Here is a 57,671-nt window from a genome sequence, read left to right on the forward strand (position 1 = left end):
GGTCAGCCTGAAAGACAAAACGAAAGTCCACACGCCGACCGCCGTGATCAAAGGCATCAGCCCCAAACGCAACACCGATCGCCCCAAACCGGATCTCGAACTGCCTTACCTGTGGCTGACGATTAAGAAGAAGTAGGTTTCGTCGCGACGGTTTTGAAATCAGACATGATTTTTCTACCACGAAAAACACGAAACCACACGAAAGTAACCAATGGGTGGCCCGAATATCATTCGGGTCGAGCGCAGCGAGCGGGAAACTGTCAGTTACCGCGATCTTTCCAGAATGGGGTCCCTATACTTCTCCGGCACGGCCGGACGAGCCGGACCGTGGCACCCGGTAACTTTCCCGGTAATTGGTGTGACTCCCCATTTTATCAGCCGTCCGTGTGCCACCGCTCGGCTTGACCGACGGTGCTGGCATAACCAGGTACAACGCTCTCGAAACATCTAAAAGTAGGGGCGGGACCCATGTGTCCGCCCGCCTGTTGAGGTTCATTCGTGATCCGCAATGAACGGGACCAGGAAAAAACTTCGTGGTGTAAACGGCAAACACTGTTCACCCTGCGGGTCGACACATGGGTCGACCCCTACGAAGGGAAAATCGAAATCGCAGCACTTCACCTATTGATTAGTGGTGCCTTGTTTCACTGTTCCGCGGACCTGTAGTTGAACAATGGTCTGTTCGGGGTTGTCGGTATACAGTTTAATTTCTGTTTTGAACTCACCTGCTGTTGTTGCTTTGAATAATACGAAGAAGCTTTCACTCTGACCGGGCGGGATTGTCACAGGCAGCCCTTCCGTAAAGGCGCAGCCACAAAGCGTGCAGGGAACCATCGCACCGATCAGCTGGAGTGGTTGACTGGTCGTGTTCTGGACAGAAATCTTCTGTCGAGCTGTCTCATCGGCTGGAATCTCTTTGAATTCACAGAGCGGTGCCACAATCCGCGGTGCCCCGAACAGGGAGGTGCCGTAAAAAATTACCCCTATCATCAGGACCACAGCAAAGTAAGCTGTCAGGAATGACTTCAATCTGAATGAGAGCCGTTTCATCACAGGTTCTCCGGAGTTCGAACAGTGCGGAAGCGTTGAATCATAACGTAAAAGACGATCAGCGCCAGCAGAATGCCGTTACCGATCAGGAACCACTGCATCAAATTGTTTGTCGCGGGGCGTGGAGCCGTGAGTGGGGTGTCGGGTAAGCCGTAGTTTGATAACAGAAAAACAGAGTCGTCCACGGTGCCGAATGAAAAGCTGCTTAGATTTGCTGAATACGTTTCGCTGATCGGTAACATGTCGGCATGATAATGAGTCTGTTCGTGTTCGCATTTATCAGGTACAGGGATCTCGTGTTTCTGTGTAGAAGCATAAGTATTCCTGCCTGTGTAAGTCGCATAATCGGTGTCCGAGTATTCATATCGATAATGGTATTCCAGTACGGCCCAGTCCAGATCTGGAGCGAACACGATATGACCACTTGAGATAAACCAGGGATCGTTGGTCAGCCGAAAGTCCAGCGCAACTCGGTTGCCAGCCCCTTCGGTCGTCGCTGGAATGCGCTCCAGCTTCACCACTTTGAATGATGGTTTTTCGAGAATGATCTCAAACAGGCAACCGTCCAGAGAACCAGCGGCATACAGATACCAGTCTTTATGATGCCCCATGATGGTTCTCAATCTTGTCCTGAGGTTATCAGTTGAAATGTGAGTAACCGAACTTAAAAGGTAGGGATGGGACGGTTCGTTTTTATCAAGCTCAAATGCATAGTCTGGCGTAGCACAGACAACTTCATTGGAATAAATTCCAGCGAGTGGAGTCTCCGACGCGTAATCCAGAATCGCGACGATCGAATTCTCCCTGGCAAGTACATGTGCCGAATAGTCATATCGTTTTTTGCGGGAAGGGTCGTTCGGGTCATCAAACAGGGACTGGCATTCCGCCCGGCATTCGATGTTCCGATACGCGTCTTTGAATTTTTTCATCGCGTGCGCATATTGAGTGCGAAATTCGCTTTCTGACAGTGGTGGTTTTTCGGGGACTTCTGAATGCTGTTCGCGCGCCGACAGAATCAGAGACGGCATGAAAGCCAGAGACCAGAATGTCAAAACAATAAGAATTCTGTCTGGAACTGGCACGCCCTGGCACTCCGCATCAATATTAATTTACGTCTGTCTGATCTGACTGGTAGAAATCAGGTAGCTGAATCTTTGTCTGATTATTTTGAGAAAGGGCAATAAAAATCAATCCTGTTTTTTCTACCACGAAAAACACGAAAGTAACAAATGGGTGGGCCTGGATGCACATCCGGGCCGAGCGCAGCGAGCGGGAAACTGTCAGTGCATGAGTTCGAGCGGAATGCGAACTTCCGACTTCGCCTGCGGTAGGGGCGGGACCCATGTGTCCGCCCGCCTGGTGAGGTTCATTTATTATTCGCAGTGAACGGGACCAGGAAAATAACTTCGTGGTGTAAACGGCAAACACTGTTCACCCTGCGGGTCGACACATGGGTCGACCCCTACGAAGGGGATTGGGAGCGCGGTGAGCGATCACTTCAGCTGTTTGATCATTTCCTGGGCTTTGGCTTCGAAGAGGGCCTGCCATTCGGGGGCCAGCATGCAGTCGCTGTCTTCCTGGGCGCCGCCGACGTTTTTCAGCTGCTCGGCAGTCGGGGCATAGTAGTTGTACCCGTTGGTGTAGCCGGCGACGAAGGTGTTTTCGAAGGGTGACTTTTTCTTGATGTTCAGGCCGATGTTGACGGTCAGCTCTGCGGGGAAGGTGATCATGCGGAAGTCGCCGACCTTGATGCCGAAGATTTCCACGTCGAGTGTTTTGCCGGCGGCCTGGTTGCGGGTCTGGTGTTTGTTGAGCAGCGCCAGGTTGGCTTTGTTGCGAGTCATTTTCTCCATCTTGTAGACGTTGTTGATGTAGCGTTCCATGTTCGCGCGGTTCTCTTCGTCCAGCTTGACCAGTCCGTCGCGGCCCAGTTTGTTTTCCAGCAGATAGCGGTGTGAATAGTAGGAAGGATGCTCTTCATAGAGTTTGTATTTGACGATTAAAGGCAGAAACGTTTTCAGGTTCAGGCTGGTTCCCTGCAGCGAATTCAGCAGTTGTTCCTGTTCCTTTTTGAGTGACTCAATCCGCGTCGCATTGTTGGAACGGGGGAGCGTCAGCGTTTCGTTCATGACTTTCAGTTCTGTACTGTCGCTGCATTTGATCTTGCGAAGCGCTTTGAGCGTACTGAGTCCCAGCAGGTTGCCCAGGGTTTCAGCGTCGCGGGGATTCTCGACGTCTTTGTATTGCACGGGATTGATATCGCCGCCACACCCCTGCACGAACAGAGCGATTGTGCCTTCGCTGAGGTTGTCTTCAATCACCTGCGAAGCGAAGCCGCTCATGTCGGCGGTGTTGCCTTTGCTGGGTACGCCCTGAATAGGATGCACGGCGAAGTTGTACACGACGGCGAGTGTGTCGCCATTTTTCTTTTCGAGTTTCAGAATGCCGATCTCGGGATCGATGGGACCGATGTTCGCGACTTCTTCATCGGGGGGGAGTGAGTACGCGTGGCGGACGTCGGCTTCTTTTCCGTCCTTGAGGAACAGTCGACGGTTTTCCATCACGCGGTCTTCGTGTCCGGTGCCGACACCTGCGTTGACGGGAACGAGGTTTTTCGCCGCGTCTTTGATGGCTTTGATCGTGCGCTCTTCGACGTCAGCACAGACGATGCCGTGACAGTGACTGGCGTTGATCATGATGTTTTTGGGTTTGATTTTCAGATCTTTTTCAATCTGCGCCCGCACGTTGCCCAGGTATTCGTTGGTGATGGAACCAATCTCGCCGATCGCGACAGCATCCACTGTGACGATCACGGCGGTGTTGTCCCCCTCTTTGATGACCAGGGCTTTCACGTAGAGCGGATCATTCACGGGGACACTGCGGTTCGTGATGTCTACTTTCGCGGCGCCCGCCATCAGGTCGCCGGCGGCTGCGATTGCCGGGGTGAGCAGGCTGACCAGTGTGAGCAGGAGCAGACAGGCGGTTTGTCTGTTGAAAGCTTGAGATACGAGGGGGCGAGCGGTTTCGTGAATGCGGTGCATGGTGTCCTGTTTCTGAAACGGGGAGTGGTATTTTAAAGCCAGAGACGGTCGTGTCACTCATGTCATTCCAGTTTAACTGGAGCATGCAGGGAGCGTCACCTGTACTTTGAAAAAAATCGTGGGAAAGGAATATCTCTGATTACCAGCGTTGCTGGTTCAGTTTATTTCAAATCGAACTCGTGGCTGCTTTCACCTTCAGAGACATCTGCTTTGAGATCCGTTGTGGAAGAGCCGAGATATTTTTTGGGGACCTGGGACAAACCTTTGTTACTTTGTGCCTGGGCGGGAGTGAATTCACTGGGCATAGAGATAAATACACTGTAGGAACCCGCGGGTATCGGTCCGTCCAGGGTGAAAGAGCCCTCTTCGGTCAGATCGCCGCCGGCACTGGCGCCCAGTTGCTCGGAAATAAAATTCACGCGGCAATTGCTGAGTGGCTGGCCTTTGAGGGTGACGGTTCCGCTGACCGTTCCCATGGGTTTGGAAGCGACCGTCGTGCCGCCACAACCAGACAGCAGTGACAGTGTGAGTAACAATGTGCTGCAGAGTACCGTTGTGTGAACTGAAGAAAGTGTTCTGAAGGTCGTTTGTATGAAAGCCAGCATACTCAAGTCTCCCGAAGGCCTGTGATTGTAGCATCACAGGTGTCATAGATAGAAGGTTCCAGAGTCACACACGGCCAGCCAGATGACGACCGTGTGTGTTCCCTGTGTCAATCAAACGGGAATTCCATTCAGGGAATTAAAATTCGCCGAGTACTTTTCCGTCCTGAATCGCGCCCAGTGCGAGCAGTGTGTTGAAGTCGATATTATCCGAAAGGAAGCGGACGGCTCCATCAGCCAGCAGGGCATGAACGCCCCCGACATGGAAAGATGTGAGCGGACCATTGTTGAATCCTGCGCCCGTGTATGCGGGTTTGGTTTTGGGATTGGGAGAATAACGAATGGTGACAACACCTCCGCCGCCATAGCCCGATCCGCCACTGGTGGAGACACCGCGATGCCCCGACCAGCCGCCTGAAAGATTTTTACGGTAGTCGACATTGGCGATCAGGCCGGAATCTTCACCGACCATGATGGTGTTGGAAGTTCCGTCGGTACAGTCACGCATCAGAACAGATTTGCCGATCTGCAGCATTCCGTTTTGTGCCATCACACCATAATAGGTATTGTCGACGGCATTGGTGTTGAAGGGTGCGGCTGCCGTGTAAGCGCCTGCGATGCCTACGTAGTCCATCGTCATACCCAGGTCTCCATTAGACTGACCGGGAGAAATACCGTTGGCTGTCCCGGCGAAAAATGGATCTGTAGCACTGGAGGGACATTTAAAGGGAGTGACCAGTGCGTTATTCAAGGCTTCATTCGAGCCGGCGCCGGTTCCGTATCCACCATCACCGGTCCAGCCGTTGTAAGTGTTGTAGCCACGTCCGTTCGCTGGAGTCTGTGTCAGGCTGTTGTAGAGGTTGGCCTGATCCATGTAAGGCAGAATCGATACGCGCCAGTTGGCCTGATAAATGGGGACCTGGGCACCGATGGGAAACGTACGAAAAGCGTCATGGTAATTATGAAACGCCAGTCCAACTTGTTTCAGATTGTTTTTGCAGGCACTGCGGCGGGCTGCCTCGCGCGCCTGTTGTACTGCTGGCAGTAAGAGTGCAATGAGGATGGCGATGATGGCAATCACCACCAGAAGTTCGATCAGGGTAAATGCTTTTCGTTTCACGTGACCGCGTCCTTTTTCTAAGATTTATAAACCAAATCAGTAGTTTAAAAAAAATGAATTTCAGGTTTTGCTGGAGCGCAAAATTAAAAGTAACCGCCGGGCAATACCCGTGCATCAATGTGTTTGAGGAACACCGGGCCTGGCAGGGGCCCATGCAGGAGGGATGAGACTGACCTCGTGTCAGCATCACAATCAAGGCGGCAGGACGCCTGCAGGAAACGAGACTTTTCTTTTATAGCTGTTCTCACTTTACACTCAAATCTGGCATTCACCATGTCTTTTCAGACAGAAAGGTTTCACTATCGGACATGTTTGAGTAATCAAAAAAGATTGATCTATCTTAATTAAGTACAGTCGTTTACGATTTTGTAAGCTTTATTGGTGAAATTAGACTGTCGAGGTGTGCAACACGTTCGTTATACTGAAGGTCCCTGCTCCGGCTGTGAAATTGGAATACACGGCTGGTACAAGATCCTGCCAGGTAACAAAGCGCGTTCGCACCCCAAGATCTACAGATGACAGCCGGGCCCTCCTATGTCTTCCAAATCGATAATCAGTGATAAACCTCGGATTCAGCCTTTCCTCCAGCGTGACAAAGGTCTGGATTTTGAGAAGGCAGATCTCTCGTATTACTTACCCTCAACGCGTCCCCAGCGACTGGAGACACTCAGGCAGAGCTGGAGTTATCTGGCTTATTACCATCCCACTCCCGGTCCGTTTGCGCGATTTACTTCCGGGCATTTTCCCGCGGGAACGACGACGCAGAAACACAATCACGCCGTGATGGCCATGCATGGAAGCCTGCAGGGGCCGCTCACATTGAAGACGCCTGACGGAGATTATCATCTGGATGCGGGTGATTTCTGTATGATCGGTCCAGGCGTGGATCATCACTGGTCGAATGAAGGTCCGCATACCGCTTCAACGGTTGCGTTCCTGATCGATCTGGAGCGGCTGGGTGACTGGCCGGAAGAATCAGGAATCGCCGAAGCGTGTCGAGAGTTAGAGACGCTGGTGACTGGCGTGCATCGGATCAGCTCGGCCGGCAATCCGGATCTGCAGCATGCGTTCTGGCGTATGGCGGACCAGCTGATCGCAGAACACTCGCATCGCAAGATTGAACTGACCAGTCGTCTGCTCGTATTTCTCTCGCTGGTCCTGGAGCATCTGGCGCCGGCGGTGGAACTGGATTCCGAAGACGATGTGGCATTGCGTATTCGGCGGTTGCTGTTGAATCGCGTGAACGATCGTCTGACGATACCGGAAGTGGCCCGCGAACTGCACGTGAGTCCCACGCTGGCAAAAACCGTGTTCCGCAAAACGTATGGCTGCGGGATCATGGCGTATTTCAATGAGTTGAAAATCTGGCAGTCCAAACGGATGCTGGGAAATCCTTCAATGACGATTGACCAGATCAGTCGCACGCTGGGCTTCTCTTCCCCCGCCTACTTCACGCGCACGTTTCGAAAGCTGACCGGTGAAACGCCGAGCGACTTTCGCAGCAAACGGGGTCAGGCAGAGGTGCGCTGAAAGACGCATCTACCGGGTTGTTTAGTTCTCTGTCTGATCAGGTGGAAAGAGCTGGCTGGTAAAATCGCGATACGCTTTGACCATGGGGCCGCGTGCTTCGAACAGCAGGTCGTTATGAGTCCCCTGCTCGATTTTCACAAACTGCTTTGGAATGCCCGACGTGGAACTCGCAGGGGCAGCCGCATACAGTTTTTCGCCCAGTTCAAACGGGACGACGCGATCTGCCGTCCCGTGGATCATCAGAATGGGACAGGTGATGTTGCCGATGACCTGCTGATTCGGGTAGCGGTCCCACAATAACAGGCTAACGGGAATCCAGGGAAAATGACTGGAGGCGGCGTCGACGAGGGAACTGAAAGTGGAGCGGAGGATCAGTCCCGCGGGGGGCGTATTCTGTTCGCAGAGTTCGCTGGCCAGCAGTGTGGCAACGCCTCCGCCCAGTGATTCGCCAAACAGGATGATGCGCGCAGGGTCAATTTTCCGATCCCGGACGGCGTACTTCCAGAACGCGCGGGCATCGTTGAGTAATCCCGTCTGATTGGGGCTGCCCGGGTTTTCCGCATAGCCGCGGTAGTCGAACGCAAAGACATGCAGGTTCATGCTGGCCAGCAGGCGGTAGTCTTCCATGCGATGCATGCGATTACCGCCGTTGCCGTGCAGGAAAATCACAACGGGCTGTCCTTTCTCCAGTTCTTCATCACAATCAGCCCGATCAGAACAGGCGATCTGGCCGGCGAGGATGTGCCAGCCTTTGAGTTCCAGGCCATCTTCGGTGGTGGTTTGGATTTCATGTACCACGCCGAAGGGACCATTGGCCTGATCGACGGATAAAGAGCTGACCCGCGTGGGTTGATAAATGAGCCAGCGTTGAATCAGCATCAGCAGAATCAGCAGGAATACATAAAAAGCGGACACCCGCAAGAGATAATAAACGAGCATCTGTTTCCCCGTTTGTGGTTTCTCAAACATCTTGCGTGGTAAGGGGACCAGCCAGAGCAGGCACCGTTTCCAGGCTGGTGGTGATTCTGTATTCATGACGTGAGTTCAACTCAAAGCTGATTCAGGAAGTGGACGCATCTTCGCTTATTTTAGACGATGGCAGGTGAGATGCCAGAGTGAAAATGTCTGTTGAGAGTAGTATGCTTACAATCAAATCGGCTTATTTTTTTGAGTGTGTTGATTTAATTCGCTCTAAGATCAGCTTTTTCTTGATGGGATCTTTGGTTGAGTCATACCGCGAGAGGTCGTCGGCTATATCGGGTCTTATCTTTTTCAGAACCACTTTTGCGACATCCCTGTAACGCAGGACTTGTCTTACGGGCACAAAATTGCGCCAGTAACTAACTGCTCGAATTGGACGAGGATCTTCCAGTAGCCTCAACAGAAACGGGACAGCAGGATCGCCAATTTTGCAGAGCTCGACTGCCGGATTATACACGGTCTCATCGTCATCTAATGGAGGGAATCCGAATATCGAAGGATAACCGGGTTGCGAGAACTGATATGCAACCAGATTTCGTAGCTGATAAATATGATAGGAGATTTGTTCCGTCACCGATTGAAGCTTAACATTCTGAGGAGGTTTATATTCCCGATCTTCGAGAGCCATTTGGTCCAGCAGCTCAGCCAGTTCTTTTGACTGTTCGGCATAATAGGTGTCAGGGTATTCGGTAGCTACTTTATGAAACAGTCGTGCTGCTTCTTTTTTGTTACCTTGAGTTTGTAGCTGTTGCAGCGCATCTTCGAAAAGATCCCACGATTTTGCTGTCGGCAGGGTTTTCAGTTTTTGTCGTTCTTCTTTTGTGAGTGGTTTAATGAAATCTTGGACTTTTTTATTTCCGTCGATAGCGACTGAGGATTCAAAATGACGTCTGCTATAAAGCGAAGCAAATTCAGAGAACGCTTCCATCATGGGTTTTTGTTCCCAGCGATGCTGGATGAACTGGCGATATTTCTCATCTGAGGTAGAATCGAACCATTCCTGCCATTGATTGATACTCCATCCAAAATCCTCGTTGGTGGCTCTCCGTAAATAGTAAGAACCTGAATGACCAGTCTTTTTCAAAGAATCAATCAATGGCTGTAAAGCTTTACGATTTCCCTGGGATGCCAGTGCAAAATGAAGCGCCAGACGAACATGAAAGTCTTTTTCTTTTGCGATCTGATTCGTTACTGCGGGAGCGATGCAAGGGTCTATTAATTCAGCCAGTTTTTCAGCGGCACTCTTACGTTTTTGAGGAACGACATCATTCAGTTGACCGATCAATTCGGGAATATCCGGTGGATCTGTAGCGAGCACCAGTTGACTATTGAGTACAAATAGAACTGCAATCAATATGTAGTTTTCTCGAAATGCGGGTACAGACATGAGCGTGCCTTCCAGAACAGGATTAATGCAAACACAATTATAGCGGATTCAAATAGAGAGTCGTTAAAATTTTGTTGAAGCCTGACTCATTTGTTAGAATACGTATTCCGTTCCCGGTCGAAACGTCAGTTGAATCCTGCACTTAGAATAAAGAGGCCCCCATGTGGCATTATCGAATTCGCTTGCCTTACGCTTTTGTCTGCCTGACTTTCAGTGTGATGACAACCATCTGGAACTGGGACTGTGAGTCATTGCAGGCGGAGTCCCCTGCTTCGTTTCCCGATCCTGTAGAAAAGCAGATTGAAGGCTGGACCGTGGATGTGGACCCGCAGTTGTTTTCCAAAGAACATGCCGAGCTGGGGCGCAAATCGCTGGATGCGCTCGCCAATCATCTGCAGCGTGTGAAATATATTGTGCCGCCGGAACGGGTGGCGGCGCTGCAGAAGTTGCGGATCTGGGTCGATCTGCAGCATGCGGAGCTGGATAAAATGCAGTACCATCCGAATCGCGCCTGGCTGGAAGCGCGCGGCTTTGATCCGCGTCTGGCGCAACACGTTCACATCCCTGTGGCGCGACAGCTGTTTGCCCGCAACATGCGGGCCCAGCATCCTTATGTGGTACTCCATGAGCTGGCGCACGCTTATCACGATCAGGTCTTGAGTTTCGATCAGGCGGAGATCATCGCCGTCTTTGACGCGGCGAAGGAGTCGGGTCTCTACGAGAGCGTGCTCTGTCATACGGGAATCAAAGTCAGACATTACGGTTTGAACAATCACAAAGAGTATTTCGCGGAATCAACCGAAGCCTACTTCGGCGTCAACGATTTCTATCCCTTCGTCCGGGCCGAACTGAAACAGCACGATCCCGCGATGTTTGCGCTGCTGGTGAAAATCTGGGGCCCGGTTCCTTAGCATGGCTGGATACCGGAAAAGAAGACAGGCGTTCGAAAGTGCGAACATGATGACCACTTCAGCTGTCTAACGGAAAAGGATTTGCTCTGCACGTGCGTGCTCAAATAGATGACTCTCTCGTTCAAACACACTTTTCAGATTCCTGGAATCTTCAATGAAACTGTCTGCGACTGCCTGGGAAATTGTGAATCAGCTTGCTGCGAGTGAGCGCAAACAGTCGTGGTTTCGGCAGATGATGGGGCGCAGGGATGTGTCTTCATTATTGCGAAAACTGGGGGAGCTGAATGAACCGGCGGCGCTGCCTTACGTGGCTCAATTTCTCACCAGCGCTGATCGGGAAACGAAGGTCGCAGCACGAGAGACGGTTGCTGCACTACTGTCGAATATTTCTGCCCGGGATCTGCAGGCGCTGGAACACCAGTCCCTGTGGTTGAATGCCAGTTATCGAAATCAAAACTGGTCGCGGATTCAACCTGCAGAGGTGGCGGCGATCGTCGGGAGTCCGGATCAACGGGAGTACGCTGCGGTTTTGAGTCTGCTTTCGTTTCACAAAAATGGCTATGTGCGGCAGGAAGCAGTACGACTGCTGACAGAAATCGACAGAAGTGAAGTTTTGCCCTGTCTGGTGATCAGACAGAATGACTGGGTGAAACCGATTGCCGAAGCAGCGCAGAAGGAAGTCAGGCGGCGGTTTCAGGCAGGGCCTGTCCGTGTCAGCCCTTCGTTGCTGGAGCTGATCTTTCAGATGGAGACCTGGAGCAGGTACGATCACAGGCCTATGATCGGAGACCTGGTCAAGCGGTTGCTGGAAGAAGAACAGGATCGATTTTTAGAACAACAGGTTCTGGCGTTCTCGGTCGATGCGAAACTGGGACGGTACATCGTACGCTATGCCCACTCCTATCTGAAGTACACAAATCATCGGCTTTTAGCATATGGCATGATTTCGAAAGATCCCGTCATTCGCTATCAATGCTGTCGCGGTTTGAGTGAATTGCCTGTGGAGCAGTGTCAGGAACTCTCTCTTCAGGAACGTCAGCTGTACCTGGAGCGTCTGGCGACCGATTCTTTTCTGCCGGTGCGCAGTGAAGCCTATCGGCAGCTGGCGGAGTTAGATCCCGCGAATGCCGTCACGACTTGGGAGGCGGCTCTGCTGGATCGGGGGCGCAGCATACAGGAAATGGCCTGTTATTATCTGAACCAGATTGAGCCCGGTCATGCCGTACGATTTTATCGAGACGCGGTTGTGAAACACCCGGAGTCACTGCCGGCCATTGAAGGGCTGGCGACGGTGGGAGAAGAACGCGATCTGGAATTTCTACGCACTCTGTTGGTGCATCCGTTCCCCAGTCGACGTTGTGCGGGTCTTAACGCGGTGGTTCGTCTGCTGCAACGAGATGCGATTCCGGAAGTGATGCCTTTCCTGCGCGACAGCAGTCCGCGGGTAGTTCGTACGGCGGGCAAGTCATTGCGTCCCTGGATCACACAGATACCCAGTGCAGATCTGCTGGCAGTCGTCCTCGAAGCAGAGACAGTTTATGCACGGCGTCATGCCTGTGAGCTGCTTGCGGCTCAGGGGAAATGGTCGAGTTTTCCCTGGCTGCTGGAAGCCTGTGTGAAAGCAGAGCCGGAAACAGCAGAGGCAGCAGCTTCGATGATTCACCACTGGTGCAGTCCCAGACAGAGCTATCGCGTCTTCACACGCCCCTCGGCGGAAGAACAGCAGACGATCCGCGAGATGCTGGCCCGACATCAGTCACAGCTCCCTGAGCAACTGGTGCAGCAGATCGAACGCGAACTGTCGTTGTATTCGTAAGAAACACGACGATTGCTCTGTCATGTCGGGTACTTCGTATTACAATGAAGAGAGTGCTCCGATCGCTGTGGTTCCCTTTGAGACGAGGATGTGGCCGTGTACCGTATTTTCTGTTCGAGTCTGCTGACACTGTTGGCGATGACTCTACTATCGGGATGTTCCTTTTCTGTCAGTGTGAATGCGGAAAGTGACACGGACCTGGGTTCGCATCATGTGGTCGTCAAGCCGGGGAACGCACTGACGACGAGTTCCTCTTCCACGTTTGGTGACAGCGCCACCCATACCTTCGAATGTGGTGATGTGAAGGTCAAAATCGATAACGAAGCACTGTTCGTGAATGATCTGAGCTATGGCATGCTGGAAGAGGGGCAGTCGATTGAAATCGATCACGGCAAGGTCTTCGTCGCGGGACAGGAGCGGACGGGGAAACCGGTTGAAGAGCTGGATGAGGGTGAACCGGTAGAACAGGATGTGAAATAACAGTCCGCGCTCGTGTGGATGAATACGAAAGGAATCGGAATTGCTGGTGCTCTCGCGAAAGACGGGCGAAAGCCTGCTGATCGATGATTTCCAGATCACTGTGGGCTGGATTCGGTTCAATAAGGTGCAGCTGGTGGTCAGTGGAGTGGGAGAAATGCTGCCGGTGCAGAAAATTCTCTACATGAACGAAACGATCAAGGTTTCCCCCGACATCGAAATCGTCGTGGTTCACATTCGAGAAGAGAAAGTACGCCTGGGAGTCACCGCACCGCCGGGAACAGAGCTAGAGCGGCTTTGATTGGTGAGAAGTTGCGACCAGGGGTGGCCCCGGATGTAATCCGGGGTTGTCGGAGACAACAGGAAAGTGTCAGAGTTGATGACTGGTGCAGAGTGAGTCTAACGATGTCTTTGATGTGGTTGAAACGTTTCTTTTGTTTGAGCGGTTTCTCTGTCAGTTTCCTGCTCGCTGCGCTCGTACCGAATTTCATTCGGTACCACCCATTTTTAAAATTGATCATATGTTATTGCATTGGATGTATTTCGAGCTTTTTTTACCACGAAAAACACGAACGGACACGAAAACATCCGGTCGGTGGGGTTACAAGCAGGGGTGGCCCCGGATGTAATCCGGGGTTGTCGAAGACAACAGGAAACTGTCAGAGTTGATCACTGGTGCAGAGTTGGTCTAACAATGTCTTTGATGTGGTTGAAACAGTTTCTTTTGTTTGAGCGGTTTCTCTGTCAGTTTCCTGCTCGCTGCGCTCGTACCGAATTTCATTCGGTACCACCCATTTTTTAAATTGATCATATGTTATTGCATTGGATGTGTTTCGAGCTTTTTTACCACGAAAAACACGAAACCACACGAAAGCATCTGATCGGTGGGAGTCACAACCAGGGGTGGCCCCGGATGTAATCCGGGGTTGTCGGAGACATCAGGAGGTTGTGTGTGAAACTATCTTTATCCAGGTTGAATCTGGATTTTTTATTGATAGTCGGTGTTTGATTTCGATCTGTTGGGAAAACTGGATCTTTCTTGCTTGAGTGAGCTGCGACCTCCTGCTCGCTGCGCTCGTACCGAATTTCATTCGGTACCACCCTTTTTTATTTTCGTGTGGTTTCGTGTTTTTCGTGGTAGTAAAGAATATTACCTGGGGCTGTCGAGGCAACAGGAAAGAGCAAGTCAAAGTGTTGAATGAGGAGTGAGTATCCGGCCCTGGTAATTGTAGGGTGCGGACCCGTGTGTCCGCCCGCCTTGTGAAGATCGGACTGTTTTTCGACTTGGAACGGGGCCTCTAAAACCATTCGGATTATTTCACTATAAAGAAAGTCAACACCGCGGGCGAACACATGGGTTCGCCCCTACCTGAAAAGAGCGGTTTTCCTGTCAGTTTCCTGCTCGCTGCGCTCGTACCGAATTTCATTCGGTACCACCCTTTTTTATTTCGTGTGGTTTCGTGTTTTTCGTGGTAGTAAAAAATCGTGGTAGTAAATCAGTGACAGATAATGAAACACGCATTCCATTTTCAGTGGTGCGGGGTTTTCAGCTGGTGGTGCTGGTGCGTTTCAGTAATATTCGTCGGGAGACTGTTCGCGTTCTCTGATGACGCGCTGGCGGGTTGCTTCGAGTTCTTCGCTGGACATGTTGCGGATGACTTCCGGGGTAAGCTTGCGGAGCCAGGCTTTTTTACGGGGCTTTGCTTTGGTGTCGAGACCCAGCAGGCGGTCGATGCGTTCGCGGGCACGCAGGCGGTCCCGTTCGGTGGATTTCGGACTGTCGATTACGGAGCGATAAAAGAAGAGGGAATCGGCGCGGTGATGTTCCAGGTTCTGTTCCACTTCCTCCAGCATTTCGCGGCGGGCTCGGGTGATGTACCGTTCGACAGAACGACGGCTGATCTGGAATTCCTCGGCGATCGCGGTTTTGATTTCGGAAATAAAGGAGCCACGACCAATCATTTTTTTAATCAGTCGGACAATCTGTTCTGATCTTTGCGGGCTGGTGCGAACGCGCGGCGGGGGAGGAGAATCGGTCATGTTTCAAAGTGCTTTCTGTAATCTCTTGTTTCTGGTAACGGGGATGCTGTTCGGTAACTCAAGTGCGTCTGATCTTCGCGAAGGGCACGACGCAGTCAAGAGGGTTCGACAGAAAATGATGTGGCGATACAGGCCGACAGGGTCGCGATGTAAGGCGGTGCCGAGATGGTGCCGGGGCGACGTTGTGCGATGTGTGGCGACCCGCAGGCAGACACGCGACACCAGTGACTGCTGTGCAGGTGAAGATCGGGAAAAAAGCCCCGGTTTTCGCGTGAACAGCGGGAAGTGGTTCGCGCTGTTTCAGTGCACTGTAAACTGGGCACGCGCGCGACTCACTTCAGCGCTTATCGCCGACGGCGCGCAGCGGTCAAGATCAAAATGTGCAGTGAATCGGAAATTGGACTGTTCAAATCATTCTTTTTGTAAATTGCACTTGGTTGATAAGTACCTCATAATGAACGGGCGGCTGACCCGTTCAGCCCGTTATCGATTTGCAATCCCACCTGCTGAAAAAACTTACCTTTAGGACTTCTCTGATGATGCGACGACGACTTTCCCTGCTCGCTTTGATGACACTGATCTCGATTTTTCCTGCTCCGGCAACTGTGAACGCGGAGCATGAAGGGAAAGTACAGATCCTGTTGCTCGGCGACAGCACGACGGAGGGGAGTATTCCCCGACTGATCAAGCCAAACGGTCCACATCTGGAACAGGTGCTGGAACAACTGCTGGCCGCGGAGGGGGATCTGCCGGCCTGTCATGTGATCAACTCGAGTCTGAGTGGCGAGTACATCAAGCGCCTGTTCGATTCGGGGCGTTATGATCGCGATGCCGCCAAACTGCCGGGCCTGGATTATATTTTCATCCGTTACGGTTTGAACGACCGGGCGCGACGCGAAAATTTCACTGAGAATTTTCCCAAAGACTTTCATCAGCTGCTGGCGCGGCTGCGTGAAGATCATCCCAACGCCGTGCTGATTCCGATGACGGTGATTCCGTTCGCAAATGAAGAGGGGAGTAAAGCCATCAATGACCTGGTGTTTGAGGTGGCAAAGAAAGAGAACCTGGAGGTTTTCGATATTTATCCCCGTTATGCAGCGGAACTGAAGAAAGGGGAGAACATGCTCAACTATCGGCGTTATCCGCTGGCGAAGGTTCCGGAAAAATATCATGAACTGGTGAAGCCGTTTGTGCAAAAAGGGAGTGTGGTCGTGATGGCGAATGAACTCGATCCGATTCTCGGTGACCTGCCCGGCTGGTATTCGGACCGTCATCCTAACCTGGCGGGTTACAATGTGATTGCCGATGAGACTGCTGAATACATGGCAAAGCTGTTGCGGGCGAAACAAGCGACAACAGAAAAGAAGCAATAACGAGCTGTTACAATTTGCTACCATTAACTGACTGGAGAGTGTGTGCTGATGCGATATTTGTCATCGATGATGTCGTCCGTTTTGAGTCTGACCCTGTTATTGTGTGTGCTGCCTGCTGATGGATTTGGTGCCCTCTCTGCGGGGGTCGCTGCGATTGACATTACTCCGGAGACTTTGCCGGCGTTGCAGAATGGCCAGTTTCTGGAGATCAATCAGAGTAAAGTACTGGATCGACTGTATGCCCGCTGTTTTGTACTGCAGTCAGGCGAGACGACTGTGGCAATCGTTGTCGTTGATTCATGTATGATTCCGAGGAGTATCTGCGATCGGGCAAAGATTCTCGCCAGTCAGAAAACGGGCATTCGCGTGGAGCGGATTCTGATCTCTTCGACGCACACCCATACCGCGCCGAGTGTGATGGATCTCTGTCTGGGTACGAACAGTGATCCGGCTTACGAACGTTTTCTGCCTCCCCGGCTTGCGGAAGGAATTGCAAAAGCGTATGCGAATCTGGAGCCGGCTCAGATCGGTTACACGTCTGTCGATGCCCCCGAACATACACACTGCCGACGCTGGTTGCGACAGCCGGACAAGCCGGGCGAAGATCCGTTCGGGGACAAAACCGTGCGCGCGATGATGCATCCCGGTCATCAGAATCCGGAATTCACCGGACCGGCGGGACCGGTAGATTCGGGTCTGTCGCTGCTCAGTATTCGATCAGCCGATGATGAGCGTCCGTTGGGTCTGCTGGCCAATTATTCGATGCATTATTTCGGGGCACGGGGCGGATTTTCTGCCGATTACTATGGGAAATTCTGTCAGATACTGGAAGAGAAAATCGGGAAAACCGGCGATCCCCAGAAGCCATTTGTGGCGGCAATGTCGCAGGGAACTTCGGGTGATCTGCAATGGATGGACTATTCCAGGCCACGCCGCAGTGATTACAGTATCGACCAGTATTCGAAAGAGCTGGCGGAGATTGCTCTGAACGCGTATCAGAAAATCATCTATGGCACAGGCACTCCTCTCCTGGAAATGTCACAGTCGACGCTTGTGCTGGATCGTCGCCTGCCATTTCCCGAGCGACAGGTCTGGGCGGAAGCGATCAATGAAAAACGGGGTGAGCGGCGTCCGGCGAATCGACCGGAAGTTTACGCCGAGCAGGCGGTGTGGATTGAAGCGCATCCGGTTGAAGAGCTGGTTCTGCAGGTGATCTGTATCGGCGATCTGGCGATCACAGCGATACCGAATGAAGTCTACGGAGTCACGGGATTGAAGCTCAAAGCAGCGAGCCCGTTCCATCACACATTCAACATCAGCCTGGCGAACGGCGCCGCCGGTTACATTCCTCCGCCCGAACAACATTACCTGGGAGGTTACACGACCTGGCCGGCCCGGACTGCGGGTCTGGAGGTTTATGCAGAGCCCCAGATAGTCGGGATTCTGCTGGGTCTGTTGGAGCATATCTCAGGTCAGCAGCGCAACACATTGACGACGGACTTTTATACCGTGGAGCAGCGGGCTGCATTTCAGCAGGCGAAAGCGGATGATAACAACCGGGTGAACCGGGGACGGAAGATTATTAAATCAAAGGATTGATGTGATAGAGTAACGAGAAAAAAGTTGGGTGGTCCTGGATGTAATTCGGGGTTGTCAGAGACAACAGGAGGTTGTCAATGAAAGTGTTGAATGAAGAGCGCGATTCCGACCCTGGTTTTTGTAGGGTGCGGACCCGTGTGTCCGCCCGCCTGGTGATGAGCGAATTGGTTTCGGACACGGAACCGGACGCTCAAAACCATTCGGATTATTTCACTAGAAAGAAAGTCAACGCCACGGGCGAACACATGGGTTCGCCCCTACCTGGACTGATCGCTTTTTCTGACAGTTTCCTGCTCGCTACGCTCGTACCGAATTTCATTCGGTACCATCCCTTTTTCAATCTACAATTTGGGATTAAGCGATTGGGTGAGCTCGCATGTGCATCCGGGCTCACCCATTGGTTCTGTTTATGTGATTCAACCTTTGCGGAGTTCACTGAAGGCGCTTTGCATGGCGTGTTTCATCATGAGTCCGTCGTTGGCGTAGACGACCAGCCGGGCTCCTTGTCTGATAGTGCGGACGGCCTGTTTGGTGGTGCCAAACCAGCAGCCCGCGGCGACATGCTGCTGATTGGCAATGTCGATGACTTTCTGGATGGCAGCGATCAGCTCCGGGTTGTCGTATTCGCCGGGGATTCCCATGTTGGCGGTCAGGTCGCCGGGACCGACGAAGACCGCATGCACGCCGGGAATCGAACAGATCTTTTCCAGGTTCTGAATGCCGGGCACCGATTCAATCATCGGAATGAAGAGGGTGTTCTCGTTACGTTTCTCGATATAGTCGGCAGTTTTCTGATTGACGAATTTCCCGGTCTTGAGGACTTCATCCAGCACGATACCCTTCAGCGGTCGATAGACGGCGGCAGCTGCGAGTTCCTGGGCCTGTTTGTATTCTTCCACGTAAGGCACGACTACGCCATCAAAGGTATCACAGACGCGGGCGACATCGGCAGCGTCACGACTGTGCGTGCGGGCCAGGCAGGCGATGCCTTTGGAGTTGAGTGCATAACGCAGGGGGAGGAACTCCGCGAGATCCAGCGTGGTATGTTCGGGGGTGACGATCACAAAGTCGAGCGAGTTCTCGGGAATCGATTCGACCATTGCAGGTACCACGGAATACTGAAACAGCGAGCCATAGACAGTTTCGCCTTTGATCAGTTTGTCTTTCAACTTCTTCACCAGCATAGCAGCCTCACTTCATTCGGGTGGAACAGGCGTGATTTCTTAAAAGACGGTCATTCCATGATGCCGGGTGTGGAGGAAGATGTAAAGAATAAGGGGAAGAATGCTGAACTAGATTTCTTCAAAACGAAAACAGGCGACTTCCTTTTACTTCGTTCTTTCATTATTTAAGGGCAGGCAAAGGTTGCAGATCGGGTTCTACGAACGTCTGTTTGGCTTTCAGGGAGATGATGCGGTCCTTGCTGTAATACTTGAGCAGAACCGGTTTGTTTAGTGAGACAGCACAGGCAGCGCAGAATGCTGCGGAATTCTCAAAGGGACCTGACTGCTGCAGGGCAGCGGTGACCAGGTGCATGAAGGCGACGGTGATGGTTTCGTGGTAGCCGCGTTCGAGTTCTTCCGGAGTATTGGTGGCTTTGTTGTAGGCTTTGATGCCAGCTCGTATTTTGTCGGTGGCGGTCTGCAGATCATATTTTGAGGCGTACAGATAAGCAACGCGGAGGTGCGCGCGATGTGTCCAGTCATCGAAGGGAAGCGTGCAGTTTTCGAATGTGGTGAGAAATTGCTGGTCGTCCATCATCAGATTACTTCCTGTTCCAGTGAGACGGTCCGATTTCCCGGATGGAGCCACTCTGCTACTGTTGTACCATTGTGTGGGCCACAGATGCAATTTGATATCTCTTTCAGGTTAAGAACAGATGAATCTGAAAGATTTCCCGTTGATTGCGCGGCAGCAGGGGGTAGTGAAAACCGCACAGCTGGAAATCGAATCAGGAGACCTGGTTCCCATCACCGTTTGTGCATTTGACACCGCGGAGCGACTGGTTACAGTTACAGAAATCAGACACTCGTCCGCGGGATGTCCAGCAATTCTGTTTTTCTTGTTTTTTCCCCAACAGGGCCTGTTATGACTGATACCCATCATCCGGAAGCCGAAGCGAATCCTCCCGTAGAACCTGCTGCTAGTGAATCAACAGCGGCTGTCAGTGAATTGAAGCCATTGCGGATCTGGCCGCCGATTCTGTTGTTGATCGCAATGGTGGTGACGCGGCTGGCACCGAAATGGATGGACTCGGATTCGGTGCTGCCTGTCATGCTGGCAGTGTTTGGGCCACTGATTTGTGGCGGGTTGATCCTGGTCTGGTGGGTGCTGGCCAGTCGGGCAACGTGGAAAGAGAAACTGATCGGACTGGGCATCACTCTGCTCGCGGGAGGCATTACATTGGCACTACTGGATCCGACCATGGTGGGTCCGGGCGTGATGCTGATTACCGGGCCGATGGGAATGGGTCTGTTCGGGATTGCAGCGATACTGGTTTCCCGAATGCGTACTGCGAAGCGGACCGTCTTGATTGTCGCCTGTTCGGTACTCGGCTTTTGCTTTTCGCTGTTGCTTCGCGCGGAAGGGATGTGGGGCGACTACAATATGGCGCTGGCCTGGCGGTGGACGCCAACTGTAGAAGAACGGATGCTGTCGCAAGCGGAGACGATAGCCGCTGATGAGCAGAGTACGTTAACGGCGGCAGAACTGGAAGCCGCGTTGGCTGAACCGGAATGGCCCGGATTTCGAGGCGCGTTACGTGATGGCGTGCTGACCGGTGTGTCTCTGGCTGCGGACTGGAACGCGGAAGTGGGAACGCCTTTATGGAAGAAACCCATCGGTCCTGGCTGGTCTTCGTTTGTGGTGGCAGGTTCATTACTGTTCACACAGGAACAGCGGGGAGAGGAGGAGCTGATTGTCTGTTACGATGCAGAGACAGGCGCGGAGCTCTGGACTCAGGAAGTGAAGACCCGATTTTATGATGCGCTGGGGGGACCCGGACCGCGGGCGACACCAACGCTGGCAGACGGTGGTTTGTATGTGATGGGGGCCAGCGGGCATGTGCTGCGACTGGACCCTGCGACCGGGAAAATTCTCTGGCAGCAGGATATTCGCAAGGTGGCAGACCGCGAGCCGCCGATCTGGGGATTCAGTTCTTCGCCACTGGTCGTGGACGGAACTGTCATCGTACATGCGGGTGGAAAAGGTGACAAAGGACTGCTGGCCTTCGATACGGAGACGGGAGATTTGAAATGGTCTGCTCCTGCCGGCGATCATTCTTACAGCTCCCCTGCTCTGTTAACCATCGCCGGTCAGACCGTGGTAGCCATGCTCACGAATAAAGAACTGAACCTGTTGAATCCCGCCGACGGAACGGTTTTGCTGAGTTACGAATGCGCTTCGGAGGGGCAGCGTGTGCTGCAGCCTCAACTGGTGGGCGAGGATGAAATTCTGATCGCGACCGGCATGGGAAAGGGGATGCAGAAAATTCACGTCACGAACAAAGACGGAAAGTGGTCGGCAGAAGAGGTCTGGATTGTGACCGGTTTGAAACCGGATTTTAATGATTATGTGATTTACGAGGGACATGCCTACGGCTTTGATGGTGCGATCTTTACCTGCGTTGATCTCAAAGAGGGGAAACGCAAATGGAAAAGGGGCCGCTACGGGAAAGGACAGGTCCTCTTGGTGAAAGATTCCGGGCATCTGCTGGTAATCGGGGAAGAGGGAGCCGTTGTATTGCTCAAAGCGGACCCGTCAGAGCATGAAGAACTGGCAACATTTCAGGCGCTGGAAGGAAAAACCTGGAACCATCCGGTGTTGATCGGGGACCGGTTATACGTGCGAAATTCCACTCAGGCGGCCGCTTTTCGGTTACCTGTAACGAACTGAATAGCGGCTTTCTGTCCATAAAACATGTCAAAATGGCCAGAATGGGAAACTTTTTCATAATTTTGTTGCCAAGGTAATCTACCTAGATTAACATGTTCACTGAACAGTGAGTTACCGTTGATTGAGACAGGATGTTGACAACCCGACGGGTCTGTATCCTAAACATCCTGCATCAATTGAGGTGGTTCCATGATATTGCTGGCAGCAATCTGTTCGCTGTGCCTGATCATCTTCGGGGCACTCTATCTGTTCTGGGGAGCTCACGCAGCACGATTATATCGCGGTGTTTTTGATCGTCAGGCTGACGAAGAATACACGCCCGTCGCAACCGTGCTGCTGTCTCTGCGGGGTAATGATCCCTTTTTAGAGCATTGTCTGGATGGCCTGCTGAACCAGGACTATCCGGATTATCGAGTCAAGATTGTCGTCGATCATGTAAGTGATCCGGCGCTGGGTTTTGTCAGGCAGTATCTGCGCAAACACCCGCATCCGAATTGTGAGATCATGATTCGTCATCAACAGGCATTTCATTGCGGGTTGAAAAATGCGTCTCTGGTTCAGGCGATTCAAAGTGTTCCCGCGGATGTCGAAGTTGTGGCTTGGCTGGATGCGGACGTGGTGCCCCATCGTAGCTGGCTGCGAGATCTGGTGGCTCCTTTACGAGATACAGAGGTCGGGATTGCTTCGGGTATCCGCTGGTATGCCCCCGAGTCAACGAATGCAGGTACATTGATCAGGCATGCCTGGAATGCGGCAGCGGTGTTACAGATGCTGTCGATGGATATTGCCTGGGGCGGTTCGATCGCGTTGAGCCGATCTGTCTTTCAGGATTCACGGTTTTCGGACACGATGTTGAAAATGATGTGGGACGATACCGGTTTGAAGGCGATTACCGATCGACTGAATCGGAAACTGGTTTTCTCACCAGCAGCGACGATGCTCAACGCCGAATCCATCGCGCTGGATTCCAGTCTGCGGTTTATTTCAAGGCAGCTGGTGAACGCGCGGTTTTATCATTCACACTTCTGGTTCATTGCTACACTCGGATTTGTTTCGGCGCTCGCCCAGACAGTTCTCGCGGGGCTGGGACTGCTGTTTCTGTATCAGGGGCAGCAGCTGGCCGCGGGACTGGTTGCAGGCGTACTGGCTTTTGCCGGCGCTGCGGTGGCGTTTTCCATTTATCGGCTGGGTTCACGGATCGAACGACTGGTCGAGTCCCGCGGTGGACGGCTTCGGCGTCATCCGCTCAAGATGCTGAACTATATGTGGTGGATGCCTTATCTGTTCTGTGGTTGCCTGATTGCAGCGATCCGCACACGTACAATTAACTGGCGCGGCGTGATCTATTACGTGCCTGCACCGTTCGAGATTTATATCAACTACTATGAGCCCTACCAGGCACCAGCGCCTGTGAGCGTGAGAGCCGAACTGGAAAACGTTTCGATCTGAAGGAACCCACCAGTAAAGTTTGCGGGTTGAACGTCAGCGGGAAGTCAGTAAGATGGATTGAGGTCTTTTTACGTTTCGCGTGAAGACGACTACCAGTCACAGTTGAAGCTCTGTTTCAACGCTCTTCCTCATAGCGTCAGCATTTCATAAAGTTCAGATATGTTTTTCGAATCCGCCTGGAGCCGTAAAAGTATTGGCGATGTGGATGTGGTGTACCACGACGGGTTGTATCACCTGTTTCACCTGGTGCTCCCCAATCATGACTTCATCGCGCATGCCATCAGTGATAATGCATTGAACTGGCGGCGGGTTGATAACGCGTTGTTCATCGGCGATCCGGGCAGCTGGGATGACCTGATGCTCTGGACAATGCATGTGACGCCGGACCCGCATGAGCCGGGTCGCTGGCGGATGTTTTATACAGGCATTTCGCGGCGCGACCAGGGAAAGGTGCAACGCATCGGACTGGCATTCAGCGATGATCTCTATCACTGGGAGAAGGCTGATGTCGACTGGGAGGATCGGCGCGGGATGCATGATCCGCAGCATATTCTGGAAATCCGTGCGAAACTGCAGTCAGTCGTTGCTACCAATATCAAAGCGAAACAGAATCCTGACAGCTGTTTTCCCCTGGAGCCGGCGGAAGAGTATTATGAATCATCGCCTGACAACGAACGGAACTGGGTGAGCTTTCGCGATCCGTTTTATTTTCATGAAGGCGATCACAGCTGGTTATTGATGGCGGCTCGTGTGAATGACGGGCCGCTGGTACGACGAGGCTGTGTAGGGCTGATGGAAGAAGTGGCCCCCAATCAGTTTCAGGCTTTGCCTCCATTGCATGCACCGATGATTTATGACGACATCGAAGTCCCGAATCTGTTTCGGATTGACGGCGATTATTATCTGATCGGCAGTCTGCGGGAAGATGCCAAGATTCGTTACTGGCATACGGAGAATCTGGATAAGCCGTGGCGTAACTATTACGACAATGTTCTGCTGGCGCAGGGTAATTATGCCGGCCGCATCTGTCGGGATGATAAAGGGATTCTGCTCTGGAATTTTTATACCAGTTCGCCTCACGATCGGACTGTGAATAATCTGCTGCCACCTCCCAAACGCCTGGAGCGGCTTCCTAACGGACAGCTCCGTGCCAGAACATATGAAGGAATTTATGACCGCGTGATCGATCGACTCGATTCCCACCGATTGCACGTGTTGAAAGGGACTCACGAAGAATCATTTTTCCGTGTGGATGATGGATCGCTGAAGGTAGTGAGTGAAGCCGGTTACCAGGGTTTTGTGTTCAATGAAGAAGTCGACTGCTTTCTGTTGAAGTGTCATTTTTCAATGCAGGGGGATGGCAAATGCGGCATCCTGATTCGCATCGACGCGGAATCGTATGACGGATATTACTTGTCGCTGGATCTGCTGAAAGGGATCGCCCAGTTTCGTTCCTGGAAAACGGGTGAAGAGAAGTCGGGCGAGAACATGATGCAGTTTGAGTCGCTGCAGGATGGGTTCTGGCGGGTGAGGGATCCGGAAGATGTCGAGATTCAAATGTTATCGTTCGGCAGTTATCACGAGTTGAGTGTGAATGGGGGCGTGATCCTCTCGCTGGCAAACGCGACCTTCAGTAGTGGGATGCTGGGTTTCTATGTGGAGACAGCGACACTGCAGATCAACCATCTGGAAGTGCACCGCCTGGAGCCACCCACCCAGTCCGACGATCACCTTACCAGTGGCTGGCGGAAGAATGATCACGTGGAAGAAGACAAGTGAAGGAAGTCTGAACAGGGGCTGAAGCTCTCGCTCTCCGTCTGATCAGCTGAGTAAATTAACGGCCGTGCGGATTGCTAAAAGAACAGATGTAATCAAGCCGATAAAGCCGAGAATTTTCATCCAGGCGGGAATCGCATTCTCACCTTTCATATCGGCGCGGGTGGACAGCCAGAGCATGGCGATTGCCAGCATCGGGATACCCAGTACCGTTAGTGACTGTGCAAAGATAATCAGTCCCACCGGTTTCTGTCCCTCGTTTTTCGTATAGATCGCAACGGCCATACCTGTTAGCAGTGCAAAGACGGTAAACAGTTTGGGCCATTTCTGATCGATGTAGCCGCCTAGTCCGAAACCATCCGCCAGGATTGAGCCACCAATCATGGCGTTGACCAGGAATGAACTGAAGGCACCAGCGAAAATTCCCAGTGAGAAAATGACCATGGCAGATTTACCAAAACCGGGTTCGAGGCTGGTGGCAACATCCGAGACGGAGGTCAAAGTTTCAACGTTTGGATTCTGGTACAGCACTTTCGCGGCGGTAATCAGTACCATTAATGTGATCAGTCCCAGCATACTGATGCCGAGTGTGGAATCGATAAGACCCTGTTTCAGGTTTTCCCGGGTCCAGCCTTTCTGACGAACCAGATAGGATTGATAAAAAGCTCCCGCGACGGAGAATGTGGTCGCATACAGGGCCACGATCGGCGTCATGACTTCCTGCATGCTGGCGCCATTGGCTGCCTGCTCAGGCAGAGAGGGGATGAGCCCGGCGAGCGCTTTCAGCCAGTCGGGTTTTACCTGGAACAGATTGATGGCAAAGGCAATGATCATAATAGCAACCAGCAGCTTCATCAGTTTCTCAATCAGACCATACAGGTGTTTGAAACCATAAAGTGCCAGGATGATGAAGGTGTTCATGCCGATGATGATGGCGAGAGAATAGTCGTTCCCTTCTTTCATGAACGGTTCGACGGCTGCCAGCACGCCGAGGTTATTACTGAATTGAAAACAGGCAGCAATCAAAAACAGGATGACACCGGTTGCAGCAGCAACGGGTCGACCGGCGCGTTCTGCCAGTTCATCACAGATCGTGCCTTTGAGTTGAATTCCCAGTCGTGCTGAGAGCGCCGTCATGGCAATCATCATGATAACGGCAATCACCAGCACCCAGCTCATCTGGTAGGAGTAGGTGTGACCAATTTTGGAAGCCGACAGAATACTGCCCGGCCCGAGTACCACCGACGCGGTGATGATGGCGGGACCCAGACTGGCTAGAACACGTTTGAAGATATTGGTTGGCGGCTGGTCGTTCATGGAGGATGCACCGTATTTTCTAAAGATAGATTAGTAATGGCTGCATCTTAACAAAACAGGCACGGAAAATGAGGTTTCCGCGAGGTTTTTTATTCAAAACGATCGTAAATCAATACCTCGTCCAGTGATAACTGTCCTCCCCGTTCATTGGCGGGGCGAATCGGTTTTCCGACGACAACGAACATGGAAATCAGGAAATCCTCTGGAAGATTGATCAGGTCGGCGACTTTGTCGAAGTCGAAACCGTCCATGGGGCAGGTATCGTAGCCCATATCTTTGGCGACCAGCATCATGGTTTGAGCGGCCATGCCACAGGAGCGTTGCGCTTCATCACGTTCCAGCTGCTCTTCATTTTTATAAAATGAGAGGATCATGGGAACCAGCGCTTTCTGTACCGGTTCGGGGGCATTCTGCCAGTAACGCATCGGATCTTTCTGCCAGGACTTCATATCAGCACAGATCACAACCAGCAGGGAGGCATCGGTCACCTGCGCCTGATTCCAGGAGGCTTCACGAATTTTCTGTCGCAACTCAGGGTCTTTCACTACGACAAATCGCCAGTGCTGGATATTAAAGGCGGTGGGAGAAAGCATCGTGTAAGACAGGAGTTTCTGGATTTCCTCGTCTGTCATTCGATGATCGGGGTCGTAGGATTTGACAGAACGTCTTGCTTCAACTGCTTTTAAGGTTTCCATTCTCATTCACTTTAATCAATAAACACACAGAGACAATTCGAATTGCGGCTATTGCTATCATAGGCAGTCTCCCCCCTGAATAACACTGTTTCGCGGAAATCCGGAATAGGAAATCGCCTGTTTTTAATGAATATCCCGACCGGGAAGCCGGAATCTTTCCGGGAAGAACATTGTCGCTGCCTGAAAATCCCCATATAGTTACCACAGCGGGCAGCCGAACAGCAGACACGGATGATCATCACGAATGCCCTGCATCGGGTTCATCCTGCACAACGGACTCAAACACAGGATCAGTCATGTCCCAGTCAGAAACAGCCAAAGCCAAATCAACAGAGAACGGCGCTTCGAAAGATCAGAAAAACCAGCGCGGCTCATTGGGTCGTATTTTTCTGGTGCTGGTCATCGGATTCTGTGTGCTGCTCTGGTTTGCTCCGCAGATCGTCTCGCGCACCTCACTGAAAGATTCGATTCTGCCCCGCATTCTGAAAAACTATCCGGGTGAGATACGCACCGGCGAAGTGACACTGAGCTGGGGAGCGCCGGTGACGTTTCAGAATGTGGCCCTGGAAGATTTTGAAGGCCGGGATGTGGTCCGCATCAATCAGATCCAGACAAAAAAAACATTGTGGGAACTGGCGAAAGATCGTAAACGTGTCGGCGATGTCAATGTGGACGGCGTGACGACTTTGACGTATGTGAACGATCAGGGACTGGCGAATCAGGATCTGCTGACGGCCATCATTAATAAAGGGACAAAGGAAAATCCCGAAGGCGATCCCGATGCAAAGGAAGAGCCCAAAACCGGAACACAGCAGTCACTGACGCTGCATCTCTCTGATCTCAACATGAATGTGGTGAATGCCGCTGATGAGTCCACACCCTATCTGACGGGCATGAATATCACCGTGACACGACCTGCGCTGCGTACTGATCCAATTATGGTTGAAGGCAGCTGGAAAGAGCCGGTCGCGGAAAACGGGGAGGTGAAGAATCCCGCGGAAATCGAATTTCTGGTCAGTGCGGTCAAATCGGGCGAGCCTGATGCTTCGCGGTCGGGCTCATTGAAATTCAAAACCCGGTTCTTTGATCTGAAACAGTTGATGCCCCTGGTCAGCGCATTGTCACCCGGTGCGTATCTGGATGGGATTTCCAATTCCGAGATGGAAGTCAAATGGTCGGGAACGAAAGAAGCACCGCGGTTCGCCGTCAAAGGAAACTGGGAAGCAGCACCTCTCGTCTTTGGTGCGCCGGAACTGCTGGGGAACGATGAAATCTCAACCGATTACGCGAAGGGCAATATCGATCTGATGGCTGCGAATGGCGTCTTGTATTTCAAAGAAGCCAATGCCGAATCGCAGTTGGGCAAAGTTGCATTGCAGGGAAAGCTGAACTGGGATGACCTGAAGGATGAGAGCAAACAGGAAAAACTGGCGGGACTGTTGAATTCCCAGCTCAAACTGTCTGGCGACCTGGATCTTGCGGAAACTGCAAAACAACTGCCGGAAACCATGCATTTAAAACCGGGTATGCAGATTACTTCGGGGACAGTCAACTTTGAAGTTTCCAACTTTGATCCAAAGCAACCGGAACAGAATCAGGCATCGACCTGGGTTGTCGACCTGAAAACATCAGATCTGACAGGCCGCAACAACGGGCAGGAAATTCGCTGGCAGCAGCCGGTCTCATTAATGATGCAGATCGTCAGACAGCCTGATTCGTTTGATATCCGTTCGCTGAAGTGTGAGTCCGATTTCCTGAAAGTGACGGGTAGCGGGAATGCCAGCGATCTGAAACTTCGACTGGAAGCGGACCTGGATCGACTTTCTGCACGCCTGGATCAGTTTGTCGATCTGCAGGCGGTGGCTTTGAAAGGCAAGATGAATGGCGAAGTGGACTTCAATGTGACAGGCGACTCGTGGGAGACGAAGTCATTTTTGAATTTCGATCACCTGCAGCTGGCGATGCCTGATCGACGGGGCTGGCAGGAACCGAAGCTGGAACTGACTGTGGAGGGGGCCGGGAAAACGGACGAGCAACAGATTCATGTGGAACGGTTCATCGTGTCACTAATTGCCGGCGCCGATGCCTTCCAGGCAAAACTCGAATCGCCGACGACTATTGATCGTCAGCGTAAAGCGGAAGCCCCAGAGCAGCTGCTGCCTTTCAAAATCCAACTGCAGGGGAAACTTGCTTCCTGGGCGGACCGGGTGCGACCACTGGCCAGGCAGGATCTGCAGCTGGCAGGCGATGTCAAGTTTGCCTCTTCGGTTTCGATCGGCGATCAATATTTTATCCATGAGAATACCACGCTGGACCTGACAGATGTCCGTGTTCAGACTCCCAACATGTGGATCAGTGAACCTCGTGCAGAATTGAAAACCTCGGGTAGCTGGGACGGGAAACAGAAAAGGCTCAAAGCAACGAAGCTGACTTATCGAGGCACCGCAGTCGCAGTCAACGGAGAAAAGCTCGAAGTGCAGCTTCCCAATGAAGAAGTTCAGACGCCTTCGTTTGTGGGATCACTGTCAATGAATGGTGACCTGCATGCGCTTTCGCTCTGGTTCGAGAATCCGGCAGAGCCACCCGAACAAAGATACTACGGATCGATTCAAGGACAGGCAAATGTCGTCGTCACCGAAACATCGCGACTGGCGAACTGGCGGGCTTCGATCGCAGATTTTGCGATCGAAGCCCCCGTACGTGAGCCAGTGGCGCCCGGGAAGAAAATCGTTCCCAGCCAGCGCAATCCTGGTTGGGCGATCAGCTGGCAGGAACCACAGGTTCGCATGGAAGGGGATACGCTGCAGGACCTGAAAGAGGACTCCCTCACATTGAACCAGATGTCGATACAATCGGACATGCTGGACCTGACGGCGAAGGGGGAGATCAAAGAGTTCTCCACTCGCAAACAGGTCAGACTGGCGGGGGAAGTGACCTACGACTGGGAAAACCTGACTCCCCTGCTTCGCAGCAAACTGGGACCGGATGTGGAAATCGTCGGGCATGAAACCAGGCCATTCACATTAAACGGGCCATTAGGAAGTACGGCGAATGATCGAGCGCGCGAAATGGTTTTGAATGCACAGCCACGTCCATTGTACCCCGATACGCGGCCGCTGTTCGTGCCCACCGATCAATATAATGAATTGACGGGTGATGCAGGGATCGGCTGGGAAAAAGCGAATATCCGTGGCTTGACCAGCGGTAAGACGAGTATTGAGGCTACCATTAAGGATGGGCAGATCCATATCACGCCCCTCGATTTGCAAGTGAGTGGCGGCCGTCTCAGACTGGCTCCGATTGTTCGACTCGATGTGAAGCCGGCGGCGCTGATCTTTGAAAAAGGGAATGTGATCGACAATTTCCAGTTCACTCCCGAGATGACGCGCAACTCACTGAAATACGTCGCGCCGATGCTGGCAAACAGTACCAATATTCAGGGACAGTTTTCCTTGAGCCAGGAATACGCGGTCATTCCCCTGGATCAACCGGAAACGGGGGAAGCAAAGGGAACATTGCTCGTCAAGTCGACGAAGGTCAAGCCGGGACCCCTGTTTGATGCGCTGGCGGAAAAAATCGATCAGGTTCTGTCGATTGTGAATATCAATCGACAGAATAGGCTGATCAGTTCAGATTCCATCTTTCTACAGGTACAGAACCAGGCGTTGCATTATCATATGATTGATGGCAGGGTTTATCATTCTCCGTTCGAAGTCCAGATGAAAGGATTAACGGTCCGCACGACCGGCTCTGTGGGACTGGATGAATCTCTGGATCTGATTGCGGAAGTCGGGTTTACCAATCTGATCTCAGAAGACAGCGACAAACCGTTCGTGAAAGCGCTCATCAGCAAACCGTTGCGACTGCCGATCGGGGGGACATTGAAGAAACCCAAGGTCGATATGAGCCAGGTCGGCGATTATGCCAAGCAGATGGGGTTTAATGCCCTCGATGCCGTATTGGGCACAGGTGTGGGAGCACAGATCCAAAGTCTGTTCCCCGAACGAACGCCGGAAGAGATGGAGCAAATTCAGAAGGAACGCGAGGAACGTCGTAAGGAACGTGAAGAACGGCGCGAACAGAAACGGCTGGAAAAACTCAAACGTAAACAGGGACTGTGATGGGATTGCGTTGATACGCAGTCGGGTGATCTGATGCAGATTATTTCTCAGCGCTGGAAGTCAGTCAGAACTGATACGTTATTATTGTCTATTAATTTTCTGCTGATAGCCGCATTCAATCTGAGTCTGTATTTTCTGTTTGAGAGCAATGAAACTCAATGGGTTCGAGCTGTCTGGTGTCTGGCAGGACTGATTGGATTCTGGATCTTACTCTTGAGCCTGGGATCGCAGACCATGAGTCAGCAAAGCGAACCGATTGCCGGGCAGACCGGCAGAACACAGTTGACGCTGGTGACACTCTATAGTCTGTTGAACGGACTCTCCTACCTGTGGCTACCAGATCAGGATGCATATATCACGGTATTTCTGCAAAGCGGACTCACGCTAATCGTCTGTATTGCGATGTCGCTTTCATTTGTTGACCAAACCCAGGCCGGTTCTCGGATGAACTGGCCTGCTGTGATTTGCAGCTACCTGATTGTCCTGGTGACATTGATATTGAATCTGACAGGCTTGTGGCTTATGTTGACAGGCGGCGTTTAAGCGGGAAGTGATCACTAGATAAAACTTCAGTTTAATTTCTCCTCACGGACTTAAAATCACATGACAACCGAACAGTTGAAACTCGCAAAGTGGAGTATCCTGTTTCTGGTGATGTTGATCGCTGTCGCGGTGGTTCATCTCTATGTCACGGTGAATGAACTCGCTCTGTCGCAGAAACACATCCGGCAGGCGTTTGGGAAAGGGATTGCCGCCTGCCTGTTTCTGACTGCCGGTGGTGCTGCCTTGCGCTACCCGCTGAGTGGACTGCTGGCCGGGATTCTGGTCTGCTTTTTCTTTGCCCTGGGATACATTGTTCACTGGGCAGGCATCCCTCTCAACTGGCTTTATTGAAGGGGACTGAAAGAGGTACCATTTTTTTCTGATTCCTGTTATCGTGCTGACTCTGTGAGCAGAGTATTCTGAATTATATCACATTGGTCAGAAACAGGATGCGGGAATGGATGCAAGCGGTGAGAGTCGACATATCGAACTGAAACATGCGATGTGGATCTATCTGCTGGCGCTGGTGATTGGCGTGGGGGTTGGCACGCTGGGTTCAGCCTTTCATTACTGTCTCGATAAGGTGATTCGCATCTATGTCGTCATCGCAGAATTCTTCGCCGGGTACGGCATTCTGGCAATCGTAGTTGCTGCTTTGACAGGTGCCGTAATGGTGGCGGCGGCAGCCGTCCTGGTGCGAAAATTTGCGCCGGAGACCGCAGGCAGCGGCATCCAGGAAATTGAAGGTGTGATGGGGGAGCTGATGGCGCTCCGCTGGCGGAGTGTGCTGCCTGTGAAATTCTTTGGCGGCGTGCTCTCTATGGGAGCGGGCCTGGTTCTTGGTCGCGAAGGACCGACGATTCACCTGGGTGGTTGTGTCGGTCAGATTGTCGGCGAAAAAGCACGTTCGGATACGCATACTCTGAATACCTTTCTTGCTGCCGGTGCAACTGCGGGACTGAGTGTGGCCTTCAGCGCGCCGCTGGGCGCGATTCTGTTTATGATCGAAGAAGTCAGGCCCCGATTTCAATACAGCTTTGTTGCCTTGCACGCGGTGATCATCGCCAGTATCACGGCGAATCTGGTAAACGATCAGGTGTTCGGTACTCTGCCACAACTCCCGGTTCAGTTGCAGGATTCACTTCCGGCATTTCAGCCTCCCGGCAATCTGCTGCTGACGCTGTCTTTGAACCTGTTGTTGGGTGCGCTGATTGGTGTGTTGGGCGCGAATTTTAATACGTTCATGTTAAGGTGCTTACGGGTCTCTGATGAATTGGGCAGCCGCACTTTGCTGATGATCTCTGCGTTGGTGGGTGCTGTAGTTGGTGTGCTGATGATTGTTGCGCCGGAATATGTCGGCGGTGGTGAAGCGCTGGTGAAAGAAATATTCGCGGAATCTCCCCTGCTCGGTTTTCTACTTTCCTTGCTGGTCGTGCGGGCGGCGCTGACGTTTTTAAGTTATTCAATCGGCGTACCAGGAGGAATATTCGCACCCATGCTGGCGCTGGGCGCTTTGATTGGCACCAGCTTTGGATATCTCGTACACGAAATCGCGCCTCAGGCCGGTTTGCAGGCAGGGACTTTTGCAGTGGCAGCGATGGGGGCACTGTTTGCAGCGACCGTGCGAGCACCGTTAACGGGTATTGTGCTGGTCGCTGAGATGACGGACAGTTTTGAACTTCTGCCCGCAATGATTGTGACCTGCATGACCGCCAGCATCGTCGCTCAGTCACTGGGGAGCCGTCCGATATATGATCTGCTTTTAGAGCGAACGCTGGAACGCAGAGGAATCAAGGCAGAACCGGAGATCAGTTGCTGATAATTTGATGCAGCTTCAGTAGAAAACAGTACTCAATAAATTCTGTATTGTAAATCGAGAATGACGGTGACCATGTCCGAATTAACGACCACGGAACTACTGGAAGAAGTAAAGATTCTGCGTCAACGTGTTGCGAAGCTGGAACAGCAGCAGGCAGATACCACTCGCAGTAAAGAACATCATCTGGCACAGTTGTATTTTGATCTGGCGGGTGAAATGATTCTGGCCCTTGATGCGAATGAAACCATCTCATTGATCAATCAGCAGGGCTGTCGTCTGCTGGAGGCAGAAGAACACGAAATAATCGGGAAGAACTGGTTCGAAAATTTTCTACCCCTTTCCAATAAAGTTGAAGTAAAAGAACTATTCCGACAACTGATGCAGGGAGAAATTCAACCGGTTGAGTTTTTTGAAAACGATGTACTGACCGCAAAAGGCAGATTAAAATCAGTGGCCTGGCATAATTCGATTTTGAAAGATGAGACAGGCAGAATCATTGGCACACTCAGTGTGGGTGTTGATATTACTGCGCGGAAAGAAGCTCAGCAGGCATTGCGGGAAAATGTTCAAATATTTCGCCAGATTTCAGAGAATGTGAATGAGCTGCTTTGGGTCTGTGCTCCCGATTTCAGTAAAACCTACTTTCTCAGCCCGATGTATGAAGAGATCTGGGGGCGTTCCTGTCAGAGTGCCTACGATGATCCACACTCCTGGATTGAGGGGATACATCCAGATGATCGTGCAGCCGTTGTGAATAATCTGGAAAGAAAAGCTCAAGGCGATTTTGCAGATCCTGATTTTCCCAGGTGTCGAGTGATACACCCAGATGGTACGATCCGCTGGATCGAGACGAGGGCTTTTCCCGTCTATAATGAATACAATCAGATCACACGCATTGCGGGAATCGTTGAAGATATCACCCAACGTAAGCAGGAAGAAGATGCCGCCAGTATCATGCAGCAGAAACTGGAGCGAAGCGTCGAAACACAAACTTCTGAGCTGGCAAGGAAGTCGGCGCAACTGGAGGCAATGTTCAATGCGATTCCAGACGCCGTGCTGGTGCTCGATCGAGTGGGAAAAATTGTCAATTTCAACAGCAGGGAAAAGTTAAGTTTATTTCTGGCACCCGATCCCCGCGTCGGCAGCGAAATTGAAAGCCTGCTGCCGAATGAGGCAGGTAGTCAGATCAGGACACTCATCAATCGGGTCTACGACACCAGACAGATTGAAACGTTCGAGTATAGCCTGATCAACCGGGGTGAGGAGAACTGGTATCGCGCCCGTGTTCTCCCTTATCTGTCGGATGAGATTCTGATGATGATTGAGAAGATCAGCGATCAAAAAATTGCGGAGATGGAGCTGAAAAGACTACATGAAAAACTTTCTGAAGCGCAGAGGCTGGCCCATATAGGCAGCTGGGAATGGAATTTGAAAGACAATGCGATCTGGTGGGCGGATGAAGTCTATCGTATTTTTGGTGTCGTGAAAGAGGATTTTATTCCGAGTTATGAATCCTTCATGGAAACAGTGCACCCTGATGATCGCCGTCTGTTAGAACAGACTATTACACGTACTTTAGAGCTCAAGCTGCCCCTCAGTGCTGAATATCGCATCATTCGTCCCAGTGGTGAAATCCGGCATGTGCAAGAGAGAGCCGTATTAAAAGAGAATGATGCTGGCGAATTAACTTTCATGCACGGAACGGTTCAGGATATCTCGGAACGACATGAAGCCATGAAAAAGGCCCAGGAGTATCGAGATATTCTGGCACATGCTTCCCGACTGGCTGTCATGGGAGAATTGACGGCAGGCATTTCGCATGAACTCAATCAACCATTGACGGCAATTGTCAATTACACTTCGGCCATAAAACATCAGCTGGAGCAGGGACAGGATGTAAATCATCTTGTTCAGAAAATCCAGGATTTGTCACTGCGTTCGGGTGAGATTGTGCGCAAACTGAAATCGCTGGCAGAAAAACGAAAACAACAGGCGATCAGATTCAATGTTCAGGAGAGTATTCGAAGTGCCCTGGAGTTGATTCAATATGAACTGCGAGACCGACAGATCGAAGTAAAAATCGACAGCAAAATGAAGTTTACCGTCGTGTATGCTGATCGCATCCAAATTGAACAGGTACTGGCGAATTTATTTATCAACGCGGTAGAAGCAATGACAGAATCCTCTTTCCCGAGAATTTTAACGATCAATATAGTACCAGTTGAAAATTCCATGGTTCAGGTTGCCATTGCCGATACGGGGCATGGGGTTCCAGTAGATTTCGTCGACCATCTGTTTACACCGTTTACCACGAATAAAAAAGGGGGGCTGGGCATTGGTCTGTCCTTAAGCCGCTCTCTGTTGGAAGCTTCCGGAGGTCGAATCTGTTACAGTTCGAGTATTGATTCTGGCGCCTGTTTTCATGTTTTTTTACCGACTTGCCAGAGCGTGGAGTAAACTGATTCAAAACGCCCATTGATGAATTCGCGTTTTAAAAGACAGGGATGAATTTCCCTTCCGAAAGTTTGAAGGGGCGGTCGGTGCGGTCCCGGATTTCAGTTTCAGGGTCGATGCCGAAGCGGGTAAAGATGGTCGCAGCCAGATCGGCGGGTGTCACTGGATGAGACTGAGGATAGACTCCGAGATTATCACTGGCACCATACGCAGAGCCCTGATGAACGCCACCGCCAGCCAGGACCACGCTATAACAGTTCGGCCAGTGATCGCGTCCACCATTGACATTGACGCGGGGCGTGCGGCCGAATTCTCCCATGGCGATGACGAGAGTCGAATCCAGCAGGCCACGCTCTTCGAGATCGTTTATGAATGCTGCAAAACCCTGATCGAAGGGAGCCAGCAGTTCGCGGTGCCTGGGAAAGAGGTTGGAATGGCTGTCCCAATTCACGGTCTGACCATTCAGTACGCCGTCATGGACGTTGATGAAGCGGACTCCTGATTCCACAAGTCGTCGCGCCAGCAGCAGGCTTTGTCCCAGCTTGGTACGTCCGTACTGTTCGCGGACTGATGCTGGCTCGCTTTCAATGCGGAAGGCATTCTGCACGACAGGGTTCTGCAGCAGTTCGAATGCACGGCGCTGATAACTAGCCAGATCAGCGTTTTCCACTTCCAGCTGATCCAGTGACTTCAATAACGCGCGGCGATTCTGCAGACGCGGTTCACTGACGGCAGGAGGTCGCTGCAGGTTCTGAACTTGAAACTGCTCTGAGTTTGGGTTGGCATTGATTTGAAACGGATCATGACTCCCTCCGAGGAAACCGGAATTCTGTCCCGGCAGATCGACAACGTTGTACATTACATGCGGCAGCGCGACATTGATCAGGGGATTACCGGTCCTGGCAAGTGCACCACGGGAGGTTGCATAACTGACGGCGGCAGCAACATTGGGAAAATCTCCCAGTCGGTTTTCACCAAGCACCTCATTGTTGCTGGAAGGGGTTTTTCCGACCAGCGCCTGGTACATGGCAGAATTATGATTGGTCAGATCGTGGTGCATCGAGCGGATCACTGTCAGACGATGCATGATTTGAGCGCACGCGGACAGGTGTTCGCAATTAATCAGACCGGGCACACTGGTTTTGATCGGGCGATACTCGCCACGTACTTCGGAAGAGGCTTCGGGTTTCATGTCCCAGGTGTCGATCTGACTGGGACCGCCATAAAGCATTAACACCACGCAGGAACGAATCGGCTGATGTACGACGTTCTTGCTGGCGGAGAGACGCCGCTGATTTAATGCGGCTGCAATCGCAGCGTAGCCGGCTGTCTGCAGAAAGCAGCGGCGGGAGATCGCACGTTCCAGAATGCCAGGTATTTCGAGCACGATACCGGTTCTCCAGTAGAGTTCAATGAACTGCAACGTAGAATGGGATTGTACCAATCAAGAATTCAGGACTGCAAACATTTTCCGGAATTGTGTGAGCGTCTCTAACGAAGTCCTGATCCTGCTTATGGTTTCGGAGTTGAAAAAGAAGTGGGCCTCACGGTTTTTGAAACAGGTAGAGACCGTAGCCCAGAGTATCTCGTCCCCACTGCAGGTAAGCCTGCATCCACTCGCGGCGGCGCTGCAGCTTTTCCTGGAGTCCCTGATCTTCTGGTTGTTCCCGGGCTTTTCGTTCGACGATTCGCTGATAGCGCCATTCGAAATCATCCCATTCCTGTTCGCTGCTGGTCCAGGCTGCCAGTGGGACCAGACCCAGTTGTTGTCCCGTGGTGACATTCGCAGCGTGCGTCATTTCATCGGGAATGGCTTCACCTAACAACGCGCGATATTCCGGACCCGCCGGCTGTTTCAGATAACCATCGGCGATCAGTAGTTGTCCGCCTGACTCAACGAGTGGAATCATTCGTGCTAGAGCATTGCGGTAGGCATCGCTGCCCAACGCGAAGGCGTGCGTCGCACCCAGGCACAAAGCCAGAGCATAGGAACTCTGCTCAAAGGGAAACGCTCCCGCGTCGGCTTCGATGAACTCGACTTGCGAATCGGGAACACGGCCCTGCTTGCGACGACGGGCTTCAGCAATATGTTCGCCAGAGAGCTCGATTCCCGTACCGGTAATCTGATACTGTTCGTAGAGGCGAATCAGGACTTCACCGTAACCACAGCCGATATCCAGTACCCGCTGTCCCGCGTTCAGTTCCAGCACATCTAGAATTTCGGTCATGCGGGATTCACTCACCGGCGCATTCCATAGCAGTTCGATCATCAGAGACAAATCCTGTATTTGTGATTTCAACGGAATGTTTTTGGACTTAAGTGTTTTTGGCAAGGACAGTTCAGGCGATGGAACTGCTGTTATTCAGACACCGTATCCTGAGAGAAGTTCACGGGAGCCTGATTCAATTTTTCCAGTGAGATAAAAAGATCCTTTCCTGTCGCCTGGGAATCGCCTATAAACAAAGAATCAGGTCTGTAATTTCTTTTCTTGAATCAGGTGAACCATGCGACACGGTTCGAATCTCAATCCGCCCAATCGTTTCGAATCGACAATCATCGAGCCGGATCTGGAACAGCTGGAGTGGGATGATGAATACCTCTCCCAGCCTCGGCGGATTGAATACCTGGATGACCATTCCAAATCCATCGTCACCGAAAACGATTCACCCGACCTCAATTTCCGCTATAGCGTCAATCCATATCGGGGTTGTGCGCATGGCTGCAGTTACTGGTACGAACCCCCTTCTTGATCAACACTCGATCGCTGATTTGTTGGTGCGTTGATTTTGGACTCGATCTTGGCCCGGTCAACCACATAATTCGTTTTTCGAGACTTATGACGGACCCGTTTAGGATTACTCACAATAGGTTTCCAGTAGAAGTAGACTCGGAAACCAATCTCACGAAGAAAAACAGAGAGACGGTTTTTTTCGATTTTTGCACGAACACGCTTCATTCTTTGCGGAAACATTCCACCTTGTTGGCAGTCTGTAGTTGTAATCCGTTCATCAATTTCGAAGAACTCTTCTTTACGCTTTTTCCACTCTCTCTGAAGAGTCTCAATGTCAGTTTGTTTAAGTAATAGAGCTTCGATTTGATCCTCAAGATTTTTCGCCTCATCTTTGTATTGACGAAGTTTTCGTTCTGCTACGTCTGCAAGATCTTCGGGAGCTTTGAACCAGCGATGAGTAGCTGTATCTATTAGTTTATCAAGTTCGGACAGACGTTTGCGAAGTTTTGCGTCTTGATTTTGTATTGATGGACTTTGTTCTTTTGCCTCAGTCTCTAATGCACTAATTATCCGAATATCGATCTCATGTACCAAATGAGCGAGCACAACTTCTTCTATTTCACCTTCCAGGATACGCCATTGATGGCAGGTGTGTTTTCCTGGTTGCTTTACTGATGTAAAACATGAAAAGTAAGTGTATTTCTCACCTGGTGAGAAACCTCGTCGATTCCCAGTTGCCTTTCGAGTTTTGCGGTCCAGAGCGTATCCACAATGACCGCAATAACATACCCCCCTCCAAGTATTTTCGCCGGTTCTCACATGAAGTTGAGGTTTTTTAGCTTTTTTGTTTAGCAAGTGGTTCGCTCTATCCCAAATTTTTTCTGAAACGATTTCTGGGATATGATCTGATTTGATTGAGACTTGCCCAATTCGATTAAAGGCAGTTTTCGAACGCATCCGACGATGATGTCCGATTGATGTATAGCCACAATATGCCTTATTTCGCAACATGTCCCGCAGATTGTCTTTCGTCCAACCTTTATCTGGCGAACCGCTAGGAACAAGTACCCCCTGCTCATTTAAGTGTCGGGCAATCTTACGAAGTGACATTTCTTTGTTGGCATAAGAGTCAAAGACATGGCGAACCCAAACCGCCTCTTCTTCGAAGATAGCTAGCTTACATCGCCAACCTCTTCTTTTTTGGACAGTTCGGTCTCGGCGTCTGAATGGCCCTGATTCTTCACCTTCCTTGCTGACGTAGATCTTGTCGAAACCATATGGAATGCTTCCCGCCACCCACCATCCTTGTTCAACTATTATACGACGACCACCTGTGCTATTGTAAGATACTTCAAGTGAGTAAGCATGATCCTGCTCTGCCTGGAACAGTGTTAACATTCTATCATCACGCTTATTTAAGTTTTTTCTCCCCTGACTTGAATCATGAATGTCTACGTTTGCTTCTTTGAGGACACGATAAAATCCTGCGGAGTCAAGTGGGTTTTCTCTACTGAATCGAGACAATTTCCAGAGTAGTAAAACGCTTGCTCCGTTAATATCGTCATTCTTGATATCTGATATCATTTGTAGATATGCTTTTCTCTTGTGCGTCTCTTTCGATCCAGACAGCCCTTCATCGCTGTATTCAGCCACGATCTTGTAATTGAATTGCTCGATTACCCTTTGTATGGCCGCTCTTTGTTTGGCGATGCTGTCGTCTTGCTGGTCGGAGGACATTCTATAGTAGACAATGGCATTTTCTGGTTCTGTCATAAGAGGCTCCTTTCGGAATCGGTGTTGAGAAGTGCGAACACCATCCTCTTGTTGGTCCAACCACAGCTAGTACTGAATAAACATCCAGAAAAACTAAAAGTTAAAAAAATTGGAACTGCAAAATCATCGATAATACACAAGATGATTTCGAACCCGCTTTTCGTCAGAAAATTCTGACCCTTCTGGTTGTTGTTTAACAAACTCATTGATACCGAGTTCGATAATATTCTCCCAAGTCGGAAGTTCCTTAGTATCATTTACGCCAAACAGATAATTCAAAGTGGTGTCGAGTTCGTGAGCAAGCTGTTCAAGTAATTCTTTTTTCGTGCGTGTATGGTCAGCACCTTTGCACTTGATTCGACGTAACCACTGATAATCGATTTCTGACCAGCCAAGATATTCTGATAACGCTTTCATTGAGCGTCCTGTCTTCTTTTTATATTGAGTTAACTTGCCTTCCAATCGTAGTTTGAAGACTTCACGCCGATTGGTGGGTGGTTCCGACATGAGGGTTTCGTAGTCCACCCCAATGTACTCACAAAACATTCGAAACTGCTCAGCCTTGTCTCCATACAGGTCTTCATGGGTTGGGCCAGCTTCAATCCATTGATGTACCGAAAGTTCATATTTGGCTTTTTCGTTACAGTCAGCTCCTGACCATTCCGCACGAAGTTTGTTATTTAGCCCTCGATGAAATGCTCGGCTTCTCTGCTCAAATGGGATCTGGCTGAACCATGTATCCCATCGCTGTCTGATCTCTGCATGAAATGATGCTCTGATTCGATATTCTGTGATCATATGAAAAGTTCAATAAATGTAGCATTAAAATAATATTGTGTCTTAAATTTGTAGCATAATCACGAGTTGGACCAACTTTCAAGGACCAAATCAACAAACGAGGGAGAGAGACGGCAGTGTGGCTTGTTATCGACCCTTGTTAAGTAATCTCAGAAAGGAGGTTTTCTGGATGGTATTTGAATCCTTGAGTAATGCTGCGAATGAAAGGTCCAATAACGAGTATGTTAATTGGATTGCCAACAATGCCAGTGATTTCGTTGTTGAAGTTGTGGAGATTCGAAGAAGTTCGCTTGATGGTGATTCCATAGTTGGTGGGAGGGTGACTACGCCGCATGGGATCGCCATTTTTGACTTTCTAAAATCACGTGCGACTCGTCCCATAAACGGAGATTGTATGAATATCTCTATTAATGGTCGTCAAATATCAAAATGTGTTCGGTGTGTTGTGCATGCTAAGAACGCTATTTCCAAGTTATGTCGTGAAGAAACTTACTGGGATGACATTTCAAACCAATAAAATAGGGAGATCAAGATAATGAATAATGCGACTCTTTCCACAGAACAACGTAGCCAGGCTGAAGAGTATGAAAAAATTGTGGATGAAGGACTCAGGGGCTATATCGTCATTGGTATTGCCCGTATGAACATTCAATCAAAGCAACTTCATGAGGGTGATTTCGGCAGCTATGTGATGCGTAGATTTGATATGAAAGACAAACAGGCATATCGCACAATTAGGACATCAAAAGTAGCTCAACGATTGCAAAAAGTTGAATTACCTCCTCCAAAAAATGAAGGCCAAGCTCACTTGCTTCATGAATTGTTTAATGAACCTGAAGATCAGATTGAGTTTTGGAGACAACTGCTTGAGGAAAAAAATCGTCCATCGATGGGAGATATTAAGAGATTCGCTGTGTGGTGGAAGCAGCAAAGCCAGGAAGGTGTCTTGTCGCAGGAAGCTTCTGTCGAAAGCGGTGAACTTGCTTCAGAATACCATATTCCTCCTGTATTTGTATCACCAGAGGTCAACCCTGAAGCTTGCTTGGATATCGCACTGCAACAAATTCGAACTGCAGCGAATGCATTGAACGATAGTGGCTCAGGTACCATATCCATATTAGAGCGGATTGAGAAAGTCGAGGAGTTCCTCAACAAGATGAAACAAAAACTCATGACTTCAAAAGAAGCTGCTTAATATCAGATTCGCTTAAAGCCTAGTCATTTAATTTTCTAAGTAAGAAATGGAGGAATAATTAATGAGTTCTAAGTTTTGTAACCAGCTATTTATGGGCTGTGGTATTACTGGCATGAAAATGCTTGATTCCAACTCAGTCCCTTTGTGTGTGACTTCACCACCTTTCGGTAACATACGAGATTATGGCGGCCAGGAATTTTACTTTAAGCCAATGGCCAGAGAATTGTGGCGAGTAATCATGTCAGGTGGAGTTCTCTGCTGGCATGTACAAGATCAGGTTGTTGATGGAAGAGAAACAGGTGAAAGTATAAATCAGGCCGCATATTTTCTTGAAATTGGTTTTCAACTCCATACTACGCTAGTAGTAGAGGGAAGTGTAATCAGTAAATACCAAAATCGGTATGGACAACCAATTCAACATGTTTTTGTCTTTAGTAAAGGAAAAACAAGAGTATTTAATCCGATCGTAGATGTTCCGAATAAAGGAGCAGGACAACTCCAGACCTTTAAAGAACGATTACGAGAGGCTATAGGAACTCGATTGAAGGGTGAGTATATTAAAAGATAATCCAGTTATGGGAAAAAGTGGCTATCACAAAAAAGAAAGATTTATCGAAGACTCTCAAAATAAATGGGACAAGTTAACCTGAGCTTGCTATCAATTTTTCCATCTTTTCTTATCACGAAATACTGGTTCCACATTTCTGCATAGTTGCTCTAACTGATGAGCCACCTGTTGTATCTCAGCTGGAGACAGTACTTCGTGATTATGAACAAAGAACTTCTTTGAGTTCTGGGGATTGATGACGCATACTGGTCCTTTACCAATTCTCTGCTTTATATACCAACCAGGGTAGGCTAAAATTGGTTTTACTTTTATTGGTCTGCCGACAGCCGATGTTAAGTACTGAGCGAGCCAAGTCGCTTCTGTTGCGAGTTGCTTTATTGGGATTTGAAATTCGCCATCAGGGAAACACAGTAAATTCTGTTGGTAATCAATGATTAGTTCTGCTCTGGCTATACCGTTTCTAGGCTTGCCTCTCATCTTTGTGTTTACTGAATAAACACCGCTCTGGCTCACGACCACATGGTCGATGTTCCCATATTGAAACTGAATATCATGGAATATCCGACATCCATGAAGCATTAATTGGTTCAGCTCTTCTCCTGTAAACATTTCACCTTGTAGTCCCAGAACCATATTCTTCTTCTCATCTAGTAGTCTCTTTAAGCGAACACCCAAAAAACTGATGACTATAACGCTTAATGTTATAGAGAGAGCAAAACGTCCAAATGATTCAGGTTTTTGGCCAAGATAAGATTCGCTTAAGTGAAATGAATAGAGCAGAAGAGGTATGGCCAGCATGAGTGTTAAATAGAACGACAAATCTTCATCAATCTTGTTCAATTGAAGTTGAAGTGAGTATCCAGGAGGACGCATCAAATTTTTTGTCAGTGGAGATTCTCGATAGAATTTATCCTGCTTTCGACGCCAAAAAAATACGATCAAAAAGATACATCCCACGACTACTAGGACTAACAAAACTGGTATTAGTATTATTCCCAAGTTTGACCACATATCTTTTGATCGCTTTGCTGCTTGATCAGATTTCGAAAACACCCTTTCAAACCATCGAGTTTGACGTGTGCCTCATTATTGAACATATTTGCATCATTTGGTACTCTGGGGAGAAAATCTATCTGCAATTAATCTTGGTAAAGTACAACCAGAGACCAGATAGCTATGTCTATGATAGGACTAGCTTTAGCATGTTACTTCCCGCAAATATATATTTTTATACTAATATTTCTCAGTTCTAATTTTGTAACTAAATTCCTTAAGCTGCTTTCAGATAGATAAGAAAATAATGGCTAATGGTAACGGTACACGATCAAATATGGCCCTACTTTCTACAAGTTACTTAAGAAACTGATACCGGATTGGGAACAACGCCGGGAGCGATTGAATGATTGTGAAGTGGAGGGGCGAAATGGTGAAAATCAATTCCCATTGGCGAAAAGCCATGTTCACATTTGTTCTAACTGTTGTCGCAGCAGGCATCCTGCTACCACTGATTAGGGCCAAACCGGAACCAGTTCACGAATACTTTAATGGGTTGAACGACTGGATAAGGATCGCCTTTGTTTTTTTTCTGAGCGTGATCTCTACCGGGATGCTGTATAAGCTTCTGTCACCACAGATTAGACATCTCAGTCATTGTTTGGAGTTCCCGCCAACGTGGCTTACTGCACTGCTAGGATGGATTGTGGCGGCAGTTATCGATCTTTTTGGCGGGTTTGACAGCGATGGCTATAGTGCCTCAAAATGGGAGTGGCTCGGATATGGTGGCGGTTCGCTAATAATTGTCAGTTGGTATTACGGCTTTTGGTCGGATCTTTCACAATGGATTCGAGAACTCAAGATAAAACAGAATAAAGAGCCCCAAGGCGTTACGCTCCAAGACATCGAAAGTGCTTCATGGGCGGAGATCGAGACATGGCTCGATTCCGATGCACAAGCTCAATACGATTTTCTCGGTAACCAATCCGTAGCTCATCGAGTGAGCTTACTCGTATCTGACGGTACTCGTTCTATTGGAATCGTTGGCCCTTTCGGATCAGGTAAATCGAGTATCGTCAAGTGGGTCGAGGATAGACTAAAAAGATATGAAATCAATGGTCGACAATTCTTCATAAGTTATCATAGTAGTTGGGGCTTCGAAAGTTCTACATCAGCCATTCATGACATACTTAGTTCAGCGGTTTCAAAAGTCAGTGCGAAAGTCGACACTTTTCAAGTAGATTCGCTACCTGAATCATATAGGCAGATGTTCTCCGCAGGTGGAAATTGGGTTGAGGCAATTTCGAATTTAGTGTTAAAGCCCCCAAGCGTAATTGATCAATTCACCCGCTTGTCAGATTTGCTAAAAAGTATCGATGGACGACTCGTTATTATCGTCGAAGATTTAGATCGCAATGAAACTCGCAACTTTGTGATTCAGGAAGTTTTGGCATTTCTTGAACGCCTAAAGGAGCATTCTAACTTCAGCTTTATCCTTACAGGTGGTCTCTCACATTCAGAACGTATCGATTATGCCAAGCTCTGCGACCACATCGAGTATCTAGCTACAATCCACCCGCATCAATCATCCGCTCTAATAGAAAAAGTTAGACAGCGATGTTTGGACAATGCAATCTTTCCCCATTATCGGTTTGATGATAGAAATTCGAACTTCGAGTGGAATCCTCTGAGCGGAATGTTTATGCGGGACTACGATGAATTATCACTTCCTCAAGCGGTCGCCATGCTGCTCAGCACTCCTCGTTCCTTGAGACTTGCCCTTGGTCACACTTTTTTTGCTTGGAAAACTCTATATGGAGAAATTTATTTCTACCATCTGCTTTCAATAAACATCCTAAGATTCGGTGCCCCGGAATGTTTTGAGTTTCTATTGCGACGATGGGATCGTTTGAATTCTCCGCCCAATCAAAATCCGTCCTTTGGGCAGGAGAGGGTAGAAAGAATACGACAGTCGATTCTAAATGACTGGAACAGCACAATCAGGAATGTTGAATGGAACGCTGCTGCTGCTCTCCAAGTGATGGAGTTCATCTTGCCGGCTTCGGAATACTGGCTAGTGGACGACTCTCGAACCGGTCACTCACAAATTGGTCAACAGTATATCTCTGAAGAACGATATTGGCTTAGATCAATCAACGAAGCAATCGAAGAGGGTGATGTTCGGGATCAAGAAATTATCCGTGACATACAGGCTTGGTTAGATGCTCCGAGCATGGAGGCTGAGCTGGTAGAGAAGTTAACCTCGTCACCTCGATACAGCGATGTTTGGGAGAATATTGCCAGTAGTTTCTTTGCAAACCGGCGAGATGATGTACTTCTTCTTTGCGAACATACCATTCGTCGAATTTTAAGTGATCAAGGTGCATTTGCTAATCATGACTCTCAAGGGTTTATTCATACATGGCGTTTTGCGACTAGTCGGATAACGATTCAGTCAGATAATCGAGCATGGTTAGAAGAACGTATAACAGAAGCTGCTAATATCAGCATCGAAATGGTCAATGGGCTATGGCACTATTATGGTAGTCCAGGCAATAGATCAATTTTAGAAAGCTCAGATCATGAATCTGTACGTCTGCATATTCTAGATTCTCTACAAACGCTTCTGACTGATGGATCGATATTAGCTGATAAATTATCTCCTAACTCTCCAACGACTCTTTACGATTTAGTATTCGGTTCTGGGAGTGAAAACAGAAGAATACTTGTAGATGTGGAGTCTTGGTCTTGGCTTGGTCTTCCTGTTCTTGATGCTTTGCGGAATGGTAATTTAACAACAGCTATAAATTTTCTGTATTTACTATCTACACGTCAACCTGGTACCGAACAAGCGATAATCAACACCGAAGTACTTGATTCGTTTTTTGGGGGTAATGCTCTTGAAACAATCGAAATCATCGGCTCAATGATCGATCAATTACCTGATTTTGATCAGGAACATGCAACTAATGTTATTGGGGCGGCCTATGAGCATCTTACTGGGTGAACTATGACAGTTAACCCAGGAAAATGATGCACACACTAATTAAACCAGGTTATCATTTTCAAATTGCTATGTATTAGAATCAGCATCATCACAAGCTGTGAATGAAATTATATAGACCATTATTCTCAGGCACTGAAGTGTTTTCGAATCTTCTCCATTGAGTATTCCGGCAATTCTCGGCCTTTGTACATCCAATCATGAAAGGTTGCGATATCTACTTCGGCAATCTGTATCAACTCTCCATTCGTCACTGGGCCTATATCCAGTTCTACTAATGATTCTCCATCAACTCTTAGAAATTGACGTAGTTCTCTTTTTAGGCAACTGACATTGTGATGTACACGGCCATATCGATCTGGGACAAAGTACCAATCCTCGTCATGTAATCGGAGTAAACAGTTAAAACAGTCACTGTGTCCAATATCTGTTAGTGATAAGTTCAAAAGGCAGTTACGGGCTGCCTCGATATTAATTCGGACTCGACTCAGTTGATATTTTAAATGTCGGCGGGTTGAACATGTTAATTGTCGATCCTGCTCTGCCCGCCAGGTTTTTAATTTCCGAACAAGATATCCGTCTTTCGGATAATATCGTCGAAAGTATTTAATTCTGTAATCATCTGCCAAACGGTAAAGATTACACTGGCCATCTCTCGCAGTTCTTTCAACTTCGATAACTCCTCCTGCCTCTAAGTCTTTTATGATGCCAACATAGTGATGTTTGGTCATAAAATTACGGAGGTACTCCGCTTTAAGTCTTACTCCTTGTTCTCGATCTCGATGGTTGAAAATAGATTGAGTGTGAATTGTGTGTAATAAATATCTAGCACGATCTCCGCAAGTTTCTCTATCCGTAGCCAAATATTTCGATGGGTCAAAATCTTCCGGCACAAAAAGAACTGGATGTACCACGTTTTGGTTCTGGGTATCTGCTATGGGTTCCAGAATAACAAATTCTTCTGATACGGAGTCTTCTGGAAGAAAATGAAATTCATTACCACTATCTATCTGTAGGTTCATCAAAACTCCTTTCTAGCTAAAAGAAAAGCCCTGGTGAATTAATTCACCAGGGCATCGTTGGTCTTTTCGATTGGAATAAAGGGCAATTGTTACACCATTGTTCATCCTGCTCCATTTCTGGCATCTCTGCCATTATCAACTCGTACGCCAAAATAATTGGCGATCATCCTTACTTCGTCATGTGAGAATGCCCGCTTATTTGATATTCTCACTTTGGGTTCGGAAACAAATCCGTTACTTATTGCATAGTCGATTCTGTGTTTTGGTATATTAAGCAATCGACTGACATCACCAAGTCCCATTAATTCTTGCATTAAGCCCCCCCTTTAAGAATATGTATGCAGCTGAAAGTAATATTTTTGTCATGATCATGACAAATTGAATTAGAAAAACGTATTCAGTTAGATTTTGTAGCAGTTGGTCCGGCTACGTCTTAAATAATCAAGTCGTAAAGATATCCTTGACCCTGCAATGTCTTTTAGTTTCAACTGCTTATGTAGAACCTGATATGGTTGATTAATAGTTCTCTGTTTCGCAAACCAATCGTGTTTTAGAGCAGAAATACAAGCCTGCAATTCCTATGACCCATAGGGGCTAATGGAACTATTAACCATTCGGTAGGAACTATTAATTGATGTATTGGAGAAGTGAGTTGAGTGTTATTACGAGTTGGTCCAATTCGTAATAAGTAGTATTCTTCCTGTGTAGGAATAATTCGATCGGTGGAGGCAGCAGTTACAAAATTTGTAATTATTCCTCTGTCTATTTGACCGAATACCAGGAACGCTCTATGGGCTTGCTAGACACTCTGCTAAACAACAGGCAGATTAGAATAGGCGGAGTTGACCATTAATTGGTTTGGGAGGTAAGAATTTACTGGTAACCAATTGTGGTAGGCCACCAAAATCATATTTGTTCCTAAAAATTGTAAACATGGATTTGATCTGTTCGGCAAGCACTCCCGATCCAGTCATCCTTTGTCTCCATGACGATTCATTCAACTTTCCACCTCGTGTCTCACATATAAGATTCTGGACTTTCTTCGATTTGAGAGGTTGCGTTCGTTCCAGCCATTCAAGAAAAACAGGTTTTACCGTAAGTGGTAGGCGGAGTAGTATGTATTGAGCATCACACGCCCCAGCTGCTTTGGCTTCTTCCAAGACTTTAGGAATAGAGTGATCATTTAAGCCAGGGATTATTGGGGCAACCAATACTCTGACAGGGATATTTCGATCTGAAAGTTCCTTAATGGTCCGAATCCGGGCAGGAGGAATACTTGCCCGAGGTTCCATGGCTCTGGCGAGTTCGATTTCAATTGTGCTGATTGAAATACTAACGTGTACCAAATCACGTTGAGCCATCTCTTCAAGGATATCGGCATCCCGTAGTATAAGTGCATTTTTTGTTATTATACTCAGAGGTAAATTACATTCATTTGCGACTGTGAGACACTGGCGTGTAAGACGAAACTTTCGCTCTGCTGGTTGGTAGCAATCAGTGACGCCTGAAAAACTAATAGGTTCTGGAATCCAGCCATCCTTTCGTAGAAATTCTCTGAGCAGATCAGCGGCGTTATGTTTGACCATGATTTTTGTTTCAAAATCAAGGCCGGCATTTAATCCAAGGTATTCATGCGAATTTCTTGCATAACAATAACTGCAAGCGTGGATACATCCACGATACGGATTCACGCTGTATTTGAATGGAATATCGGAGGACCGGTTTTCGGAGACAATAGATTTCGAGATATCATCAAAATAAACTATCTTACGGTCATTTTGTTCATTAAGGTATTCTTGATCCCACTCTAAGTGTTCGAAGTCAAGTTCACGATGGATTTCAGCAAAGCGGTTAGGGGGATCGATATTTGAGCCGTGTCGCATATAAATATCTCCAAAACAGTAGTTTAGACGACCACAGAGAAATTTCCTAATCATTTACTGGTATGAAGTTAGCTGCTAGGGCCGGTAGTCAAATAGACGGGGGATAGTAAGCTTTGTCGTCCATTCTAGGCCATTTGAAGGTTAGATTTATATTGATAGAAGGGGGTTCGTACTGTTATGCGCGGCCCTTTCATGAGTATCTGGGGTATAACGCGGGGCTGGACTTTGAAACGAAGATCATGATCAAGCGGGATGCGCCGCGACTGTTTCGCGACTTTCTGAGCCGCAGCGACTGGGAGCCCGAGCTGATCGCCTTCTCCGGCATCACCGACTGTTACCAGCCCGCCGAGCGTGAGTTTCAATTGACGCGACAATGTCTGATGGTGGCTTCCGAAGCAAATCAGCCGGTGGGGATCGTCACAAAAAATGCGCTCGTCGTGCGGGACCTGGATCTGCTGTCATCGATGGCACAGCGGTCACTGATCAATGTCAGTCTCTCGATCACAACGCTCGACCCTCAACTGGCGCGGGAGATGGAGCCGCGAACCAGTATACCGGCGGCCCGACTGCGGGCCATTCGGGAGCTCGCTGCAGCAGGAGTGCCGACGAAGGTAATGGTCTCGCCGATCATTGCGGGTTTGAACGATCACGAAGTACCGGAGATTCTGAAAGCAGCGAAAGAGGCGGGCGCGCAATCGGCCAGTTACATCATGCTGCGTCTACCGCTGACGGTGGAACCGGTCTTCCTGGAATGGCTGGAGCGGACGCAGCCCACGCGGAAGGAACGGGTCATCAGCCGCATCCGACAGACGCGGGATGGAAAGCTCAACAGCGCCGAATTCGGTACCCGGATTCGTGGCACCGGGGAGATCGCCGAACAGATTGGCAACCTGTTTCAGGTCTTCGCGCGCAAGCACGGCCTGGACGCACGCTTGCCGGCGTTCGACTTTACACAGTTCCGTCCGCCAACAACGGGTAAAGGACAGCAGTGGCTGTTTTGAGGGAGTTGAGGTTATGACACAGCCCGAACCCAATCAGAAACCACCCGGCCGCCTGCGCTGGATATGGCGGGGAATATTATTTTTGGCCATCGTGGGGCTGAGTTTGTTGGTCGTAACGACCGTTCAAAACGCGCGGGTGATTCGACAGTTGCAGGAGAAAGGTATCAACGTTTCTACCGAACCAGGTACTTTAATTCGTGCATTGCCTCTCGACTGGCAATACTGGTTGGATGACACTCTCGGTGAAGAGAATCTACTGGGGTTTATGACTGCTGTCGAATTGGATTGCAGGTATGAAGATCTTTGTGATGATGATTTCATTGCGATCAGTCAACTCAAAAACCTGACATTTATTGATTTCTTTTCCGCATCGATTGAAGAAGGGGGACTGAAGCATATTACGGGTCTCCAGAACTTGGAAACATTGATTCTGGAAGGCGCTACAATCACTGATTTTGATATGAAGTATGTGGGTGAGTTGAAAAATCTACAGACTTTATACCTGGAAAATACAGAAATCAGTGATGCCGGACTGGCGCAACTGCGAGAGTTGAGTGAACTCCGCGTGCTCGATCTTGAGGGTGTGCAAATTGACGGTACCGGACTGGAACACCTCACAGGTCTAATTCACTTGGAAGAGCTTGATCTTGATAACTATCGTCAAGATTATGTGGTAGGAAATGATGGGGAATTTGAAAACGAGTTACGACCTGTTATCAGGGACGCCAGCCTGAAATATATTGGAGAATTGAAGCAACTGAAAAAACTCTCCCTGTTTGGTGCCGAAATCAGTGACGCAGGACTGGCTCATTTGCAGGATCTGAAAAAACTGGAGACTCTGGAATTTGAGCAAGAAAATATTACCGACAAAGGTATCGCGCATTTAAAAGGACTTGTGAATCTGACCAGTCTCTCGTTGTCCGGTTCGCGAGTGAGTGATGCGGGGCTTCTGCATCTGGCAAAACTGCAAAAACTGGAGAGTCTTTCTCTAAATAGTAGATCAATCAGTGACAAGGGACTCATTTATTTGCAGGGGTTGACCAGCCTGAAGTCGCTTGACCTGAGTCATACGAAAGTGAGTGATGACGGCCTGTCACTTTTGAGTCAGTTACAGAATCTGGAATCACTTGATTTGAGAAGCACAAACTTATCTGGTGTTGGGCTAGCATCATTGAATAAATTATCAATGCTGCAGTATTTGGATATGAGTTATTCCAGGATAAATGATCAAGGTCTGATTGCTGTCGCAGAACTGGATAGCCTGGATTCACTGGTATTAAGTAGAACTCAGATTACCAATCAAGGGCTCGTTCATTTGAGTGGACTGGCAAATCTGAAAAAACTGGATCTTCATGAGACCAGCATTTCGGATGCCGGTCTGGTGCACTTGAGTCATCTGTCAGGACTCAAGGTACTTAATCTGGAAGGGACACGAATCACTGATGCCGGACTTGTTCATTTGCAGGGATTGAATGAACTGGAAAAACTGGGTCTCGATAAAACTGCAGTCAGTGATGACGGGTTAATCCATCTGCAGAAGCTGACGAGCCTGATCGAACTGGGGACTGAAGAGTCTAAAATTACTGCAGCCGGATTTGCCCGGCTTCAGGAAGTTCTTCCCCGTGTGAAAGAAGCATTTATTTTATGGTGAGCTGATCTGAACTCAAAAAGTGATCCTCCGGAGAAAGCAAGCATGACCCAGCTCGAACCCAATCAGAAGCCACCCGGTCGCCTGCGCCGGGTGTGGCGATCATTCTGGATGGTCGCCTTCGTGGTGCTGGCGGTGTGTATTGTTTCTGGCGTGCAGACAGAACGGGCATTTCGGGCACTGGATGCAAATCCTTCGATGACTATTCTGACCAGCAACGGAATGTTTCTGGATACGATACCCGGGAGGTGGAATTTATGGCTGTGTCGCCATCTGGGAGATGACCGACTGCGTTCTCTGGAAGTTGTCAAAGAAATCTATTGTGGTCCAGACTTTGATGATTCCGATCTGAAACTGTTCAGGCAATTCAGATATCTCGAAAAACTCTATTTCTATGATACAGATCTGAACGACGCCAGTCTGGAACATCTACACTCTCTAACCTCCCTGAAACAACTCGGCATTAGAAATACCGATGTGGGCGATGAAGGTTTAAGGTATTTGCAAGGACTCACAAATCTGGAAGTATTGGATCTTGCGAATACGAAAATCAGTAATACGGGTCTGGCATATCTGGCAGGACTCAACCGGCTTACTCGGTTAGATCTTTCTGATACTCAGATCAGTGATGAGGGATTAAAACATCTGAAAGGTAGTTTCAGCCTGGAAAAGTTAATCCTCTCAAACACACAAATCGGAGATGCTGGTCTGCAGCATCTCCAGGCGTTGACAGAATTGAATGACCTTAAGGTTCAAAATACACAAGTGAGCGATTCCGGACTGAGTCATCTGCAGGCCCTGCAGAAAATCGTCGATCTTGATCTGGCCGGTACCCGGGTGACTGATACGGGACTGAGATACTTAAACGAAATGAACCAACTCAGTTTTCTGGGGCTGGATCAGACACAGATTGGAGACAGGGGACTGTATCGTCTTCAGAAGTTTAATTCCCTGATGATGCTTTCGCTAGAACAGACACGTATCAGTGATGCCGGGTTAGAATATCTGAAAGAGTTGCAGAATCTGCAAGGACTTAATTTCTGTAAGACTCAGATTGGAGATTCTGGCTTACTCCATTTAGAAGACCTGAAAAGCCTGCGTGTTCTTGATCTTTCGAGAACACAGATTACTGATTCCGGCTTGAGACATCTGATCAATCTACAGGATTTGCAGAAACTGCTTCTCAATGAAACTCAAATCACGGACGCCGGTCTGGTGCATCTGGAAGGGTTTGAATTTCTGAGAGTGGTCGAAAAAGAAGGATCTTATATTACGGAAAAAGGCTATGCTCATCTCAAAGAAAAAATACCGGGCCTCACAGAGGAGTTCTGGTTAGGCTTTAAATAGACCATAGTGTGGTCAACAGAATGGAAGTAGATTGACTCTGTCAATTGTGACTGCATTTACCAGGATTTTGAACAATGAACCAGCTCGAACCAAACCAGAAACCTCCCGGCCACTTGCGCCGGGTGTCGGGGATGATTTTGTTTGTGGGTGTTGCGGGGCTGAGTTTGTATCTCGTGATGGTGATTCAGAGTGCGCGGGAAATACAGAGGCTGGAAAAAATGTCAGGCGTTCGGATTGTGACCCAGCCGGGGTTTCTGCTCAGTTCCTTGCCTGCCAGTATGCAAAACTGGTTTTATAATAGCGTCGGACAACCCATTCGTTCTGCGTTTGAAACGGTGAGCGAAGCGAACTGTTATTATGCCGATTTCAATGATGAGCATCTGTCTGAACTGACGCGATATAAAGGTCTGGTTGTTCTGGAACTGGAAGGTACCCAGGTGACTGACAAGGGAATGGAGTGTCTGGCCGATTTCACTGGTCTCGAAACCCTCAGTCTGGCAAAAACGGAAGTGACAGATGCGGGGATGACGTCCTTACGCGGTTTGAAGGCTCTGACAGAACTGCATTTGAATCAAACGAAAATCAGCGACGCGGGCCTGGTGAATCTGCAGGACATGACGAAACTGGAAACGCTTGATTTGGGTGATAACCGGATCGGCAATTCCGCGTTGGAGCAGATTTCAGGGTGTCAGCAACTGTTTTTCCTGAGGCTGGATCGCACACAAATCAGTGATGAGGGGCTACGACATCTGAGGCCGCTGACGAAACTGCATTATCTGTCACTTTCTGGTACTGGAGTCCTCGATCAGGGACTTCGCTCACTGCAGGGAATATCAAATCTGGAAATGCTGCATCTCAACCAGACCCGGGTGAATGACCTGGGTCTGCAACATCTGAGCCAGATCGCCAGTCTCGAAGACCTAAATCTGGAAAGTACCGAGATCACCGATGTGGGGCTGGTTTTCCTGAAAAATTTATCGAACCTGCAGGTTCTCGTTTTGAGCGAGACAAATATCAGTGATATCGGACTGGCGGAGCTCAAAGGGCTGACGAAACTGAATACTCTCAAGCTCGCAGGGACTCGCGTTACCGATGCCGGTTTAGCGCATCTTAAAGATATGTCAAAGCTGGAATGGCTTGAACTGAGTGACTGCAAGATCACTGATTCAGGTTTGACGCACCTGCAGCATCTGCAGCATCTGCGAGAGTTATTTCTGGTGCGAACGCAGGTGAGTGATGTGGGCTTAAATTATTTGATGCAACTTCCCAGGTTGAGGACCTTGAAGCTGGAAGAGACCCAGGTGACCGCGGATGGAGTCAGGCGGCTGAATCAGACCCTTCCCGGACTGCCTGAACTGGAGCTGTTACCACTGGGAGATTCTGAATTCTAACTGCTGAATTCAAGGTGTGTACTTTGTTGAGAGCACCGTAGTAACGATGACAGACACGAAGACCTGTAAGAAGTGTGGAGAGACGAAAGCGGCTTCGCATTTTAACGGGAGTGCGGTGAGTCCAGACGGGTTGGCAGCACGTTGTCGGGCATGTGTGAATGCGGCGCGGCGGAGCGCTGCAAAACGGGGCCAGAAGAAACCGGATTCTTTGCAGACACAGCTCATCGCAGCGACGAAAAAAGGTGACCTGCAGGTTGTGCGAACATCTCTGCCCAGGCTCTCTCCGCCGCAGTTGAATGCGCTGCTGTCACTCGCCATTAATTCGCATGGCCCGCGAAAAGAAGCGCGGCTGCTGGGTGTCTGCGATTTATTGCTCTCTGCGGGGGCAGATCCCAATGCCTGTTGCGAGTATGGTCCCCTGCTCTGTCTGGCAGCGACTAAGGATACGACTGCTTATGTAGAAAAACTAAAGGGGTATGGAGCGAAGGCGGACATTTTTACCACGGCGGCAATCGGGGATCATACGGGAGTGCGGAGTCGTCTGCATCGAAATCCCGCGCTGGCAGGGAAAGTGGATGCGGTAGGGAAAACAGCCCTGCATTACTGTGCTGGTTCACGGCTCTGGATGAATGATGAAGCGAAATGTGACAGCCTGATGGCCATCGCGGTTCTGTTACTGGAGGCAGGAGCGGAGATAGATGCCGCATACCCGTTTCTTTTACATAGTACGCCATTCGCTGTCGCCGCGACCGTCGGCGGGAATGTGCAGTTGGCGGAATACCTGCTCGACCGTGGAGCCGATGTCGGAGATGCACGACTGCTGTTCGATGTCCTGCGGTCGATGAAGCGGCAGGACGATGAGTTCTCTCGCATCGGTGATCTGTTGCTGGCGAACGGAGTCGATGTGAATGACAAGTACGTGGAAGGACTGAGTCTGCTGCAGGGTCAGGCCCGGCACGAAGATTTAGAAGCTACTGCGTGGTTGTTAGCCCGTGGTGCAGATGTGGCGGCCCGGATCGCCGACGGTCGGACTGTTTTACATCTGGCAGCCGACCGTAACAATGGTGTGAAAGTGATTGGGGTACTGCTGCAACGGGGCGCAGAATTGAACGCCCGGGATAACCAGGGGCAGACGCCCCTGTTCTATGCCCGTCAGAGTGAGAAGTGGCGGATTGTGAGTTTCCTGGAAGCACGGGGAGGCTGTGTTTGATAGTAGGCTTGGAAATTCGTTAAGCATTCAAACACTTTAACTGACAGTTTCCGGTTGTCTGCGACAACCCCGAATGGGATTCGGGGCTATCCCAGTCTTAGCTATCACCTACGTGATGCTTTCGTGTCTGTTCGTGATTTTCGTGGTAGAAAAAAATATCTGAACCAGACCGACGTATCACTCACTCGATCCGTGTTAATCCGCGGATTTCTGCTGGTCGAGGATCTCTTTGATTTCGCCCATCATTTCTTTGGATCTGGTGTTGACGGTGTGCATGGCGCGATCGACTTTGGACTGGGCCAGTTCGGGTTTGGCGTCGATTTTCAACAGAGCGCGAGTGAACTGGTCAGCCGGGTCCGCGTCGATGTCGAACAGCCATTCAGACAGGCCGATGTCGCGGAACATCCAGCGTTTGAGTCCGTGACGCGGGCTGGCCAGATGCATCGTGGGAGTGCCCATCGCCAACGCGATGATGCAGGAGTGTGGTTCCATCGAAACGACGGCGATGGCCTGGGCGTAAGTGGAGGCGGCTTCGTCGACGTTCCAGAACGGATCGCGATTGACGACGTAGGGTTTGACGTCTTCAGGCAGTTTGTCGAGGATCATCTGCTGAGTGTGGACAATTTCTTTATCGACTTCGGGAGCCAGCAGAACTTTCTTGCCGGTCTTGCGGACCCAGTCGGTGATGACTTCGCGGAGTTTTTTCGTCCAGAGTTCGTTCTGGGCGAGGTCTTCTTTTGTCGGATTCGCAGGGTTCATCGACGTGCTCTTCTTGGCACCGATTTTGGGTGTGTTGCTGCGGAGCGTGACGGTAATGAATTCTTTGGGTTTCAGGTCGTGGGCTTTGAGCCAGGCACTGGCTTTGGCATCATCGCGGACATCAATGCCGAAACAGCCGTCAGGACCAAATGCGAGAGAAGGCGAGGTGACGCCGATTTTGCGGAGGTAGTAGAAGGATTCAACATCGCGGGTATAGATGGCAGCGGCGCGAGAGAGCAGCTCGCTCATTTTGGCTTCGTCTTCTGGTGCAAAACCATCGAATGACTGACCATAAAGGACGAGAGGTTTTTTAGTTACCGTACAAGCTTCGATGATGTAGTTTGGCGGTGGC

The 57,671-nt window shown here is 49.7% G+C and carries 48 protein-coding genes (2 of these 48 cut by a window edge); 27 read left to right on the top strand and 21 right to left on the bottom strand.

The genetic code is table 11. From position 1 onward, the window contains the following. Positions 1–136: the 3' end of a pre-peptidase C-terminal domain-containing protein gene (locus ACN0YN_RS20045; RefSeq protein WP_417386790.1), read on the top strand. Its footprint begins 1,553 nt before the window's first position; 136 of the gene's 1,689 nt are visible here — the last part of the coding sequence; its start codon lies beyond the left edge, outside the window; its stop codon occupies positions 134–136. Positions 137–621: 485 nt separating this feature from the next. Here the strand turns inward: ACN0YN_RS20045 and ACN0YN_RS20050 are convergent, their stop codons facing one another. From ACN0YN_RS20050 to ACN0YN_RS20070, 5 genes are all read right to left on the bottom strand, one after another. Next, positions 622–1,050 carry a DUF1573 domain-containing protein gene (locus ACN0YN_RS20050; RefSeq protein WP_417386791.1) on the bottom strand — a complete coding sequence of 143 codons (429 nt, stop codon included), beginning with the start codon at positions 1,048–1,050 and terminating at the stop codon, positions 622–624. Continuing rightward, the gene (locus ACN0YN_RS20055) at positions 1,050–2,102 is read right to left on the bottom strand and encodes a hypothetical protein (protein WP_417386792.1); all 1,053 of its coding nucleotides are present in this window, start codon (positions 2,100–2,102) and stop codon (positions 1,050–1,052) included. The genes ACN0YN_RS20050 and ACN0YN_RS20055 overlap by 1 nt, the downstream gene beginning before the upstream one ends. A 441-nt stretch (positions 2,103–2,543) precedes the next feature. Next, positions 2,544–4,148, bottom strand: a complete 1,605-nt coding sequence (locus tag ACN0YN_RS20060; RefSeq protein ID WP_417386793.1) for a hypothetical protein — start codon at positions 4,146–4,148, stop codon at positions 2,544–2,546. A 104-nt stretch (positions 4,149–4,252) separates the two neighbouring features. Next, positions 4,253–4,696, bottom strand: a complete 444-nt coding sequence (locus ACN0YN_RS20065; protein ID WP_417386794.1) for a carboxypeptidase-like regulatory domain-containing protein — start codon at positions 4,694–4,696, stop codon at positions 4,253–4,255. A 136-nt stretch (positions 4,697–4,832) separates the two neighbouring features. Continuing rightward, positions 4,833–5,813 (bottom strand): DUF1559 domain-containing protein, encoded by a 981-nt coding sequence (locus ACN0YN_RS20070; protein WP_339684305.1) that lies wholly within the window; start codon positions 5,811–5,813, stop codon positions 4,833–4,835. Between the two features lie 534 nt (positions 5,814–6,347). Here ACN0YN_RS20070 and ACN0YN_RS20075 point away from each other — a divergent pair. Further along, positions 6,348–7,343, top strand: coding sequence for an AraC family transcriptional regulator (locus ACN0YN_RS20075; protein ID WP_417386795.1), 996 nt, complete (start codon positions 6,348–6,350; stop codon positions 7,341–7,343). Between the two features lie 21 nt (positions 7,344–7,364). Here the strand turns inward: ACN0YN_RS20075 and ACN0YN_RS20080 are convergent, their stop codons facing one another. Both ACN0YN_RS20080 and ACN0YN_RS20085 read right to left on the bottom strand, forming a co-directional pair. Then, positions 7,365–8,378 (bottom strand): alpha/beta hydrolase, encoded by a 1,014-nt coding sequence (locus tag ACN0YN_RS20080; protein WP_417386796.1) that lies wholly within the window; start codon positions 8,376–8,378, stop codon positions 7,365–7,367. Between the two features lie 124 nt (positions 8,379–8,502). Beyond that, positions 8,503–9,711: a HEAT repeat domain-containing protein gene (locus tag ACN0YN_RS20085; RefSeq protein WP_417386797.1), complete on the bottom strand. Its 1,209-nt coding sequence runs from the start codon at positions 9,709–9,711 to the stop codon at positions 8,503–8,505. Positions 9,712–9,872: 161 nt separating this feature from the next. On the opposite strand from ACN0YN_RS20085, the gene ACN0YN_RS20090 reads away from it, so the two are divergent. From ACN0YN_RS20090 to ACN0YN_RS20105, 4 genes are all read left to right on the top strand, one after another. After that, a complete protein-coding gene (locus ACN0YN_RS20090; protein ID WP_417386798.1) occupies positions 9,873–10,622 on the top strand; it encodes a metallopeptidase in 750 nt (249 codons plus the stop codon). A gap of 154 nt (positions 10,623–10,776) precedes the next feature. After that, complete coding sequence (locus ACN0YN_RS20095) at positions 10,777–12,438, top strand: HEAT repeat domain-containing protein (protein WP_417386799.1); 1,662 nt, start codon at positions 10,777–10,779, stop codon at positions 12,436–12,438. Between the two features lie 96 nt (positions 12,439–12,534). Further along, positions 12,535–12,918, top strand: coding sequence for a hypothetical protein (locus ACN0YN_RS20100; protein ID WP_417386800.1), 384 nt, complete (start codon positions 12,535–12,537; stop codon positions 12,916–12,918). A gap of 46 nt (positions 12,919–12,964) precedes the next feature. Continuing rightward, on the top strand, positions 12,965–13,216 hold the full coding sequence (locus ACN0YN_RS20105) for a carbon storage regulator (protein ID WP_417386941.1): 252 nt from the start codon (positions 12,965–12,967) through the stop codon (positions 13,214–13,216). A gap of 1,268 nt (positions 13,217–14,484) precedes the next feature. Here ACN0YN_RS20105 and ACN0YN_RS20110 read toward each other — a convergent pair. Beyond that, a complete protein-coding gene (locus tag ACN0YN_RS20110; RefSeq protein ID WP_417386801.1) occupies positions 14,485–14,955 on the bottom strand; it encodes a hypothetical protein in 471 nt (156 codons plus the stop codon). A 536-nt stretch (positions 14,956–15,491) separates the two neighbouring features. Between ACN0YN_RS20110 and ACN0YN_RS20115 the strand changes: the two genes are divergently transcribed. Together ACN0YN_RS20115 and ACN0YN_RS20120 are read left to right on the top strand one after the other, a co-directional pair. Continuing rightward, entirely contained in the window at positions 15,492–16,328 is an 837-nt protein-coding gene (locus ACN0YN_RS20115; protein WP_417386802.1) for an SGNH/GDSL hydrolase family protein, read from the top strand. Between the two features lie 48 nt (positions 16,329–16,376). Beyond that, positions 16,377–17,927, top strand: coding sequence for a hypothetical protein (locus tag ACN0YN_RS20120; protein ID WP_417386803.1), 1,551 nt, complete (start codon positions 16,377–16,379; stop codon positions 17,925–17,927). A gap of 416 nt (positions 17,928–18,343) precedes the next feature. Here the strand turns inward: ACN0YN_RS20120 and ACN0YN_RS20125 are convergent, their stop codons facing one another. Together ACN0YN_RS20125 and ACN0YN_RS20130 are read right to left on the bottom strand one after the other, a co-directional pair. Next, a complete protein-coding gene (locus ACN0YN_RS20125; protein ID WP_417386804.1) occupies positions 18,344–19,111 on the bottom strand; it encodes an HpcH/HpaI aldolase family protein in 768 nt (255 codons plus the stop codon). Positions 19,112–19,271: 160 nt separating this feature from the next. After that, positions 19,272–19,688, bottom strand: a complete 417-nt coding sequence (locus ACN0YN_RS20130; RefSeq protein WP_417386805.1) for a hypothetical protein — start codon at positions 19,686–19,688, stop codon at positions 19,272–19,274. Between the two features lie 118 nt (positions 19,689–19,806). Here ACN0YN_RS20130 and ACN0YN_RS20135 point away from each other — a divergent pair, with 118 nt between their 5' ends. The 4 genes from ACN0YN_RS20135 (at position 19,807) to ACN0YN_RS20150 (ending at position 25,049) form a co-directional block, all read left to right on the top strand. Then, positions 19,807–20,019 (top strand): hypothetical protein, encoded by a 213-nt coding sequence (locus ACN0YN_RS20135; RefSeq protein WP_417386806.1) that lies wholly within the window; start codon positions 19,807–19,809, stop codon positions 20,017–20,019. Further along, positions 20,016–21,821: a PQQ-binding-like beta-propeller repeat protein gene (locus ACN0YN_RS20140; RefSeq protein WP_417386807.1), complete on the top strand. Its 1,806-nt coding sequence runs from the start codon at positions 20,016–20,018 to the stop codon at positions 21,819–21,821. Before ACN0YN_RS20135 ends, ACN0YN_RS20140 begins: the two co-directional genes overlap by 4 nt. Positions 21,822–22,010: 189 nt before the next feature. After that, positions 22,011–23,270: a glycosyltransferase gene (locus tag ACN0YN_RS20145; protein WP_417386808.1), complete on the top strand. Its 1,260-nt coding sequence runs from the start codon at positions 22,011–22,013 to the stop codon at positions 23,268–23,270. Between the two features lie 159 nt (positions 23,271–23,429). Further along, positions 23,430–25,049, top strand: coding sequence for a glycosyl hydrolase (locus tag ACN0YN_RS20150; RefSeq protein WP_417386809.1), 1,620 nt, complete (start codon positions 23,430–23,432; stop codon positions 25,047–25,049). A 42-nt stretch (positions 25,050–25,091) separates the two neighbouring features. Here the strand turns inward: ACN0YN_RS20150 and ACN0YN_RS20155 are convergent, their stop codons facing one another. Together ACN0YN_RS20155 and ACN0YN_RS20160 are read right to left on the bottom strand one after the other, a co-directional pair. Continuing rightward, a complete protein-coding gene (locus ACN0YN_RS20155) occupies positions 25,092–26,363 on the bottom strand; it encodes an Nramp family divalent metal transporter (RefSeq protein WP_417386810.1) in 1,272 nt (423 codons plus the stop codon). A gap of 89 nt (positions 26,364–26,452) precedes the next feature. After that, on the bottom strand, positions 26,453–27,058 hold the full coding sequence (locus ACN0YN_RS20160; protein WP_417386811.1) for a nitroreductase family protein: 606 nt from the start codon (positions 27,056–27,058) through the stop codon (positions 26,453–26,455). A 296-nt stretch (positions 27,059–27,354) separates the two neighbouring features. Here ACN0YN_RS20160 and ACN0YN_RS20165 point away from each other — a divergent pair, with 296 nt between their 5' ends. From ACN0YN_RS20165 to ACN0YN_RS20185, 5 genes are all read left to right on the top strand, one after another. Next, positions 27,355–31,179, top strand: coding sequence for a hypothetical protein (locus tag ACN0YN_RS20165; RefSeq protein WP_417386812.1), 3,825 nt, complete (start codon positions 27,355–27,357; stop codon positions 31,177–31,179). Positions 31,180–31,212: 33 nt separating this feature from the next. Beyond that, the gene (locus tag ACN0YN_RS20170) at positions 31,213–31,722 is read left to right on the top strand and encodes a hypothetical protein (RefSeq protein WP_417386813.1); all 510 of its coding nucleotides are present in this window, start codon (positions 31,213–31,215) and stop codon (positions 31,720–31,722) included. A 60-nt stretch (positions 31,723–31,782) separates the two neighbouring features. Beyond that, on the top strand, positions 31,783–32,073 hold the full coding sequence (locus ACN0YN_RS20175) for a hypothetical protein (protein WP_417386814.1): 291 nt from the start codon (positions 31,783–31,785) through the stop codon (positions 32,071–32,073). 106 nt (positions 32,074–32,179) lie between these two features. Continuing rightward, a complete protein-coding gene (clcA, locus tag ACN0YN_RS20180; protein WP_417386815.1) occupies positions 32,180–33,541 on the top strand; it encodes a H(+)/Cl(-) exchange transporter ClcA in 1,362 nt (453 codons plus the stop codon). A gap of 72 nt (positions 33,542–33,613) precedes the next feature. Beyond that, positions 33,614–35,998, top strand: a complete 2,385-nt coding sequence (locus ACN0YN_RS20185; protein ID WP_417386816.1) for a PAS domain-containing sensor histidine kinase — start codon at positions 33,614–33,616, stop codon at positions 35,996–35,998. Positions 35,999–36,032: 34 nt separating this feature from the next. Here the strand turns inward: ACN0YN_RS20185 and ACN0YN_RS20190 are convergent, their stop codons facing one another. Next, positions 36,033–37,382 (bottom strand): DUF1501 domain-containing protein, encoded by a 1,350-nt coding sequence (locus ACN0YN_RS20190; RefSeq protein ID WP_417386817.1) that lies wholly within the window; start codon positions 37,380–37,382, stop codon positions 36,033–36,035. A 157-nt stretch (positions 37,383–37,539) separates the two neighbouring features. Further along, positions 37,540–38,265, bottom strand: a complete 726-nt coding sequence (locus ACN0YN_RS20195) for an SAM-dependent methyltransferase (protein ID WP_417386818.1) — start codon at positions 38,263–38,265, stop codon at positions 37,540–37,542. A gap of 235 nt (positions 38,266–38,500) precedes the next feature. Between ACN0YN_RS20195 and ACN0YN_RS20200 the strand changes: the two genes are divergently transcribed. Then, entirely contained in the window at positions 38,501–38,746 is a 246-nt protein-coding gene (locus ACN0YN_RS20200) for a hypothetical protein (RefSeq protein WP_417386819.1), read from the top strand. Here the strand turns inward: ACN0YN_RS20200 and ACN0YN_RS20205 are convergent. Further along, the gene (locus tag ACN0YN_RS20205) at positions 38,722–40,500 is read right to left on the bottom strand and encodes a recombinase family protein (RefSeq protein ID WP_417386820.1); all 1,779 of its coding nucleotides are present in this window, start codon (positions 40,498–40,500) and stop codon (positions 38,722–38,724) included. The genes ACN0YN_RS20200 and ACN0YN_RS20205 overlap by 25 nt on opposite strands. A 123-nt stretch (positions 40,501–40,623) precedes the next feature. Continuing rightward, on the bottom strand, positions 40,624–41,298 hold the full coding sequence (locus tag ACN0YN_RS20210) for a hypothetical protein (protein ID WP_417386821.1): 675 nt from the start codon (positions 41,296–41,298) through the stop codon (positions 40,624–40,626). Between the two features lie 169 nt (positions 41,299–41,467). Here ACN0YN_RS20210 and ACN0YN_RS20215 point away from each other — a divergent pair, with 169 nt between their 5' ends. From ACN0YN_RS20215 to ACN0YN_RS20225, 3 genes are all read left to right on the top strand, one after another. Next, complete coding sequence (locus ACN0YN_RS20215) at positions 41,468–41,815, top strand: hypothetical protein (protein WP_417386822.1); 348 nt, start codon at positions 41,468–41,470, stop codon at positions 41,813–41,815. An 18-nt stretch (positions 41,816–41,833) separates the two neighbouring features. Then, complete coding sequence (locus ACN0YN_RS20220) at positions 41,834–42,493, top strand: hypothetical protein (protein WP_417386823.1); 660 nt, start codon at positions 41,834–41,836, stop codon at positions 42,491–42,493. Positions 42,494–42,554: 61 nt separating this feature from the next. Then, entirely contained in the window at positions 42,555–43,061 is a 507-nt protein-coding gene (locus ACN0YN_RS20225; RefSeq protein WP_417386824.1) for a hypothetical protein, read from the top strand. Between the two features lie 90 nt (positions 43,062–43,151). Here ACN0YN_RS20225 and ACN0YN_RS20230 read toward each other — a convergent pair whose 3' ends face one another. Continuing rightward, entirely contained in the window at positions 43,152–44,114 is a 963-nt protein-coding gene (locus ACN0YN_RS20230; protein ID WP_417386825.1) for a nuclease-related domain-containing protein, read from the bottom strand. Between the two features lie 370 nt (positions 44,115–44,484). Between ACN0YN_RS20230 and ACN0YN_RS20235 the strand changes: the two genes are divergently transcribed. Beyond that, complete coding sequence (locus ACN0YN_RS20235) at positions 44,485–47,061, top strand: P-loop NTPase fold protein (protein WP_417386826.1); 2,577 nt, start codon at positions 44,485–44,487, stop codon at positions 47,059–47,061. 125 nt (positions 47,062–47,186) lie between these two features. On the opposite strand, the gene ACN0YN_RS20240 is transcribed toward ACN0YN_RS20235, so the two are convergent. From ACN0YN_RS20240 to ACN0YN_RS20250, 3 genes are all read right to left on the bottom strand, one after another. After that, a complete protein-coding gene (locus ACN0YN_RS20240) occupies positions 47,187–48,080 on the bottom strand; it encodes a hypothetical protein (RefSeq protein WP_417386827.1) in 894 nt (297 codons plus the stop codon). A gap of 101 nt (positions 48,081–48,181) precedes the next feature. Continuing rightward, on the bottom strand, positions 48,182–48,394 hold the full coding sequence (locus ACN0YN_RS20245) for a hypothetical protein (RefSeq protein ID WP_417386828.1): 213 nt from the start codon (positions 48,392–48,394) through the stop codon (positions 48,182–48,184). Between the two features lie 513 nt (positions 48,395–48,907). Continuing rightward, on the bottom strand, positions 48,908–49,963 hold the full coding sequence (locus tag ACN0YN_RS20250) for a PA0069 family radical SAM protein (RefSeq protein ID WP_417386829.1): 1,056 nt from the start codon (positions 49,961–49,963) through the stop codon (positions 48,908–48,910). 152 nt (positions 49,964–50,115) lie between these two features. Between ACN0YN_RS20250 and ACN0YN_RS20255 the strand changes: the two genes are divergently transcribed. The 5 genes from ACN0YN_RS20255 to ACN0YN_RS20275 all read left to right on the top strand — a co-directional run bounded on the left by ACN0YN_RS20255 (position 50,116) and on the right by ACN0YN_RS20275 (position 56,560). Beyond that, positions 50,116–50,964 carry a PA0069 family radical SAM protein gene (locus ACN0YN_RS20255; RefSeq protein WP_417386830.1) on the top strand — a complete coding sequence of 283 codons (849 nt, stop codon included), beginning with the start codon at positions 50,116–50,118 and terminating at the stop codon, positions 50,962–50,964. A gap of 13 nt (positions 50,965–50,977) precedes the next feature. Further along, positions 50,978–52,615 (top strand): leucine-rich repeat domain-containing protein, encoded by a 1,638-nt coding sequence (locus ACN0YN_RS20260; RefSeq protein ID WP_417386831.1) that lies wholly within the window; start codon positions 50,978–50,980, stop codon positions 52,613–52,615. A 42-nt stretch (positions 52,616–52,657) separates the two neighbouring features. Next, on the top strand, positions 52,658–53,959 hold the full coding sequence (locus ACN0YN_RS20265; protein WP_417386832.1) for a leucine-rich repeat domain-containing protein: 1,302 nt from the start codon (positions 52,658–52,660) through the stop codon (positions 53,957–53,959). A 74-nt stretch (positions 53,960–54,033) separates the two neighbouring features. Continuing rightward, positions 54,034–55,350: a leucine-rich repeat domain-containing protein gene (locus ACN0YN_RS20270; RefSeq protein WP_417386833.1), complete on the top strand. Its 1,317-nt coding sequence runs from the start codon at positions 54,034–54,036 to the stop codon at positions 55,348–55,350. Between the two features lie 46 nt (positions 55,351–55,396). Beyond that, entirely contained in the window at positions 55,397–56,560 is a 1,164-nt protein-coding gene (locus tag ACN0YN_RS20275; RefSeq protein ID WP_417386834.1) for an ankyrin repeat domain-containing protein, read from the top strand. Positions 56,561–56,755: 195 nt separating this feature from the next. Here the strand turns inward: ACN0YN_RS20275 and ACN0YN_RS20280 are convergent, their stop codons facing one another. Further along, positions 56,756–57,671, bottom strand: partial view of a polysaccharide pyruvyl transferase family protein gene (locus ACN0YN_RS20280; RefSeq protein WP_417386835.1) — the 3' portion only. It continues 395 nt past the right edge of the window; 916 of the gene's 1,311 nt are visible here — the last part of the coding sequence; its start codon lies beyond the right edge, outside the window; the stop codon is at positions 56,756–56,758.

It is taken from the genome of Gimesia sp. (assembly GCF_048260065.1).
Classification (GTDB): domain Bacteria; phylum Planctomycetota; class Planctomycetia; order Planctomycetales; family Planctomycetaceae; genus Gimesia.

What these genes read in the sequence shown, in the direction of transcription:
- ACN0YN_RS20140 (WP_417386807.1), top strand. Translation starts at nt 20,016, where the DNA reads ATGACTGATACCCATCATCCGGAAGCCGAAGCGAATCCTCCCGTAGAA.
- clcA (WP_417386815.1), top strand. Translation starts at nt 32,180, where the DNA reads ATGGATGCAAGCGGTGAGAGTCGACATATCGAACTGAAACATGCGATG.
- ACN0YN_RS20120 (WP_417386803.1), top strand. Translation starts at nt 16,377, where the DNA reads ATGCGATATTTGTCATCGATGATGTCGTCCGTTTTGAGTCTGACCCTG.
- ACN0YN_RS20170 (WP_417386813.1), top strand. Translation starts at nt 31,213, where the DNA reads ATGCAGATTATTTCTCAGCGCTGGAAGTCAGTCAGAACTGATACGTTA.
- ACN0YN_RS20275 (WP_417386834.1), top strand. Translation starts at nt 55,397, where the DNA reads ATGACAGACACGAAGACCTGTAAGAAGTGTGGAGAGACGAAAGCGGCT.
- ACN0YN_RS20240 (WP_417386827.1), bottom strand. Translation starts at nt 48,080, where the DNA reads ATGAACCTACAGATAGATAGTGGTAATGAATTTCATTTTCTTCCAGAA.
- ACN0YN_RS20145 (WP_417386808.1), top strand. Translation starts at nt 22,011, where the DNA reads ATGATATTGCTGGCAGCAATCTGTTCGCTGTGCCTGATCATCTTCGGG.
- ACN0YN_RS20075 (WP_417386795.1), top strand. Translation starts at nt 6,348, where the DNA reads ATGTCTTCCAAATCGATAATCAGTGATAAACCTCGGATTCAGCCTTTC.
- ACN0YN_RS20270 (WP_417386833.1), top strand. Translation starts at nt 54,034, where the DNA reads ATGAACCAGCTCGAACCAAACCAGAAACCTCCCGGCCACTTGCGCCGG.
- ACN0YN_RS20165 (WP_417386812.1), top strand. Translation starts at nt 27,355, where the DNA reads ATGTCCCAGTCAGAAACAGCCAAAGCCAAATCAACAGAGAACGGCGCT.
- ACN0YN_RS20095 (WP_417386799.1), top strand. Translation starts at nt 10,777, where the DNA reads ATGAAACTGTCTGCGACTGCCTGGGAAATTGTGAATCAGCTTGCTGCG.
- ACN0YN_RS20050 (WP_417386791.1), bottom strand. Translation starts at nt 1,050, where the DNA reads ATGAAACGGCTCTCATTCAGATTGAAGTCATTCCTGACAGCTTACTTT.
- ACN0YN_RS20155 (WP_417386810.1), bottom strand. Translation starts at nt 26,363, where the DNA reads ATGAACGACCAGCCGCCAACCAATATCTTCAAACGTGTTCTAGCCAGT.
- ACN0YN_RS20195 (WP_417386818.1), bottom strand. Translation starts at nt 38,265, where the DNA reads ATGATCGAACTGCTATGGAATGCGCCGGTGAGTGAATCCCGCATGACC.
- ACN0YN_RS20215 (WP_417386822.1), top strand. Translation starts at nt 41,468, where the DNA reads ATGGTATTTGAATCCTTGAGTAATGCTGCGAATGAAAGGTCCAATAAC.
- ACN0YN_RS20220 (WP_417386823.1), top strand. Translation starts at nt 41,834, where the DNA reads ATGAATAATGCGACTCTTTCCACAGAACAACGTAGCCAGGCTGAAGAG.
- ACN0YN_RS20175 (WP_417386814.1), top strand. Translation starts at nt 31,783, where the DNA reads ATGACAACCGAACAGTTGAAACTCGCAAAGTGGAGTATCCTGTTTCTG.
- ACN0YN_RS20245 (WP_417386828.1), bottom strand. Translation starts at nt 48,394, where the DNA reads ATGCAAGAATTAATGGGACTTGGTGATGTCAGTCGATTGCTTAATATA.
- ACN0YN_RS20260 (WP_417386831.1), top strand. Translation starts at nt 50,978, where the DNA reads ATGACACAGCCCGAACCCAATCAGAAACCACCCGGCCGCCTGCGCTGG.
- ACN0YN_RS20110 (WP_417386801.1), bottom strand. Translation starts at nt 14,955, where the DNA reads ATGACCGATTCTCCTCCCCCGCCGCGCGTTCGCACCAGCCCGCAAAGA.
- ACN0YN_RS20250 (WP_417386829.1), bottom strand. Translation starts at nt 49,963, where the DNA reads ATGCGACACGGCTCAAATATCGATCCCCCTAACCGCTTTGCTGAAATC.
- ACN0YN_RS20080 (WP_417386796.1), bottom strand. Translation starts at nt 8,378, where the DNA reads ATGAATACAGAATCACCACCAGCCTGGAAACGGTGCCTGCTCTGGCTG.
- ACN0YN_RS20135 (WP_417386806.1), top strand. Translation starts at nt 19,807, where the DNA reads ATGAATCTGAAAGATTTCCCGTTGATTGCGCGGCAGCAGGGGGTAGTG.
- ACN0YN_RS20200 (WP_417386819.1), top strand. Translation starts at nt 38,501, where the DNA reads ATGCGACACGGTTCGAATCTCAATCCGCCCAATCGTTTCGAATCGACA.
- ACN0YN_RS20210 (WP_417386821.1), bottom strand. Translation starts at nt 41,298, where the DNA reads ATGATCACAGAATATCGAATCAGAGCATCATTTCATGCAGAGATCAGA.
- ACN0YN_RS20065 (WP_417386794.1), bottom strand. Translation starts at nt 4,696, where the DNA reads ATGCTGGCTTTCATACAAACGACCTTCAGAACACTTTCTTCAGTTCAC.
- ACN0YN_RS20125 (WP_417386804.1), bottom strand. Translation starts at nt 19,111, where the DNA reads ATGCTGGTGAAGAAGTTGAAAGACAAACTGATCAAAGGCGAAACTGTC.
- ACN0YN_RS20265 (WP_417386832.1), top strand. Translation starts at nt 52,658, where the DNA reads ATGACCCAGCTCGAACCCAATCAGAAGCCACCCGGTCGCCTGCGCCGG.
- ACN0YN_RS20085 (WP_417386797.1), bottom strand. Translation starts at nt 9,711, where the DNA reads ATGTCTGTACCCGCATTTCGAGAAAACTACATATTGATTGCAGTTCTA.
- ACN0YN_RS20205 (WP_417386820.1), bottom strand. Translation starts at nt 40,500, where the DNA reads ATGACAGAACCAGAAAATGCCATTGTCTACTATAGAATGTCCTCCGAC.
- ACN0YN_RS20225 (WP_417386824.1), top strand. Translation starts at nt 42,555, where the DNA reads ATGAGTTCTAAGTTTTGTAACCAGCTATTTATGGGCTGTGGTATTACT.
- ACN0YN_RS20090 (WP_417386798.1), top strand. Translation starts at nt 9,873, where the DNA reads ATGTGGCATTATCGAATTCGCTTGCCTTACGCTTTTGTCTGCCTGACT.
- ACN0YN_RS20160 (WP_417386811.1), bottom strand. Translation starts at nt 27,058, where the DNA reads ATGGAAACCTTAAAAGCAGTTGAAGCAAGACGTTCTGTCAAATCCTAC.
- ACN0YN_RS20235 (WP_417386826.1), top strand. Translation starts at nt 44,485, where the DNA reads ATGGTGAAAATCAATTCCCATTGGCGAAAAGCCATGTTCACATTTGTT.
- ACN0YN_RS20115 (WP_417386802.1), top strand. Translation starts at nt 15,492, where the DNA reads ATGATGCGACGACGACTTTCCCTGCTCGCTTTGATGACACTGATCTCG.
- ACN0YN_RS20150 (WP_417386809.1), top strand. Translation starts at nt 23,430, where the DNA reads ATGTTTTTCGAATCCGCCTGGAGCCGTAAAAGTATTGGCGATGTGGAT.
- ACN0YN_RS20185 (WP_417386816.1), top strand. Translation starts at nt 33,614, where the DNA reads ATGTCCGAATTAACGACCACGGAACTACTGGAAGAAGTAAAGATTCTG.
- ACN0YN_RS20130 (WP_417386805.1), bottom strand. Translation starts at nt 19,688, where the DNA reads ATGATGGACGACCAGCAATTTCTCACCACATTCGAAAACTGCACGCTT.